General features: G+C 70.7%; 55 protein-coding genes and 1 tRNA gene (2 of these 56 only partly in view). 32 read left to right on the forward strand and 24 right to left on the reverse strand.

The features are described 5' to 3' along the window. Positions 1-713, reverse strand: the 5' end (the start) of a protein-coding gene (tkt, locus tag P5G59_RS02870; RefSeq protein WP_301215757.1) for a transketolase. It extends 1,378 nt beyond the left edge of the window; only the first 713 of its 2,091 coding nucleotides appear in the window; its start codon is at positions 711-713; the stop codon falls past the left edge of the window. A gap of 307 nt (positions 714-1,020) precedes the next feature. Between tkt and P5G59_RS02875 the strand changes: the two genes are divergently transcribed. Next, positions 1,021-1,953 carry a heme o synthase gene (locus P5G59_RS02875; RefSeq protein ID WP_175336196.1) on the forward strand — a complete coding sequence of 311 codons (933 nt, stop codon included), beginning with the start codon at positions 1,021-1,023 and terminating at the stop codon, positions 1,951-1,953. A gap of 178 nt (positions 1,954-2,131) precedes the next feature. Next, entirely contained in the window at positions 2,132-2,692 is a 561-nt protein-coding gene (locus P5G59_RS02880; protein ID WP_301215763.1) for a GNAT family N-acetyltransferase, read from the forward strand. Here P5G59_RS02880 and P5G59_RS02885 read toward each other — a convergent pair. Next, on the reverse strand, positions 2,666-3,607 hold the full coding sequence (locus tag P5G59_RS02885; RefSeq protein WP_301215766.1) for a COX15/CtaA family protein: 942 nt from the start codon (positions 3,605-3,607) through the stop codon (positions 2,666-2,668). The genes P5G59_RS02880 and P5G59_RS02885 overlap by 27 nt on opposite strands. Positions 3,608-3,919: 312 nt before the next feature. Here P5G59_RS02885 and sufB point away from each other — a divergent pair, with 312 nt between their 5' ends. The 6 genes from sufB (at position 3,920) to abc-f (ending at position 9,731) form a co-directional block, all read left to right on the forward strand. Next, positions 3,920-5,338 (forward strand): Fe-S cluster assembly protein SufB, encoded by a 1,419-nt coding sequence (sufB, locus tag P5G59_RS02890; protein ID WP_301215769.1) that lies wholly within the window; start codon positions 3,920-3,922, stop codon positions 5,336-5,338. After that, positions 5,335-6,552, forward strand: coding sequence for a Fe-S cluster assembly protein SufD (gene sufD, locus P5G59_RS02895; RefSeq protein ID WP_301215772.1), 1,218 nt, complete (start codon positions 5,335-5,337; stop codon positions 6,550-6,552). Before sufB ends, sufD begins: the two co-directional genes overlap by 4 nt. Further along, the gene (locus tag P5G59_RS02900) at positions 6,552-6,881 is read left to right on the forward strand and encodes a non-heme iron oxygenase ferredoxin subunit (RefSeq protein ID WP_301215775.1); all 330 of its coding nucleotides are present in this window, start codon (positions 6,552-6,554) and stop codon (positions 6,879-6,881) included. Before sufD ends, P5G59_RS02900 begins: the two co-directional genes overlap by 1 nt. A 2-nt stretch (positions 6,882-6,883) precedes the next feature. Then, positions 6,884-7,678 carry a Fe-S cluster assembly ATPase SufC gene (gene sufC, locus P5G59_RS02905; RefSeq protein ID WP_301215778.1) on the forward strand — a complete coding sequence of 265 codons (795 nt, stop codon included), beginning with the start codon at positions 6,884-6,886 and terminating at the stop codon, positions 7,676-7,678. A gap of 23 nt (positions 7,679-7,701) precedes the next feature. Then, on the forward strand, positions 7,702-8,031 hold the full coding sequence (locus P5G59_RS02910) for a metal-sulfur cluster assembly factor (protein ID WP_301208424.1): 330 nt from the start codon (positions 7,702-7,704) through the stop codon (positions 8,029-8,031). Between the two features lie 101 nt (positions 8,032-8,132). Further along, a complete protein-coding gene (gene abc-f / locus P5G59_RS02915) occupies positions 8,133-9,731 on the forward strand; it encodes a ribosomal protection-like ABC-F family protein (RefSeq protein ID WP_301215780.1) in 1,599 nt (532 codons plus the stop codon). A gap of 78 nt (positions 9,732-9,809) precedes the next feature. On the opposite strand, the gene P5G59_RS02920 is transcribed toward abc-f, so the two are convergent. The 4 genes from P5G59_RS02920 to P5G59_RS02935 all read right to left on the reverse strand — a co-directional run bounded on the left by P5G59_RS02920 (position 9,810) and on the right by P5G59_RS02935 (position 12,263). After that, the gene (locus P5G59_RS02920) at positions 9,810-10,685 is read right to left on the reverse strand and encodes a patatin-like phospholipase family protein (RefSeq protein ID WP_301215783.1); all 876 of its coding nucleotides are present in this window, start codon (positions 10,683-10,685) and stop codon (positions 9,810-9,812) included. A gap of 152 nt (positions 10,686-10,837) precedes the next feature. Further along, entirely contained in the window at positions 10,838-11,701 is an 864-nt protein-coding gene (locus P5G59_RS02925; protein WP_301215785.1) for an SURF1 family cytochrome oxidase biogenesis protein, read from the reverse strand. Continuing rightward, the gene (locus P5G59_RS02930; RefSeq protein ID WP_301216986.1) at positions 11,698-11,946 is read right to left on the reverse strand and encodes a hypothetical protein; all 249 of its coding nucleotides are present in this window, start codon (positions 11,944-11,946) and stop codon (positions 11,698-11,700) included. The genes P5G59_RS02925 and P5G59_RS02930 overlap by 4 nt, the downstream gene beginning before the upstream one ends. A gap of 5 nt (positions 11,947-11,951) precedes the next feature. Further along, entirely contained in the window at positions 11,952-12,263 is a 312-nt protein-coding gene (locus P5G59_RS02935) for a DUF3099 domain-containing protein (RefSeq protein ID WP_301215788.1), read from the reverse strand. 86 nt (positions 12,264-12,349) lie between these two features. Between P5G59_RS02935 and fabG the strand changes: the two genes are divergently transcribed. Further along, positions 12,350-13,060: a 3-oxoacyl-ACP reductase FabG gene (fabG, locus tag P5G59_RS02940; protein WP_301215791.1), complete on the forward strand. Its 711-nt coding sequence runs from the start codon at positions 12,350-12,352 to the stop codon at positions 13,058-13,060. 30 nt (positions 13,061-13,090) lie between these two features. Here the strand turns inward: fabG and serB are convergent, their stop codons facing one another. Together serB and P5G59_RS02950 are read right to left on the reverse strand one after the other, a co-directional pair. After that, positions 13,091-13,753: a phosphoserine phosphatase SerB gene (serB, locus tag P5G59_RS02945; protein ID WP_301215794.1), complete on the reverse strand. Its 663-nt coding sequence runs from the start codon at positions 13,751-13,753 to the stop codon at positions 13,091-13,093. Then, a complete protein-coding gene (locus P5G59_RS02950) occupies positions 13,750-14,994 on the reverse strand; it encodes a glucose-1-phosphate adenylyltransferase (protein WP_175336184.1) in 1,245 nt (414 codons plus the stop codon). The genes serB and P5G59_RS02950 overlap by 4 nt, the downstream gene beginning before the upstream one ends. A gap of 47 nt (positions 14,995-15,041) precedes the next feature. Between P5G59_RS02950 and glgA the strand changes: the two genes are divergently transcribed. From glgA to P5G59_RS02965, 3 genes are all read left to right on the forward strand, one after another. Further along, positions 15,042-16,232, forward strand: coding sequence for a glycogen synthase (glgA, locus tag P5G59_RS02955; protein ID WP_301215797.1), 1,191 nt, complete (start codon positions 15,042-15,044; stop codon positions 16,230-16,232). A 30-nt stretch (positions 16,233-16,262) separates the two neighbouring features. Then, positions 16,263-17,063 carry an ABC transporter ATP-binding protein gene (locus P5G59_RS02960; protein WP_301215800.1) on the forward strand — a complete coding sequence of 267 codons (801 nt, stop codon included), beginning with the start codon at positions 16,263-16,265 and terminating at the stop codon, positions 17,061-17,063. A 155-nt stretch (positions 17,064-17,218) separates the two neighbouring features. Further along, complete coding sequence (locus P5G59_RS02965; RefSeq protein ID WP_115696813.1) at positions 17,219-17,470, forward strand: type B 50S ribosomal protein L31; 252 nt, start codon at positions 17,219-17,221, stop codon at positions 17,468-17,470. A gap of 76 nt (positions 17,471-17,546) precedes the next feature. On the opposite strand, the gene P5G59_RS02970 is transcribed toward P5G59_RS02965, so the two are convergent. The 3 genes from P5G59_RS02970 to treS all read right to left on the reverse strand — a co-directional run bounded on the left by P5G59_RS02970 (position 17,547) and on the right by treS (position 20,440). Further along, positions 17,547-17,864: a DUF4190 domain-containing protein gene (locus P5G59_RS02970; RefSeq protein ID WP_301215807.1), complete on the reverse strand. Its 318-nt coding sequence runs from the start codon at positions 17,862-17,864 to the stop codon at positions 17,547-17,549. 64 nt (positions 17,865-17,928) lie between these two features. Continuing rightward, positions 17,929-18,615, reverse strand: a complete 687-nt coding sequence (locus P5G59_RS02975) for a 3'-5' exonuclease (protein ID WP_301215809.1) — start codon at positions 18,613-18,615, stop codon at positions 17,929-17,931. Positions 18,616-18,730: 115 nt separating this feature from the next. Continuing rightward, on the reverse strand, positions 18,731-20,440 hold the full coding sequence (gene treS / locus P5G59_RS02980) for a maltose alpha-D-glucosyltransferase (RefSeq protein WP_301215811.1): 1,710 nt from the start codon (positions 20,438-20,440) through the stop codon (positions 18,731-18,733). Positions 20,441-20,540: 100 nt separating this feature from the next. On the opposite strand from treS, the gene P5G59_RS02985 reads away from it, so the two are divergent. Beyond that, positions 20,541-21,446, forward strand: a complete 906-nt coding sequence (locus P5G59_RS02985; protein WP_301215813.1) for an alpha/beta fold hydrolase — start codon at positions 20,541-20,543, stop codon at positions 21,444-21,446. Next, positions 21,443-22,522, forward strand: coding sequence for a glycosyltransferase family 4 protein (locus P5G59_RS02990; protein WP_301215815.1), 1,080 nt, complete (start codon positions 21,443-21,445; stop codon positions 22,520-22,522). Before P5G59_RS02985 ends, P5G59_RS02990 begins: the two co-directional genes overlap by 4 nt. 88 nt (positions 22,523-22,610) lie before the next feature. Here the strand turns inward: P5G59_RS02990 and P5G59_RS02995 are convergent, their stop codons facing one another. Together P5G59_RS02995 and P5G59_RS03000 are read right to left on the reverse strand one after the other, a co-directional pair. Beyond that, positions 22,611-23,867, reverse strand: coding sequence for a D-alanyl-D-alanine carboxypeptidase family protein (locus tag P5G59_RS02995; RefSeq protein WP_301215818.1), 1,257 nt, complete (start codon positions 23,865-23,867; stop codon positions 22,611-22,613). Positions 23,868-23,886: 19 nt separating this feature from the next. Next, positions 23,887-24,711: a TrmH family RNA methyltransferase gene (locus P5G59_RS03000; RefSeq protein ID WP_301215821.1), complete on the reverse strand. Its 825-nt coding sequence runs from the start codon at positions 24,709-24,711 to the stop codon at positions 23,887-23,889. A gap of 76 nt (positions 24,712-24,787) precedes the next feature. Here P5G59_RS03000 and P5G59_RS03005 point away from each other — a divergent pair, with 76 nt between their 5' ends. Further along, entirely contained in the window at positions 24,788-25,633 is an 846-nt protein-coding gene (locus tag P5G59_RS03005; protein WP_301216987.1) for a Sir2 family NAD-dependent protein deacetylase, read from the forward strand. Positions 25,634-25,673: 40 nt separating this feature from the next. Further along, positions 25,674-26,273 carry a histidine phosphatase family protein gene (locus tag P5G59_RS03010; protein WP_301215824.1) on the forward strand — a complete coding sequence of 200 codons (600 nt, stop codon included), beginning with the start codon at positions 25,674-25,676 and terminating at the stop codon, positions 26,271-26,273. A 31-nt stretch (positions 26,274-26,304) separates the two neighbouring features. Here P5G59_RS03010 and P5G59_RS03015 read toward each other — a convergent pair whose 3' ends face one another. Continuing rightward, positions 26,305-27,093, reverse strand: a complete 789-nt coding sequence (locus tag P5G59_RS03015; RefSeq protein ID WP_301215827.1) for an SGNH/GDSL hydrolase family protein — start codon at positions 27,091-27,093, stop codon at positions 26,305-26,307. A 127-nt stretch (positions 27,094-27,220) separates the two neighbouring features. Here P5G59_RS03015 and P5G59_RS03020 point away from each other — a divergent pair, with 127 nt between their 5' ends. The 3 genes from P5G59_RS03020 to P5G59_RS03030 all read left to right on the forward strand — a co-directional run bounded on the left by P5G59_RS03020 (position 27,221) and on the right by P5G59_RS03030 (position 30,712). Next, positions 27,221-28,996: a DEAD/DEAH box helicase gene (locus P5G59_RS03020; protein WP_301216989.1), complete on the forward strand. Its 1,776-nt coding sequence runs from the start codon at positions 27,221-27,223 to the stop codon at positions 28,994-28,996. Positions 28,997-29,068: 72 nt separating this feature from the next. Continuing rightward, positions 29,069-29,815, forward strand: a complete 747-nt coding sequence (locus tag P5G59_RS03025; RefSeq protein WP_301215830.1) for a VIT1/CCC1 transporter family protein — start codon at positions 29,069-29,071, stop codon at positions 29,813-29,815. An 18-nt stretch (positions 29,816-29,833) separates the two neighbouring features. Next, entirely contained in the window at positions 29,834-30,712 is an 879-nt protein-coding gene (locus P5G59_RS03030; protein WP_301215833.1) for an AMP nucleosidase, read from the forward strand. 14 nt (positions 30,713-30,726) lie between these two features. On the opposite strand, the gene P5G59_RS03035 is transcribed toward P5G59_RS03030, so the two are convergent. The 5 genes from P5G59_RS03035 to P5G59_RS03055 all read right to left on the reverse strand — a co-directional run bounded on the left by P5G59_RS03035 (position 30,727) and on the right by P5G59_RS03055 (position 37,824). After that, positions 30,727-34,131, reverse strand: a complete 3,405-nt coding sequence (locus P5G59_RS03035) for an error-prone DNA polymerase (protein WP_301215836.1) — start codon at positions 34,129-34,131, stop codon at positions 30,727-30,729. Then, positions 34,131-35,696 (reverse strand): DNA polymerase Y family protein, encoded by a 1,566-nt coding sequence (locus P5G59_RS03040; protein WP_301215839.1) that lies wholly within the window; start codon positions 35,694-35,696, stop codon positions 34,131-34,133. The genes P5G59_RS03035 and P5G59_RS03040 overlap by 1 nt, the downstream gene beginning before the upstream one ends. Further along, a complete protein-coding gene (locus P5G59_RS03045; protein ID WP_301215841.1) occupies positions 35,697-36,404 on the reverse strand; it encodes a hypothetical protein in 708 nt (235 codons plus the stop codon). A gap of 232 nt (positions 36,405-36,636) precedes the next feature. Further along, positions 36,637-37,479, reverse strand: coding sequence for a DUF3097 domain-containing protein (locus P5G59_RS03050; RefSeq protein WP_301216991.1), 843 nt, complete (start codon positions 37,477-37,479; stop codon positions 36,637-36,639). 54 nt (positions 37,480-37,533) lie between these two features. Continuing rightward, positions 37,534-37,824: a DUF6504 family protein gene (locus tag P5G59_RS03055; RefSeq protein WP_301215844.1), complete on the reverse strand. Its 291-nt coding sequence runs from the start codon at positions 37,822-37,824 to the stop codon at positions 37,534-37,536. 103 nt (positions 37,825-37,927) lie between these two features. Between P5G59_RS03055 and P5G59_RS03060 the strand changes: the two genes are divergently transcribed. After that, a complete protein-coding gene (locus tag P5G59_RS03060) occupies positions 37,928-38,455 on the forward strand; it encodes a DUF1707 SHOCT-like domain-containing protein (protein ID WP_301215846.1) in 528 nt (175 codons plus the stop codon). Here P5G59_RS03060 and P5G59_RS03065 read toward each other — a convergent pair. The 4 genes from P5G59_RS03065 to P5G59_RS03080 form a co-directional block, all read right to left on the reverse strand. Further along, on the reverse strand, positions 38,452-39,546 hold the full coding sequence (locus tag P5G59_RS03065; RefSeq protein ID WP_301215847.1) for a VIT1/CCC1 transporter family protein: 1,095 nt from the start codon (positions 39,544-39,546) through the stop codon (positions 38,452-38,454). The genes P5G59_RS03060 and P5G59_RS03065 overlap by 4 nt on opposite strands. Beyond that, entirely contained in the window at positions 39,543-40,556 is a 1,014-nt protein-coding gene (locus P5G59_RS03070; protein WP_301215850.1) for a helix-turn-helix transcriptional regulator, read from the reverse strand. The genes P5G59_RS03065 and P5G59_RS03070 overlap by 4 nt, the downstream gene beginning before the upstream one ends. Positions 40,557-40,594: 38 nt before the next feature. Continuing rightward, a complete protein-coding gene (locus P5G59_RS03075) occupies positions 40,595-41,581 on the reverse strand; it encodes a cation diffusion facilitator family transporter (protein WP_301215853.1) in 987 nt (328 codons plus the stop codon). Between the two features lie 67 nt (positions 41,582-41,648). Beyond that, positions 41,649-41,733, reverse strand: a tRNA-Leu gene (locus tag P5G59_RS03080). 132 nt (positions 41,734-41,865) lie between these two features. On the opposite strand from P5G59_RS03080, the gene P5G59_RS03085 reads away from it, so the two are divergent. Both P5G59_RS03085 and P5G59_RS03090 read left to right on the forward strand, forming a co-directional pair. After that, positions 41,866-43,185, forward strand: a complete 1,320-nt coding sequence (locus tag P5G59_RS03085) for a M20/M25/M40 family metallo-hydrolase (RefSeq protein ID WP_301215855.1) — start codon at positions 41,866-41,868, stop codon at positions 43,183-43,185. A gap of 43 nt (positions 43,186-43,228) precedes the next feature. Further along, the gene (locus tag P5G59_RS03090; protein ID WP_301215861.1) at positions 43,229-44,092 is read left to right on the forward strand and encodes an undecaprenyl-diphosphate phosphatase; all 864 of its coding nucleotides are present in this window, start codon (positions 43,229-43,231) and stop codon (positions 44,090-44,092) included. A 7-nt stretch (positions 44,093-44,099) separates the two neighbouring features. Here the strand turns inward: P5G59_RS03090 and P5G59_RS03095 are convergent, their stop codons facing one another. After that, positions 44,100-45,035 carry a proteasome assembly chaperone family protein gene (locus P5G59_RS03095; protein WP_301215863.1) on the reverse strand — a complete coding sequence of 312 codons (936 nt, stop codon included), beginning with the start codon at positions 45,033-45,035 and terminating at the stop codon, positions 44,100-44,102. 88 nt (positions 45,036-45,123) lie between these two features. Between P5G59_RS03095 and P5G59_RS03100 the strand changes: the two genes are divergently transcribed. The 10 genes from P5G59_RS03100 to lnt all read left to right on the forward strand — a co-directional run. Beyond that, on the forward strand, positions 45,124-45,837 hold the full coding sequence (locus P5G59_RS03100; RefSeq protein WP_301215865.1) for an HAD family hydrolase: 714 nt from the start codon (positions 45,124-45,126) through the stop codon (positions 45,835-45,837). Next, complete coding sequence (locus tag P5G59_RS03105; RefSeq protein WP_301215868.1) at positions 45,834-46,844, forward strand: tRNA (adenine-N1)-methyltransferase; 1,011 nt, start codon at positions 45,834-45,836, stop codon at positions 46,842-46,844. Before P5G59_RS03100 ends, P5G59_RS03105 begins: the two co-directional genes overlap by 4 nt. A 73-nt stretch (positions 46,845-46,917) precedes the next feature. Continuing rightward, entirely contained in the window at positions 46,918-47,853 is a 936-nt protein-coding gene (locus tag P5G59_RS03110; RefSeq protein ID WP_301215871.1) for an FKBP-type peptidyl-prolyl cis-trans isomerase, read from the forward strand. Between the two features lie 19 nt (positions 47,854-47,872). Beyond that, entirely contained in the window at positions 47,873-48,943 is a 1,071-nt protein-coding gene (locus P5G59_RS03115) for a helix-turn-helix transcriptional regulator (RefSeq protein ID WP_301215874.1), read from the forward strand. Then, positions 48,936-49,910, forward strand: coding sequence for a helix-turn-helix transcriptional regulator (locus tag P5G59_RS03120; protein ID WP_301215877.1), 975 nt, complete (start codon positions 48,936-48,938; stop codon positions 49,908-49,910). The genes P5G59_RS03115 and P5G59_RS03120 overlap by 8 nt, the downstream gene beginning before the upstream one ends. A 54-nt stretch (positions 49,911-49,964) precedes the next feature. Then, a complete protein-coding gene (locus P5G59_RS03125; RefSeq protein ID WP_301215880.1) occupies positions 49,965-50,324 on the forward strand; it encodes a hypothetical protein in 360 nt (119 codons plus the stop codon). A gap of 4 nt (positions 50,325-50,328) precedes the next feature. Continuing rightward, entirely contained in the window at positions 50,329-50,598 is a 270-nt protein-coding gene (tatA, locus tag P5G59_RS03130; RefSeq protein ID WP_301215883.1) for a Sec-independent protein translocase subunit TatA, read from the forward strand. A 43-nt stretch (positions 50,599-50,641) separates the two neighbouring features. Then, entirely contained in the window at positions 50,642-51,394 is a 753-nt protein-coding gene (tatC, locus tag P5G59_RS03135) for a twin-arginine translocase subunit TatC (protein ID WP_301216993.1), read from the forward strand. Between the two features lie 38 nt (positions 51,395-51,432). Next, positions 51,433-53,865, forward strand: a complete 2,433-nt coding sequence (locus tag P5G59_RS03140; RefSeq protein WP_301215886.1) for a DEAD/DEAH box helicase — start codon at positions 51,433-51,435, stop codon at positions 53,863-53,865. 133 nt (positions 53,866-53,998) lie between these two features. Further along, positions 53,999-55,169, forward strand: partial view of an apolipoprotein N-acyltransferase gene (lnt, locus tag P5G59_RS03145; protein WP_301215889.1) — the 5' portion only. The gene runs 398 nt beyond the window's last position; 1,171 of the gene's 1,569 nt are visible here — the first part of the coding sequence; the start codon lies at positions 53,999-54,001; its stop codon lies beyond the right edge, outside the window.

Below are 55,169 nucleotides of genomic sequence, written 5' to 3' on the forward strand. Positions count from 1 at the left end.
TCCTCGACGTCCTCCTTGTAGACGCCGGTCTTCTTCCAGTCGACGACCTGGACGTCCCAGTGGTAAGCCTCGTAGCGCTTCTGCACGTCCTCCGTGAAGGCGATGTCGGTGTCGTCCTCGATCGAGATCTGGTTGCTGTCGTAGATCGCGATCAGGTTGCCGAGCTCCTGGTGGCCGGCGAGCGACGACGCCTCGGAGCTGACGCCCTCCTCCAGGTCGCCGTCGGAGGCGATCACGTAGACGTGGTGGTCGAACGGGCTGGTGCCGGGGGTGGCGTCGGGGTCGAACAGGCCCCGCTCGAACCGCTGGGCATAAGCGAAACCGACGGCGGAGGAGATGCCCTGGCCCAGGGGGCCGGTGGTGATCTCCACGCCGTCGGTGTGTCCGTACTCGGGGTGGCCGGGGGTGAGGGAGCCCCAGGTGCGGAGCGCCTTGAGGTCGTCGAGCTCGAGACCGTAGCCGCCGAGGTAGAGCTGGATGTACTGGGTCAGCGACGAGTGGCCGGCCGACAGGATGAAGCGGTCGCGGCCCAGCCAGTGCTGGTCGTGCGGATCGCGGCGCATCACCTTCTGGAAGAGCAGGTAGGCGGCGGGGGCGAGGCTCATGGCGGTGCCGGGATGCCCGTTGCCCACCTTCTCCACCGCATCGGCCGCGAGGACGCGGGCCGTGTCTACTGCCTTGTTGTCAATGGGATCCCACTGCAGTGCTGCCACGTTGAAAACTGACCCTTCGTAGATATGGTGAGGGTCGTCGTGGTACCCGCACCGGTTGAGGTAGTGCGCGCCGTGGACGTCATCGGCGCCGGAGTCTCATCCGTCACGGTCCTACAAAAGAGGCGGGCGGTACAGGGGTTCCGGCTGGCGAGCATCTCCAAGTATAGGTAACACGCACGAAACGTGGGGTGTTCCCCCAGCCGGTTATGCCTCAGGCGGACACGCAGCGTCCGCCCGGCTCCGCCTCTACGTGACGTAGACTTTCCGCGGGCCCTTCCGCCCAGCCGCCGACACCACACGAGGAGCAATGGACGTCGCTGTAGAGAGCCGTGTCGAATCCGACCGCATCGGCGTTGCCCGCAAGGTGAAGGCGTATTTCGCCCTCACCAAGCCCCGGGTCGTCGAACTGCTGCTGGTGACGACGGTTCCGACGATGATCCTGGCGGCGGGCGGCATCCCGAATCTCTGGCTGGTGGTCGCCACCGTGATCGGCGGCTACATGAGCGCGGGGTCGGCCGGCGCGTTCAACTGCTACATCGACCGCGACATCGACCGCGTGATGCGGCGCACGAAGAACCGCCCGCTGGTGACGGGGGAGCTCTCCGACCGCGAGGCGCTCGTGTTCGCCTGGGCGCTCGGCATCGCGTCGGTGCTCGTGCTCGGCTTCTTCACCAACTGGCTGGCGGCGGGTCTCTCGGTCGCGGCCATCCTGCTCTACGTCGTCTTCTACACGCTCATCCTCAAGCGCCGCACCCCGCAGAACATCGTCTGGGGCGGCGTCGCGGGCTGTATGCCGGTGCTGATCGGCTGGGCGGCCGTGACCGGCTCGCTCGACTGGGCGCCGTTCATCCTGTTCGGGATCATCTTCCTCTGGACGCCGCCGCACTACTGGCCGCTTTCGATGAAGTACCGCGCCGACTACCAGGAGGCGGGTGTCCCGATGCTCGCGGTCGTCCGAGGCCGCGCGGTGGTCGGCCTGCAGGTCATCCTCTACGCCTGGGCGATGGTGGCGTGCTCCCTGCTGCTCATCCCGGTCGCGCACATGGGGCTGCTGTACACGGCGGTGTCGCTGGTGGCGGGCGGCTGGTTCATCTACGAGTCGCACCGGCTCTACAACCTCGCGATCCGGCACGAGACGGTGTCGCCGATGCGCGTGTTCCACGGCTCGATCGCCTACCTGACGCTCATCTTCCTGGCCGTCGCGATCGACCCGCTGCTCCCGTTCCTGCACTTCGCCTAACCGCCCGGAGCTCGCGCGCTTGCGTCGGCGATTCGGGCGCGTTCCGTTCGAATCTCCGACGGGAGGCGGCCCAGCAGGAGATTCGAACGCATTCGATCCGACGGAAGCTGGAGAAGCCGACGTGAGGGTCGCTCGGTTTTTTCTGCCGCGGGGTGCGTCCGGCGTCTAGCATGTGCGCATGACGGCACAGTTGCTGACGGCGCACCTGGTGACCGAGCGCCTCGTGCTCGACGCTCCAGGGGAGTCCGACATCCCGGACGTGCTGGAGGCCTGCCTCGACGCCGAGACGCAGGCGTGGGTGCCGCTGCCGCAGCCGTACACCCGCGCGAGCGCGGAGTTCTTCGTCCGTTCGTACTGCCCGCACGGGCTTGCCAGCCACCGGTACAGGGTGTGGGCGATCCACCCGCGGGAGGGCGGCCGCCTGATCGGCGCGCTGGAGGTGCGCAGCGACGACCGGCCGGGGAGCGCATCCCTCGGCTGCTGGTCCGCGCCCTGGGCCCGAGGGCAGGGCTACCTGAGCGAGGCGCTGCGGGCGGTCGCGGCCTTCGCGCTCGACCCGGCGCGCGGCGGCTTCGACCAGCTCAACTGGGAGTACGTGCCCGAGAACGCGGCGAGCAGGCGGCTGGCCGAGGCGGCCGGCTTCGACTTCAGCGCGCGCACCAGGACGCTCGTCGAGCTGCACGGCCGGATGCGCGAGGCGCGCGTCGGGACGCTACGCCGCGACGACGTCCTGCGCTGAGTCCTCGCGTGCCCCGAGCGTCTCCGCCGGCGCCTTCAGCGCCAGGACGACCGCGGTCATGGCGGCCGCGAGCAGCGCCGCGAGCATCATGTGGATGCCGACGAGGATGCCGGGGAGCCCGGTGTTCGCCTGGATGAGGCCCACCGCGATCTGCAGCACCTCGACCGCCAGCAGGTACTGCGCGAACCGGTGCACGGGCGTGAGCCGGTAACGGAACGACCCGACCACGAGCACGAGCGTCAGCGTGAAGGTGACGTACGCCGGGATCGCGTGCACGTGCTGCAGGATCTCGGGGTTCAGCCCGTTGCGAGGGGCGTTGGCGTCGCCGGCGTGCGGACCGCTGCCGGTGGTCAGGATGCCGACCAGGATCGTGACGGCGACCACCGCGCTGGTGAGGTGGGCGACCCCGGCGAACCAGCCGGGGACCGCGCGCACACGCGGACCGGGCACGGCGTAGACGCGCACGACGAACGCCGTGCACAGCGCGACGAGCGCGATCGAGACCACGAAGTGCAGTCCGACGACGTACGGGTTGAGGTGGCTCAGCACGCTCAGGCCCCCCACGACGGCCTGCGCGGGGATGCCGAGGCCGGCGATCAGGGTGAGCCAGAACAGGTCAGGGCGCTGCTTGCGCAGCCTCAGGATCATGAGGAAGGCGAGGATCGCGACGATGCCGAGCAGAACGCTCAGCACGCGGTTGCCGAACTCGATGAAGCCGTGGACGCCCATCTCCGGCGTGTTCACGATGGAGTCGGCCGTGCACTTCGGCCAGGTGGGACAGCCCAGCCCGCTCGCCGTCAGCCGGACGAGACCGCCGGTGCCGACCAGGACGATCTGGCCGACGAGGTAGACCCAGGCGATCACCTTCAGCCGTGCGTCCACACGGTCGGGCAGCCAGGCGATGAGGCGCTTCATGGGAATGTCGGACTCCTGGATCGGATGCGGATACTCGGGCAATGCGCAGGCGCGCCTCTACTAATACCGCGCCGCACCTGTAGAATTGGTGGGTTCGAGGAACGCGCCTCGGTGCGCGTGCGCGCAAACGGTTTCCTCCGTCCGCGCCGGGGCATCGAGGCCTGCCTCCACGGACAGTTTAGGTACGCGAAGTACTGATCGCACACAACCACCCGCGCAATCAGGACGCTCGCACGACCGGCGTGAGCCGCGCGTCGCGAGGGGAATGAGCCGGACTGATATCCGGTTACGAGTGGAGGAAACGAGGTAGATATGTCAGACATCCTGATCGATCGGCCTGAGCTCGCCTCTCTGGGGCAGTACGAGTTCGGCTGGGCGGATTCCGACGCAGCGGGTGCCTCCGCACGTCGCGGGCTCTCACCCGAGGTGGTGAAGGACATCTCCGGACTCAAGAACGAGCCCGAGTGGATGCTGCAGCGCCGTCTGAAAGCCCTCCAGCTGTTCGAGCGCAAGCCGATGCCGACCTGGGGTGCCGACCTGTCGGAGATCGACTTCGACAACATCAAGTACTTCGTCCGCTCCACCGAGAAGCAGGCGCAGAGCTGGGAGGACCTGCCGGAGGACATCCGGAACACGTACGAGAAGCTGGGCATCCCGGAGGCGGAGCGTCAGCGCCTCGTCGCCGGCGTCGCCGCGCAGTACGAGTCCGAGGTCGTGTACCACCAGATCCGCGAAGACCTGGAGGAGCAGGGCGTCATCTTCCTCGACACCGACACGGCGCTGCGCGAGCACCCCGAGATCTTCGAGGAGTACTTCGGCACCGTGATCCCGGCCGGCGACAACAAGTTCGCGGCGCTCAACACCGCCGTCTGGTCGGGCGGCTCGTTCGTGTACGTCCCGAAGGGCGTGCACGTCGAGATCCCGCTGCAGGCCTACTTCCGCATCAATACCGAGAACATGGGCCAGTTCGAGCGGACGCTGATCATCGCCGACGAGGGCTCCTACGTGCACTACATCGAGGGCTGCACGGCGCCGATCTACAAGTCCGACTCGCTGCACTCCGCGGTCGTCGAGATCATCGTCAAGAAGAACGCCCGCGTGCGCTACACGACCATCCAGAACTGGTCGAACAACGTCTACAACCTGGTCACCAAGCGGGCCACCGCGGCCGAGGGCGCGACCATGGAGTGGATCGACGGCAACATCGGCTCCAAGGTCACGATGAAGTACCCGTCGATCTACCTGATGGGGGAGCACGCCAAGGGCGAGACCCTGTCCGTCGCCTTCGCCGGCCCGGGCCAGCACCAGGACGCCGGCGCCAAGATGATCCACATGGCGCCGTACACGCAGTCGTCGATCGTCTCCAAGTCGATCGCCCGCGGCGGCGGCCGTGCCGGTTACCGCGGCGAGGTGCGGGTGGACGCGAGCGCGCACCACTCCGCCAACACCGTGCGCTGCGACGCGCTGCTGGTCGACACGATCTCCCGGTCGGACACCTACCCGGCCATCGACATCCGGGTCGACGACGTGCAGCTCGGCCACGAGGCGACGGTGTCGCGCGTGAGCGAGGAGCAGCTCTTCTACCTGATGTCGCGCGGGCTCCCGGAGGACGAGGCCATGGCCATGATCGTCCGCGGCTTCATCGAGCCGATCGCCCGCGAGCTCCCCATGGAGTACGCCCTGGAACTCAACAAGCTCATCGAGATGGGCATGGAAGGCTCTGTCGGATGACGCAGATCGAGACGACGACGACCCCGCAGGCCGCGCCGGCCCCGACGCACATGCGCGCTCCCGTCCCCGTGCAGACCCGCTCCGAGCGGTTCACCTCGACCGAGGTCTCCGACTTCCCGGCGGTCACCGGGCGCGAGCCGATGTGGAAGTACACGCCGGTCGCGCGCATCCAGGAGCTGACCACCGGAGAGCTCGACGGCTCGCCCTACGTCTACGACGTGACGGCCGCGAAGGGCGTCTCGACGCTGTGGGTGGGCCGCGAGGACTCCCGCATCGGCCGCGCCGGGCAGCCGGAGGACCGCGCGTCCGCCAACGCCTGGACGGCGTTCGAGCAGGCGCTGCTGGTGAGCATCTCCGCAGACCTCAGCGGTGACCGCCGCGAGGTGACGCTGACCCGTTCTACACTCGGCGGAGCACCGCGCGCCGCGCACACGGTCGTCGAGGTGGCCGAGGGCGCGACCGCGACCCTCATCCTTCAGAACACCGGCGCCGCGCACCTGACCGAGAACGTCGAGTTCCTGCTCGGGAAGGACGCAGACCTCACCGTCGTCTCCCTCCAGGAGTGGGACGACGACGCGCTGCACGTGGCCGCCCACTTCGCCGAGCTGGCGGAGGGCGCCCGGATCAAGCACGTCGCCATCACGCTCGGCGGCGGCGTCGTGCGGCTGAACCCCTCCGCGCACCTGGCGGGCGCCCGGTCGGACGCCGAGCTGCTCGGCGCCTACTTCGCCGACGCGACCCAGCATCTCGAGCAGCAGGTGTACGTCTACCACGACGGTCCGGAGACCCGCAGCCGCGTCACCTACAAGGGTGCGCTGCAGGGCGAGGGCGCGCGCACGGTGTGGATCGGCGACGTGCTGATCGGGCCGAAGGCCGTCGGCACCGACACCTACGAGCAGAACCGCAACCTCGTGCTCACCGACGGCGCGCGCGCCGACTCGGTGCCGAACCTCGAGATCGAGACCGGCGACATCGTCGGCGCCGGGCACGCCAGCGCCACCGGTCGCTTCGACGACGAGCAGCTGTTCTACCTGCAGTCCCGCGGCATCCCGGAGGAGGAGGCGCGCCGCCTCGTCGTCCGCGGCTTCCTCGCCGAGATCGTGCAGCAGATCGGTTCGCCCGCGCTGCAGGAGCGCCTGCAGGCCAAGATCGAGGCGGAGCTCGAAGCGACGTCGGTCACCGCGTCCGCCCCCTCCGCCGGGGCGGAGCACTGATGGCGGCCGAGCGCGTCGCCGCGGTCGCGGAGCTGGTCGAGAACCAGGCCACCCGCGTCGTGGTGAACGGCGTGCCGATCGCTCTCGTGAAAGACTCCGCCGGCGACATCCACGCCATCGGCGACACCTGCACGCACGGCGAGATCTCGCTGTCCGAGGGCTTCGTCGAGGACGAGACCCTGGAGTGCTGGGCGCACGGCTCGCAGTTCTCGCTCGTCACCGGCAAGCCCCTCAACCTCCCGGCCTATGAGCCGGTCCCCGTCTTCGCCGTCGAGATCATCGACGGAGACGTCTTCATCGACTCAAGCGTCACGAAAGAGATCAACTGACCATGTCCACGCTGGAAATCCGCGACCTGCACGTCACCGTCGAGACGGACCAGGGCACCAAGCCCATCCTGAACGGCGTCGACCTGACCATCAACGAGGGCGAGATCCACGCGATCATGGGCCCGAACGGCTCCGGCAAGTCGACCCTCGCGTACACGATCGCCGGTCACCCGAAGTACACCGTCACCTCCGGCACGATCACGCTCGACGGCGAGGACGTCCTTGCGATGACCGTCGACGAGCGCGCCCGCGCCGGCCTGTTCCTCGCCATGCAGTACCCGGTCGAGATCCCCGGTGTCACCAACACCAACTTCCTGCGCACCGCCAAGACCGCGATCGACGGTCAGGCGCCGTCGATCCGCACCTGGGTGAAGGACGTGCGGGAGTCGATGAACGCGCTGCGCATGGACTCGTCCTTCGCCGAGCGCAACGTCAACGAGGGCTTCTCGGGCGGCGAGAAGAAGCGCAACGAGATCCTTCAGCTGGAGCTGCTCAAGCCGAAGTTCGCGGTGCTCGACGAGACCGACTCCGGCCTCGACGTCGACGCGCTGAAGATCGTGTCGGAGGGCGTCAACCGCGCCAAGGCCAACACCGGGCTCGGCATCCTGCTGATCACCCACTACACGCGCATCCTGCGCTACATCAAGCCCGACTTCGTGCACGTGTTCGTCGCGGGCAAGGTGGCGGAGCAGGGCGGCCCGGAGCTCGCCGAGCGGCTGGAGGAGGAGGGCTACGACCGCTACGTCGACGCCCCCGAGTCCGCGTCCGCGGCGGCTGCCGAGCTGGCCGAGGCATAAGGCGCCGGAGGTAGAATCCGCTTATGCCCGCCACTCTGAGCCCCGCGCTCTTCGACCAGGTCGAGGAGGCGCTGAAGAACGTCATGGATCCCGAGCTCGGGATCAACGTCGTCGACCTCGGGCTGATCTACGACCTGGCCTGGGACGACGAGAACAACGCGCTCATCATCTCGATGACGCTCACGAGCGCCGGCTGCCCGCTGACCGACGTGCTGGAGGAGCAGACCGCCGAGGCGCTCGACGGCATCGTCGAGGCGTTCCGCATCAACTGGGTGTGGATGCCGCCGTGGGGCCCGGAGCGGATCACCGACGACGGTCGCGACATGATGCGCGCCCTCGGCTTCGCCATCTAGCTGTACCCATCCATCAGTTCCGGACTTCTTCGACCGCGCCGCGGCGTGTCGGGTCGAAGAAGTCCGGAACTGTTTGCTGAGAACCGAAAGTAGGAACGACTGTGCTTGCCGTGCAGGGGCTTGAACTGCGCGTGGGTGCGCGCCTCCTGATGGAGGACGTGAGCTTCCGTGTCGCCGACGGCGACAAGATCGGACTCGTCGGGCGCAACGGCGCCGGGAAGACGACTCTCACGAAGGTGCTCGCGGGCGACCTCCTGCCGACGGCGGGCAAGGTCGACCGGTCCGGCGACCTCGGCTACCTGCCGCAGGACCCGCGGTCGGGCAACCTCGACGACCTGGCGCGCACGCGCATCCTGGACGCCCGCGGTCTCGGCTCCATCGTGCTCGGGATGCAGAAGGCGACGGTCGACATGGCGAGCTCCGACACCGCGGTGTCGGAGGCGGCGATGAAGACGTACGGGCGGCTGGAGGAGCGCTTCCACCTGCTCGGCGGGTACGCGGCGGAGGCGGAGGCGGCGTCCATCGCGTCGAACCTGAACCTGCCCGACCGCATCCTGGAGCAGCCGCTCAAGACCCTCTCGGGCGGTCAGCGCCGCCGCATCGAGCTGGCGCGCATCCTCTTCTCGGACGCGCGCACGATGATCCTCGACGAGCCGACCAACCACCTGGATGCCGACTCGATCCTGTGGCTGCGCGAGTTCCTGAAGAACTACACCGGCGGCTTCATCGTGATCTCGCACGACGTCGACCTCGTCGGCGAGACGGTCAACCGCGTCTTCTACCTGGATGCGAACCGCCAGGTGATCGACATCTACAACATGGGTTGGAAGAACTACCAGCGCCAGCGCGCCGCCGACGAGGAGCGCCGCAAGAAGGAGCGCGCGAACGCCGAGAAGAAGGCCGGCGCGCTGCAGCTGCAGGCGGCGAAGTTCGGGGCGAAGGCGACGAAGGCGGCGGCCGCGCACCAGATGGTGGCGCGCGCCGAGAAGCTGCTCGCCGGTCTCGAGGACGTGCGCCAGGTCGACCGGGTGGCGAAGCTGCGCTTCCCGACCCCGGCGCCGTGCGGCCGGACGCCGCTGCAGGCGAGCGACCTGTCCAAGAGCTACGGGTCGCTGGAGATCTTCACCGCAGTCGACCTCGCGATCGACCGCGGTTCGAAGGTCGTGGTGCTCGGACTCAACGGTGCGGGCAAGACGACCCTGCTCCGGATGCTGGCCGGCGTCGACACACCCGACACCGGGCAGGTCGAGCCGGGACACGGCCTCCGCATCGGCTACTACGCCCAGGAGCACGAGACGATCGACGTCGACCGCACCGTGCTGCAGAACATGGTCTCGTCGTCGCCGAACCTCACCGAGACCGAGGCGCGCAAGGTGCTGGGCTCGTTCCTGTTCACCGGAGACGACGCCCACAAGCCGGCCGGGGTGCTGTCGGGCGGCGAGAAGACGCGCCTGGCGCTGGCGATGATCGTCGTCTCGGGAGCGAACGTGCTGTTGCTCGACGAGCCGACGAACAACCTCGACCCGGCGAGCCGCGAGGAGATCCTGGATGCCCTGGCTCACTACGAGGGCGCCGTCGTGCTGGTGAGCCACGACGAGGGCGCCGTCGAGGCGCTGAACCCCGAGCGGGTCCTCATCATGCCCGACGGCACCGAGGACCACTGGAACCGCGACTACCTCGACCTCATCTCCCTCGCCTGACCCCCGCCATCGAGTCCGCACAGACTGCACGCTTTCGGCTCGAAAGCGTCGATTCTTTGCGGACTCGATGGGGGTGAGTCAGCTCCAGCGAGCGGCGACGGAGGGGGCGACGGCGATGCCACGGGCGTGGCCGGCGCGCGCAGCGGCCGGGCGCAGGGACGCATCCATCGCGTTCTCGCCGTGCAGCTCCTCCGACTCGGGACCGACCACCTCGACGCGACTGCCGGAGGCGCGCAGCGCCTCGACCTGCGCCGCCAGGTGCGTGCCCCACGAGGCAGGCGCGAGCGACCGGCCGTTGAACGGCGACAGCACCAGCACGCGCTCGTAGCCGGCTGCGAGGTCGGCGTTCTCCGCGTTCACGCGGTAGCCGCCGTCGATGTAGCGTTCGTCGCCGATGCGGAACGGCCGGCCGCTCGACGTGCTGGCGGCCACCGCCTCGGCGATCGCGACCCCGCTGTCCCGGTCGAACACGACCGGTTCGGCGGTGCGGGCGTCCACGGCGGTGATCAGGATGCGGCGCTGCGGCCACTCCTGCACGGGCAGCCGGGCGGCGACGACCGACCGCCAGCGGTCCGACCAGGCGCCGTCGGAGGCGGCGTCGAGTTCGAGGGCCGAGGCGCTCATCCGTCGCCGCATGTCGTCCATGTCGGTGGAGGCGTCGATCACCGCCTGCACGCGCTGAACGCCGGTCGGGCGGCCGTCGGGCGCGGGAGGCGCGGGCGGACGCGCCGGGACAGAGGTGAGCGCCTGCGCGTACAGGTCGGCCGGTGCCGCGCCGGCCACCTGCGCCGCCGCGGTCGCGCCGGCGGACGTGCCGACGAGGAGGTCGGCGCCGGTGACGTCGACACCGGCCTCGAACAGTCCGGCGATCACGCCGATCAGCCAGGCGTTGCCGGTGGAACCGCCGCCGCCGAGGACGAGCGCGCGGTCGTGGGAAGAAGAGGAAGTGTTCATGGGAGTCGCCTTTCGCGAAATGCTGGGCGGCGCTCCCGGCGGCGGCTACCTCAGCCGCGCGATCGTGGACTGCAGGAGCGCCCACTGGATGCTGCGTACATGGGTCTCACCTCCTGCCGTCGGAACACGATCGCCTCGACGATAGCAGAGACTCAGCGCGCGGCGTCCAGCAGTTCGTCCTCGACGTCCGCGTCCGACCGCTTCGCGCGGCGGCGGCGCTCCCGCTCGGCCGCGCGCGCCTTCTCGGCCGGGTCCTCGGAGTTGCGCTTGCGGTACTCGGTGATCAGCGCGTAGCCGAGACCGAAGAAGCCGATCAGCGCGAAGATGATCCACTGGATCATGTACGACCAGTGGAGTCCCTCGTCCTGCGTCGGGGGAGAGGTCACGGTCGGGGTGGGCGCGGTCGCGGGCGCCGGGTCCTCGCTGTCGAGCAGGCCGTACGCGCCGGTGTAGACGTCGGCGCCGCCGAGCTTCTGCTTGACGACGGACAGCTGGATGGTGCCCACCTGGTCGCCCGCCGCCGTGCGTCCGGCGATGGCCGGCTCGCTCGCCTTCAGCCGCGCCACCACCGTGACGGTACCGGCGGGCGCGGCGGGCACGTGATCGGGGGAGTCCGTGTGGTTGCCGGTCGGCACCCAGCCGCGGTCGACGATGAACAGGGAGCCGTCGGGCGTGCGCAACGGGGTCAGCACCTCGAAGCCGGGACTGCCGTTGAAGGGCCGGTTGCGCACCAGGAGCTGCTTGTCCCGCTCGTACGTGCCGGTGACGGTGACCCGCGTCCACTCCTGCTTCGCGGAGTAGGAGCCGAGCGAGGGCAGCTCCTGCGTCAGCGGCCGCGGTGCCGAGTCGTAGTTGGCCGTGACCAGCGCGTTCGCGGCGGCGGCCTCCTTGCTGCGGGCGAGCTGCCAGTTGGAGAGGAAGCCGCAGGCGATGGCGAACGCGATCGCGAACGCGAGGTAGCCGAACCAGCGGCGCGAGAAGGCGAACCGCCAGCCGCCGCCCGAGGAGCCGCTCACGCCGTCGACCTCTCGGCGTCCGAGCCGGTGTCGGCGTCGGCCTCGGCGTCGGCGGCCGGGACGACCCGCAGCGGGAACTCGCGGGCCGCCAGGAACTCGCGGAGGAAGTCGACGTGCTCCGCGCACGCCAGCCAGACCTTGACCCGGTCCTCGGTGTGGATGCGCGGGTTGCGCCACTCGATGCGCCACGACGCGGTCACCTGGCAGCCGGCGCGCGAGCACGTCAGCGGCTCAGGCGCGTCCATCCCGATCACTGCGCGTCCTCCCGGCCGTCCTCGCGCCTCCTCTGCTGCGGAGGCGTCACTGGAACGATAGCGCCCGGACGCTGAACATCCACTCGACCCTGCTCCACCGAGACGTTCGCGATGACGACGGCGATGTACGGCAGGAAGATCGCGCCGACCAGCGGGACGGCGGCCCACCAGCCGGGGACGATGACGGCGACGATCAGGCAGACCACGCGGATGCTCATGGCGACCGAATACTTGATCATCCGGTGCCGTCGCTCCTCATCGGGAGAGAGGGGGAGAGTCGTGATCGACGGAGCTGAGGGCTTCTTCATGTGCGTTGCCTCCAGCGTACGTCCATAAACTTGTCTTCGGCCCTTCCGGGGCCGAATCCGCAGCAAGCAGTCCTGAAGGGAAGCGCATGACCACGCCACGTACCGTCCTCGTCACCGGGGGCAACCGGGGGATCGGCTACGCCATCGCCGAGGAGTTCATCGCGCAGGGACACCGCGTCGCCGTCACCGCGCGGTCCGGCGAGGGTCCGGAAGGCGCGCTGACCGTGCGGGCGGACGTGACCGACAGCGCCTCCGTCGACGCCGCGTTCGGCGAGGTGGAGGAGAAGCTCGGCCCGGTGGAGGTCGTGGTCGCGAACGCGGGCATCACCAAGGACACGCTGCTCATGCGCATGACCGACGAGGCGTTCGACTCCGTCGTCGAGACGAACCTCGGCGGCGCGTTCCGGGTCGTGAAGCGGGCGAACAAGGGCATGCTGAAGGCGCGTTTCGGCCGCATCGTGCTCATCTCCAGTGTTGTCGGGCTGTTCGGCGGCGCCGGGCAGGTCAACTACGCGTCGTCGAAGGCGGCGCTGGTGGGCATGGCGCGGTCGATCACGCGCGAGCTCGGAGCGCGCGGCATCACCGCGAACGTCGTCGCTCCCGGCTTCATCGAGACCGACATGACGGCCGAGCTGCCCGAGGCGCAGCAGGCCGAGTACAAGAAGAGCATCCCGGCGGGCCGGTTCGCGGCTCCGTCCGAGGTCGCGAAGGCGGTGGCGTGGCTCGCCTCCGACGACGCCGGCTACATCTCCGGCGCCGTCATCCCCGTCGACGGCGGCCTCGGCATGGGCCACTGACGCCCCCGCTCCCTCCCAAGCCAGGAGGGGTCAGGCCCGGAGGCCAAGGAGGGGGAGGACCTGGGAGAGGTCGGGGCGGTCGATGACGACATCGGCCTCGGCGCGCACGCGCGGTTTGGCGTTGAAGGCGACGGCGAGGCCGGCCTCGGCCATCATCCGCAGGTCGTTCGCGCCGTCGCCGATCGAGACGGTCTGCCGCAGGTGCACGCCGGCGTCCGCGGCCCAGAACAGCAGCGCCTGGGCCTTGGCGGCCGCATCCACCACCGGGCCGTCGACCTCGCCGGTCAGCACGCCGTCCCGCACCACGAGCCGGTTGGCGCGCCAGTGATCGAGCCCCAGCCGCTCGCCGATCGGGTCGAGGAGCTCGTGGAAACCGCCGGACACGACGCCGACGACCCCGCCGGCCGCGTGCACACCCGCGATCAGCTCCGGCACGCCCTCGGTCACGCGGATGCGCTCACCGACGTGCTGGAACACCTCCGCCGGCAGCCCGGCGAGGGTGCGCACACGCTCCCGTAGGCTCGCCTCGAAGTCGAGCTCGCCGCGCATCGCCCGCTCGGTGATGTCGGCGACCTCGGTGCGTGAGCCCGCCTCCTCGGCGAGCAGCTCGATCACCTCGTCCTGGAGCAGCGTGGAGTCCGCGTCGAGGACGACGAGCACGGATGCGCCTCTCTGGTGTTCCCCGCCGGTCATGGAACGACGTGCACGCCCTTGCCGACCACGGTGATCCCGGAGTCGGTCACGGTGAAGCCGCGCGCCTTGTCCCGCGCCGGGTCGACGCCGATCTGGGCGCCCTCGGCGACCACCACGTCCTTGTCGAGGATGGCGCGACCGACGAACGCGTTCGGCTCGATCACCGCACGCTCGAACACCACCGAGTCGACGACCTTCGCCCCGGAGTCCACCTTCGCCCACGGCCCGAGCACGCTGCGCTCCAGGTGCGCGCCCGAGATGACCGAGCCGAGCGACACGATGGAGTCGATGGTCGTGCCGAGCGCGCCGCGCCCGTCGCGCACGATCTTCGCGGGAGGGGAGTTCAGGACCTGGCTGAAGATCGGCCAGCTGTTGTTGTACAGGTTGAAGATCGGCAGCGCCGAGATGAGGTCCTGGTGGGCCTCGAAGAACGAGTCGATCGTTCCCACGTCGCGCCAGTAGTAGCGGTCGCGGTCGGTCGAACCCGGAACGTCGTTGTTGTTGAAGTCGTACACCGCCGCCTCGCCGCGAGCGACGAAGTCGGGGATGATGTCGCCACCCATGTCGTGGTTGGAGTCGGGACGGTCGCCGTCGCGCACCACGGCGTCGATGAGGGCGTCGGCGTCGAAGACGTAGTTGCCCATCGACGCGAGCACCTCCTCCGGCGAGTCGGGGAGTCCGATCGGGTCGCGCGGCTTCTCGCGGAACGCGCCGATGCGGTCGGGGCGCTCCGGCTCCACCTCGATCACACCGAACTGGTCGGCGAGCGCGATGGGCTGGCGGATGGCGGCCACGGTCGCGGGGGCGCCGGAGGCGATGTGCGCCTCGATCATCTGGCCGAAGTCCATCCGGTAGACGTGGTCCGCACCCACCACGACGACGATGTCGGGCTTCTCGTCGCGGAGCAGGTTGAGGCTCTGCAGGATGGCGTCCGCCGACCCGCTGAACCAGCGCTTGCCGAGCCGCTGCTGGGCCGGGACGGACGCGATGTAGGAGTTGGTGATGCCGTCGAGCCGCCAGGTCTGCGACACGTGGCGGTCGAGGCTGTGCGACTTGTACTGGGTCAGCACGACGATCTGGCGCAGCTGCGAGTTGATCAGGTTCGACAGGGCGAAGTCGATGAGGCGGTACTGCCCGCCGAACGGGACGGCGGGCTTCGCCCGGTCCGCCGTCAACGGCATCAGCCGCTTTCCCTCTCCGCCCGCGAGGACGATGCCGAAGATCTTCTTGCCTGGTGCCATGTCCACAACAGTAGAGGCGAAGTGTTCGCTGTACTAGCGTTTTGGTCATGCGCGTCGATCTTCTGACCCGGGAGTACCCGCCGGACATCTACGGCGGGGCCGGAGTCCACGTGACCGAGCTGGTCAGGGCCCTCCGGGCGGACACCGAGGTTGTCGTGCGCGCCTTCGGCGAGCCGCGGGACGAGCCGGACACCGCGTCGTACCGCGTGCCCGCCGAGCTTCGGGAGGCCAACGGAGCGATCGCCACGCTCGGCGTGGACCTGCAGATGGCGCAGGACTGCGGGGGAGCCGACATCGTCCACTCGCACACCTGGTATGCGAACGGCGCCGGACACCTGGCGAAGCTGCTGCACGGCGTTCCGCACGTGGTCACGGCGCACAGCCTGGAGCCGCTGCGGCCCTGGAAGGCCGAGCAGCTGGGCGGCGGCTACCGCGTCTCCAGCTGGATCGAGAAGACCGCGTTCGAGGCCGCGGACACCGTCATCGCCGTGAGCGACGGCATGCGGCGAGACATCCTCGCGTCCTACCCGGCACTCGACCCGACCAAGGTCGTGACGATCTACAACGGCATCGACCTGGAGCGCTGGCAGCCGCTGCGCGACGACGACCGGGCGCGTGCGCTCGGCATCGACCCGGAGCGACCCGCCGTCATCTTCGTCGGACGCATCACCCGGCAGAAGGGCCTGCCGTACCTGCTGCGCGCCGCGCGCATGCTCCCGCCGGAGGTGCAGGTCATCCTGTGCGCCGGCGCCCCCGACACGCCGGAGATCCTCGCCGAGGTGACCGGCCTGGTGGAGCAGCTGCAGTCCGAGCGCGACGGAGTCGTCTGGATCGACCGGTTGCTGCCGAACGACGAGCTGCGGATCGCGCTCACCGCGTCCACCGTCTTCGTCTGCCCGTCGATCTACGAGCCGCTCGGGATCGTCAACCTGGAGGCCATGGCCTGCGGGCTGCCCGTGGTCGGCACCGCGACCGGCGGTATCCCCGAGGTGATCGTGGACGGCGTCACGGGCCGGCTGGTCCCCATCCAGCAGCTGCAGGACGGGACGGGCACGCCCACAGACCCGGACGCCTTCGTGGCCGACCTGGCCGCGGCGCTCACCGAGGTCGTCTCGGACCCGGCGCGCGCCGCCGAGATGGGCCGCGCGGGCCGCGAGCGGGCGGAGACGTCGTTCAGCTGGGCGGCCATCGCCGAGCAGACGCTCGACGTGTACCGGTCGCTCGTGAGCCGTCACTGATCGACGCCGCGCTTGGGTAGGCTGGAAGACATGGCCGACAGCGTTCTCCGACTTTCCGACGTGTCCGTTGTTCGGGACGGCAACCCCGTCCTGAAGGGAATCGACTGGGCGGTCGAGCCGGACGAGCGCTGGGTCATCCTGGGCCGCAACGGCGCGGGGAAGACCACGATGCTGCAGATCGCCGCGGCGGCGCTGCACCCCAGCTCCGGCGAGGCCGTGGTGCTCGGCGAGTCGGTCGGCCACACGGACCTGGCCGAGCTGCGCCCCCTGCTCGGCTTCGCCTCCAGCGCGCTCGCCCGGCGCATCCCGCGCAACGAGCGTGTGCTCGACGTGGTGATGACCGCCGCCTATGCGGTCACCGGACGCTGGAACGAGCTGTACGAGGAGATCGACGAGCGGCGTGCCCACCGCGTCCTCTCCGAGTGGCACCTCGACCACCTGGCCGAGCGCACCTTCGGCAGCCTCTCCGACGGCGAGCAGAAGCGCGTCCAGATCGCGCGCTCGGTGATGACCGACCCGGAGATCCTGCTGCTCGACGAGCCCGCCGCGAGCCTCGACCTCGGCGGCCGCGAGGAGCTGCTGCAGCTGCTCGGCGGCTACGCCAGTGACCCGAAGTCGCCCGCCATCGTCATGGTGACCCATCACGTCGAGGAGATCCCGCAGGCCTTCAACCGCGCGCTGCTGCTCAAGGACGGCGAGATCATCGCGAAGGGCCCCATCGGCGAGGTGCTGACGAGCGAGAACCTCAGCCGCACCTTCGACATCGAGGTGGAGATCGCCGAGGCCGACGGCCGCTACACCGCCCGCGCGCGCCAGGCCGTCGCCGACTGAGTTCTCGCGACCGATCTGCTAGACTCGATAGCTGGCCCCCGGAGTCTGGCGCGTCATCCCGACGCCGATCGCCTCCGCGGGTGCACAAGCTTCCCGTCCACGCGGTCTGCGCGGACACGACCGAACCGACTACTAGCTGCAACAAGGAAGTCCTGATGAAGACTGGCATCCACCCCGACTACGCCCCCGTGGTTTTCCGCGACCTGGCCTCGGGTGCGACGTTCCTCACCCGTTCCACCGTCTCGAGCGACAAGACGATCGAGTGGGAGGACGGCAACACCTACCCGGTGATCGACGTCGAGATCTCGTCCGAGTCGCACCCGTTCTACACGGGCAAGCAGCGCATCCTCGACTCGGCCGGCCGCGTCGAGAAGTTCAACTCGCGCTACAAGAACTTCGGCAAGTAAGCCGCACCGCGAAGGCCCTCGTCCGCCGGACGGGGGCCTTCGTCGTGTCCGGCGCGTTCGAGCGCCCGGCGTCCGGTCAGGAGGTCTGGTACTGGATGCCGGAGCTTGCGATGGCGGCGAAGATGATGATCGAGAAGATGATCCCCAGGGCCAGCGCGATGAAGCCGATGATCACCGCCGCCAGCGCAAGGCCGCGGCCCTGCTCGCCGGTGCGCTTGATCTGCGACAGCGCGACGAAGCCGAGGATGATTCCGAGGATGCTGATGAAGAACGTGGCGATGAACGCCACGATCGCCAACACGTTCCACCCCGGCTGCGCGGGAGCGCCGGGCTGGGAGTACTGCGGCTGCTGCTGCGGCGGCAGGGGCTGCGGGTTCAGGTTCGAGTCGCTCATGCGGCAGACACTAGCGGCTGAGCAGACCCTCAGGTAGCCCCCAGCGGAGGGGTGAGCGCCGGCGTCAGCGGATCGGCCAGTCTCCGGAGGTCGTGAACTCCGGATCGCGTTCGCGCCGCATGTACTCCTGGAAGTCGGCGGCCTGCTCCCGGCACCAGTCGACCTGGCGGCGGTGCAGCTCTGCCGCCTCGAAGGCGAGGGCGTCCGCGTGGATGCGCGCGAGCGCTTGCGCGACACGGCCCGCGGCGATCGCGTCGGCGCCGGCGTCGTGCGCGGCGATGAGGTCGACGCCGTAGTGGGTCGCCGTCATCGTGAGCGTCCGCTTGCCGCGACGGTACTTGTCCACCGCCTTGTCGATCACCAGGGGGTCGACGATCGGGCCCGGGGAGACCAGCGGCGCGACGCCGTGGCGGCGGGCCTCCCGGTCGAGGAGCGTGAAGTCGTAGGGCGCGTTATAGGCGACCACCGGGATGCCGCGGTCGAACAGGCTGCGCAGCTGCGCCACGATCGCTGCGACCGCGCGGGCCGGATCCATCCCGAGCTCGCGTGCACGCTCGGTCGTGATGCCGTGCACGGCCGTGGCCTCCGCCGGGATCTCGACGCCGGGGTCGACGATCCAGTCGCGGCGGTGCAGCACGGTGCCCTCTTCGTCGAGCAGCCCGACGTGGGCGGTCACGATGCGGGCGGACTCCACGTCGATGCCCGTCGTCTCAAGATCGAACACCCCGAGTCGCTGATGCCACCTACCCATGCCGACAACGCTAACCACGACCCCCGTCACGCGCCGCGCAGCCACGCCGAGTTGCACGTTGTGGTGGCTATCCGCCCCGAATAGCCACCACAACGTGCAGCTCGGCGGGGGAGGGTCAGTCGCGGCGCGGCTCGATGTGCAGCCAGTAGAAGTTCTGGGTGCCGAGGGTGAGGGTGAAGCGGCCGTCTTCGGCCACGGTCGGGAACTCGGCGCCGCCGAAGAGGTCGTACAGCGCGCGTCCGGCGAACTCGGGGGCCTCCAGCGTGACCGACACCGGATTGTGCGCGAACGAGAACACGCACAGCACGTCCTCCGGCTGGTCGCCGAAGTGCGTGCCGCTGCCCTCGTAGGACCGAACGAACGCCAGCACCGACTCGTGGTCCGTCGGCAGCACGCGGATGTCGCCGAGCCCGAACACGGGGTGCGCCTTCCGCACGTGGATGACGTTGCGGATCCAGTGCAGCAGCGACCGGGACTGCGCGAGCTGCGCCTCCACGTTCACCTGGTTGTAGTGGAAGACCAGCGACTGCACGACCGGCAGGAACAGCTTGCCGGGGTCGGCGCTGGAGAAGCCCGCGTTGCGGTCGGGCGTCCACTGCATCGGCGTGCGCGAGCTGTCGCGGTCGGGCAGCCAGATGTTGTCGCCCATCCCGATCTCGTCGCCGTAGTAGAGGAACGGGCTGCCCGGCAGCGAGAAGAGCAGCGCGTGCGCCAGCTCTAGCTCGGCCCGGGAGTTGTCGAGCAGCGGCGCGAGCCGGCGGCGGATGCCGATGTTGGCGCGCATGCGCGGGTCGTAGGCGTACCAGCCGTACATCGCCTGCCGGTACTCCTCGCTCACCATCTCGAGCGTCAGCTCGTCGTGGTTGCGCAGGAACACGCCCCAGGCCGCGCCGTCGGGCACGTCGGTGGTCTCGGACAGCACCCGCACCAGCTCGCCGGCCTGCTGCGAGCGCAGCGCGTAGAAGATGCGCGGCATGACCGGGAAGTCGAAGGCCATGTGGCACTCCGGCTCCTCCTCGCTGCCGAAGAATGCCGCGACCTCGCGGGGCCACTGGTTGGCCTCGGCGATCATGATGCGGCCGGGGTACTCGCGGTCGACCCACTCCCGCAGCTTGATGATGAACTCGTGGGTCTTCGGCTCGCCCTCCCCGTTGCCCTCGTCGGACTCGTAGAGGTACGGGATGGCGTCGAGCCGGAAGCCGTCGACGCCCAGGTCGAGCCAGAACCGGATCATGTCGTACATCGCCTCGTGCACGGCAGGGTTCTCGAAGTTGAGGTCGGGCTGGTGCGAGAAGAAGCGGTGGAAGTAGAACTGCCGGCGCGCCTCGTCGAAGGCCCAGTTGGAGTCCTCGGTGTCGACGAAGATGATGCGGATGTCCGGCCACTTGTCGTCGGTGTCGCTCCAGACGTAGAAGTCGCCGTACGGCCCGTCGGGATCGGAGCGCGACTGCTGGAACCACTCGTGCTGGTCGGAGGTGTGGTTGATCGGCAGGTCGATGATGATGCGCATGTTGCGCTCGTGCGCCTTGGTGACGAGCTCGCGGAACTCGTCGATCGTCCCGAACTCGGGGAGGATCGCCTTGAAGTCGGCGACGTCGTAGCCGCCGTCGCGCAGCGGGGACTGGAAGAACGGGGGCAGCCAGAGCGCGTCGATGCCGAGCCACTGCAGGTAGTCCAGCTTGGACGTGAGCCCGGCGATGTCACCGGAGCCGTCGCCGTTGCTGTCGACGAACGACCGGACCATGACCTCGTAGAAGACCGACCGGCGGTACCACTGGGGGTCGAGGGCGAGCCCGGGCAGCGTGATGGGCGCGGTGAAACTCACGGCTCTCCTTGAGCGTCGGGGGGACTGCAAGCGATTGCAACCAGAGAAGTCTATGGCGTGCGCACCGTGCGCTGTCCAGTCCCTGCCTAGACTGGTCAGGATGACTGTCACCTCACCCTACGCAGCCGCTCTGGAGCGCGTGCCCGTACGCGAGGGGACGGTCGCGATCCTCGGTTCCTCCACCCGCTTCTGGGACTACGGAGACCGGGATGCGGACACCACCCTGGTGCTGGTGCACGGCTTCCGCGGCGACCACCACGGGCTCGAGCCGGTGGTCGCCCAGCTCGACGGCGTGCGCATGGTCTCGCCCGACCTGCCGGGCTTCGGCGAGTCCACGCCGATGACGGAGGCGCACCACGACATCGACGGCTACGGGCGCTGGCTCGGCGCCTTCGTCGAGAGCCTCGGGCTGACCGGGCGCGTCGTGCTGCTCGGCCACTCGTTCGGCTCGATCGTGGTCGCCGGCGCGCTGGCCGGTCCGCACGGCACCGTGCCGCGCCCGGACGCGGTGGTGCTGGTGAACCCGATCGGTCAGCCCGCGCTGGAGGGCCCGCGCGGCATCCTGACCCGGCTCGCGATCTTCTACTACTGGCTGGCGGCCGTACTGCCCGAGCGGCTCGGCTTCGGGCTGCTGCGCAACGCCCTGATCGTGCGCGTGATGAGCGTCGCCATGGCGAAAACGCGCGAGCCGGCGCTGCGGCGCTGGATCCACGACCAGCACGACCGCTACTTCTCGGCGTTCAGCGACCGCCGGGTGGTGCTCGAGGCCTTCCGCGCCTCGGTGTCGCACGACGTCAGCGAGTACGCGTCCCGCATCTCGGAGCGCACCCTGCTCGTCGCCGCCGAGAAGGACGACATCACGCCGATCGCGGCCGAGTACCGGCTGCAGACGCTCTTCCCCGACGCCCGGATCGTGGCGATCCCGGAGGTCGGGCACCTCATCCACTACGAGACTCCGGAGACGGCCGCCTGCGCTGTCCGCGACTTCCTGGCGGAGCTGTCGTGAGGGTCCTGTTCGACTGCCGGTACACCCGGATCGGCCGCCACGACGGCATCAGCCGCTACACCGCGGGCGTCGTCACGGAGCTGGCGAAGCTTCATCCCGTGACGATGCTCATCAGCGACCACCGGCAGCTGGAGCTGCTGCCCGACCTGCCGTGGGAGCTCATCCCGTCGCCGACAGCGGTGGGGGAGCCGTGGGTCGCGCGCACGGTGAACCGGCTGAACCCGGACGTGGTGTTCACCCCGATGCAGACCATGGGCGGATTCGGGCGCAAGTACCGGCTGGTGCTGACGGTCCACGACCTCATCTACTACCGGCACCCCACGCCGCCCCGCGATCTTCCCGCGTTCGTGCGCGGCCTCTGGCGGCTGTACCACCTCTCCTGGTGGCCGCAGCGGATGCTGCTGAACCGGTCGGACGCCGTGGTGACCGTGTCGGAGACGACGAAGGGCCTCATCGCGGAGCACCGCCTCACCAAGCGGCCGGTCTACGTCGTGCCGAACGCGGCCGACATGCCGGCGCTCGCCCCCGGCCGCGTCGAACGCACCGCGCCGGAGAGCAAGAGCCTGGTGTACATGGGCTCGTTCATGCCGTACAAGAACGTGGACACGCTGGTGCGCGCGGTGGCGCTCCTGCCGGAGTACACCCTCCACCTGATGAGCCGTGTCTCCGACGCCGAGCGCCGGCGGCTGAGCGAGCTGGCGCCCGGCGCCCGGCTGGTGTTCCACGACGGAGCGAGCGACGAGGAGTACGCCGAGACGCTCGCGGCGGCGACGGCGCTCGTGACGGCGTCGCACGACGAGGGGTTCGGCATCCCGCTGGTGGAGGCCATGACGCTCGGGACGCCGGTGGTCGTGAGCGACATCCCGATCTTCCGCGAGATCGGCGGCCGCGCCGCGCTGTTCTTCGACGCGGACGACCCCGAGCAGGTCGCCGCGCGCGTGCGCCACCTCGAGGAGGAGGGTGTCTGGGCCGCCCGCTCGGCCGCCTCGCGCGAGCAGGCGGAGCGCTACACCTGGGAGGGCTCGGCGCGGCACCTGCTCACCGTGCTGGAGGCGACGGCGCTGCGTTCGCGCTGAGCGCGCCGGCGCCATCCATGGGTCGCAACACGCCGTTTCGGCGCGACCTGAGCGGCGTGTTGCGCCCCATAGATGCGAGGGCCGCGGGTCAGGCGCCGAAGCCGCCGGGATGCGCGAGACGCCAGCCGAAGCCGGGGTCGGGCACATCGGTCGCGAGCGCGAGCGGGACGGTCTCGGTCTTCCCGTTCAGGGTGAAGGTTCCCTGGCCGAGGATGTCGCCCTTGAAGCCGGAGGAGAGCGGCCGGGTCTGCAGGTCGACGGCGATGGGCGTGTCCGACCACACCAGGAACGTCTTGGTCTCGGTCGCGATCAGCTTCGACGAGGCGCCCCAGGCGGTCTTGTAGGTGCCGAAGGTCTGGCCCTTCTCGACCGCGGTGACCTGGTGGAAGCCCGCCTTCACGCTGGTCAGCAGGCCCTTCACGCCGGCCCAGAGGTCGTCGTGGGTCGGCGCTCCGAGCACCACCCCGATCACGCGGACCTTCGTGTCGCCGACCGGGACCTGTGCCGAGAAGAGCAGGCAGTTGCCCGCCTCGTCGGTGTTGCCGGTCTTGATCCCGTCCATCCCCTCGAAGCCCAGCAGGGTGTTCGTGTTGTCCTGCGAACCGGCGCCCGGGAGCGTCACGTTCTTCTGCGACACGATCGCGGAGAGGGCGGGGGAGGCGAGCACGAGCTTGCCGAGGCCGATGAGGTCCTTCGTCGTGCTGACGTTGCGGGGGTCGAGGCCGTCCGGCGTGACGATCTTGGTGCCGGTGAAGCCGTGCTGCGAGAGCCAGCCGTTGGCCGCATCCACGTAGGCGTCGGTCGAGCCGAAGGCCCAGTTGGCGAGCGAGATGGCGTAGTTGTTCGCCGAGGGGAGGAGCATCGCCTCCAGCGCCTGCTTCTCCGTCAGTGAGGTGCCCGCGACGACGGGGGCCCAGGAGCCGCCCTCGGCGACCACCTGGTTCCAGATGTCGACGTCGCGCTGGGTGAAGGCGATGTCGGGGCCGTCCTCTGTGCCGTTCAACGGCTTCTTGTCGAGGATGACGAGCGCCGTGATGGTCTTCGTGACGCTGGCGATCGGGACACTGGCATCGGTGCCGGTGGACGCCGACGCGCCCGGGTAGTCTGGCGCGACGAAGGCGGACGCGCCGTAGCCGGGCCACGCGAGTTGCACGGCGGGCTGCACGATCGTCTTGTCGTGCGCGGTGACGGCGGCGGTCGCCGGCACGGGGGCGACGAGGGAGGCCACGACGTAGGCGAACGCCGCGAGCACGGCGATCAGGGTGCCGAAGACGACGACGCGGCGGCGACGGTAGACGGTGCGGGAGACACGGCGCGGCGGATCGACGACAACTTGCTGGGGCACGGTCGGATTTTAGCGGGGCCTACCGATGCGAGGGCTGAGAACGCGCGCGGAGCGCCCAGAGTGCCACGGCCGAGGCCGACGCGACGTTGAGCGAGTCGACGCCGTGCAGCATCGGGATGGTGACCACGGTGTCCGCCGCCGACAGCGCCCGCCGGCTGAGACCGTCACCCTCCGCGCCGAAGACCATCGCGACGCGCTCCGGAGGGTCGGCGGCGTAGTCGTCGAGGGTGACCGCGTCGTCCGCCAGCGCCAGTGCGGCGATGTCGAAGCCGGCGCCGTGCAGCAGTGGTGCGGCCGCATCCCAATCGGGGAGACGCGTCCACGGCACCTGCAGGACCGTTCCCATGCTCACCCGGACACTGCGGCGGTACAGCGGGTCGGCGCAGCGCGGCGTCACGAGCACGGCATCCGCGCCGAGGCCCGCGACCGCGCGGAAGATCGCCCCGACGTTGGTGTGGTCGACGATGTCCTCGAGCACGACGACGCGGCGGGCGTCGCGGAGAAGGTCGGCGGGGTCGGGGAGCACGGGACGGTGCATCGCCGCGAGCGCTCCGCGGTGCAGGTGGTAGCCGGTCAGCTGCTCCAGCACGGCGGGCTCGCCGACGAAGACCGGGACGTCGGGGTAGGGCGCGAGGAGCGGTTCCACATCCGGCAGCCATTGCTCCTGGAGCAGCACCGATCGCGGGCGGTGCCCGGCGGCCAGGGCTCGCGTGATCACCTTGGTCGACTCGGCGATGTAGAGGCCGCCCGCGGGCTCGGCGACGCGCCGGAGCGCGACGTCGGTGAGCCGGGAGTAGTCGGCGAGGCCGTCGGCCTCCAGGTCGTCGATGCGGTGCACGAGCATGGGTCCACATTGCCAGGCCGACGAAACAAATCGGAAAACTGGGGTGTTTAGACTCGAAGAGGATCTGGAGGTGCCTGTGACCACGCTGACGACCGAGCTCCCGCCGGAGCTGGCCCGCGGCATCGACCAGACCGTCGAGCTGCTGACCGGTCGCCGCTTCGCCGTGCTGACCGGCGCCGGCGTGTCGACCGACTCCGGGATCCCGGACTACCGCGGCGAGGGCGCCCCGAAGCGCACCCCGATGACCTTCCAGCAGTTCCTCGCCGACGACACCTTCCGCAAGCGGTACTGGGCGGGAAGCCACCTCGGCTACCGTCGCTTCGCCGCTGCGCGCCCGAACGACGGCCACCGCGCTCTCGCCCGGCTGGAGCTGGCGGGCGCGGCCAACGGTGTCATCACCCAGAACGTGGACGGGCTGCACAAGCAGGCCGGGTCGCGTCGGGTCGTCGACCTGCACGGCGCGATGGATCGTGTGCTCTGCCTGGTCTGCGGCCAGATCTTCGCGCGTGAGGCCATCACCGCGCGCATCGACGAGGCCAACCCGTGGCTCGACACCGACGGAGCGGTCGAGATCGCCCCGGACGGCGACGCCATCGTGACCGACGTCGACTCCTTCGTCGTCCCGGACTGCACGGTGTGCGGCGGGCGGCTGAAGCCCGACGTGGTGTTCTTCGGCGAGTTCGTGCCGGCGGAGAAGTACCGTGAGGCGAGCGCGTTGGTCCGTTCGGCGGACGCTCTCGTCATCGCCGGGTCGTCTCTCGTCGTGAACTCGGGCATCCGTCTGCTGGAGGAGGCGCGGCGTCGCCGGCTCCCCATCGTCATCGTCAACCGCGGGCAGACGAAGGGCGACGGCCGGGCGACCGTTAAGCTGGACGGCGGGACGACGGAGACGCTCGTCGAGCTCGCCAAGCGCCTGGCCTGACCGGCCGACCCGCGCGCGTCCCGGCGACGAAAGGACGCGTGTGACCTTCATCTCGCTCGTGCGGCACGGCCAGACCGACTGGAACCTCGCCAAGCGCATCCAGGGGTCGAGCGACATCCCGCTCAACGAGACCGGACGCGCACAGGCGGAGGCGACGGGTCGCGCGCTGGCGGCCGGCCGGTTCGACGCGATCTACGCAAGCCCGCTCTCCCGTGCCCTCGACACCGCGCGCATCATCGCCGAGCACGTCGGCCTGGGCGAGCCCGACACGATCCCCGCGGTCGCCGAGCGGCACTACGGCGAGGCCGAGGGCCTCACCGGGGAGCAGATCCTCGCCCGCTGGCCCGAGGGCGCTCCCGTCCCCGGCCGTGAGTCGCGGGAGCAGGTCGTCGCGCGCGCCCTGCCCGCCCTGCGCGAGCTGGGGGAGCAGCACCCCGGCGAGAACGTCATCGTGGTGAGCCACGGCGGCGTCATCTCGTCGCTGGTGCGTCACGTCACCGACCACGCCCTGCCCGGACCGGGGGAGCTCATCCCGAACGGGTCCGTGCACCGCTTCCGCTACCTCGACGGCGAACTCACCCTCGACCGCTTCAACCTGGGCCCGGAGGACCGCGACCTGTTCACCGCCTCGGTGATGTGACCGAGCTCGGCTCGCGCGGAGCGGGTCGCGCTCAGTCCCTGCGGAGCAGGAACGGTCCCGCGTCCGGGCGCTTCGCCGTCACGTGGTCGCCGGACGACTGGTGCCGGATGCGGCGGATCACCCACGGCACCAGGTACTCGCGCGCCCAGGAGAGGTCCTCCGACCGCGCCTGCCGCCAGGTGCGCGCCGGCAGCGGCTCCGGCTGGAGCGGCTGCAGCTCGTTCTCGACGTTCAGCGCGGCCAGCACCATCCGCGCCACCGTGTGGTGACCCAGAGGGGCCAGGTGCAGGCGGTCGGGCGCCCACATCCGCTGGTCCTGGATCTCGGTGAGCGCCCACTGGTCGGCCACGATGCAGTCGTAGCGGGCGGCGATCGCCCGGACGTTCTCGTTGTAGATCGCGACCTTGCCGCGGATGCCGCGGAACACCGGGGAGAACCCAACATCGACGCCGGTGAACACGACGACCGTCGCGCCGTCGGCGCTCAGCCGCGAGACGGCCTCGTCGAACAGCAGGGCGATCTGGTCCGGGTCGGTGCCCGGGCGGATCACGTCGTTGCCGCCGGCCGAGATCGTGATGAGGTCGGGGCGGAGCGCGACCGCCGCATCCACCTGTTCGTCGAGGATCTGCTTGATGAGCTTTCCGCGCACCGCGAGGTTGGCGTAGGCGAAGTCGTCGGTCTGGCTGCTCAGCACTTCCGCCACCCGGTCGGCCCAGCCGCGGTGCCCGCCCGGGCTGCCCGGCTCCGGATCGCCGATGCCCTCGGTGAACGAATCTCCGAGTGCGACGTAGCGGGACCAGGGATGCCGTGCTTCTGCCATTGCTCCATTCTGCATCGGACGGCGCAGCGGACGGGACTGTCAGCCGCCTCGGGTAGATTTGATCCAAGTGGAGACAGCAGCAGCATCCGTCCCGGACGACCCCGCAGAGGAGTCCGAGCGGCCCGGCGTGCACGCGGGAAGTTTCGCCGCGGAGCACCTGTCGCCCTCCTTCCCGGAGCGTGCGGCGTGGGGCACGGCGGGCAAACTCCGGGCGTGGCAGGCAGAGGCGCTCGACGTCTACTTCGAGCACGAGCCGCGCGACTTCCTCGCCGCCGCGACGCCCGGCGCCGGCAAGACGACCTTCGCGCTCCGGCTCGCGACCGAGCTCCTCTCTCGGCGCGTCATCGAGCGCGTGACCGTGGTCGCGCCGACCGAGCACCTCAAGCGGCAGTGGGCGGAGGCAGCCTCGCGCGTCGGTCTGCACCTCGACCCCGACTTCAAGAACTCGGACGGCCGGTACGCCCGGCATTACCGCGGTGTCGCGGTGACCTATGCCCAGGTGGCCATGCGCCCCAGCCTTCACAAGGACATCACCGAAGCCCACAAGACGCTCGTCATCCTCGACGAGGTGCACCATGGCGGCGACGCGCTCAGCTGGGGCGACGGCATCCGGGACGCGTTCGAGCGTGCGACGCGGCGGCTCTCCCTGACCGGAACTCCTTTCCGCTCGGACACCGCGCCCATCCCGTTCGTGACCTACCTTCCCGATCGTCAGGGCATCCGCACCTCCGTCACCGACTACAACTACGGCTACGGGCGCGCGCTCGAGGACGGCGTGGTCCGTCCGGTCATCTTCATGGTCTACGCCGGGCACATGCGCTGGCGGACCAAGACCGGCGACGAAATGGAGGCCCGGCTCGGCGAGGGCAACACGAAGGACATCACCTCCCAGGCGTGGCGCACCGCCCTCGACCCACGCGGAGAGTGGATCCCCGCGGTGCTGTCGGCGGCCGACCGGCGGCTGACCGAGGTGCGCAACGCCATCCCGGACGCAGGCGGCCTTGTCATCGCCACCGACCACTACGCCGCGCGCGCCTACGCCGACATCCTGCAGCAGCTCTCCGGTGAGCCTGTGACCGTCGTGCTGTCGGACGAGAAGGAGGCGAGCGACAGGATCGAGGCGTTCTCGAAGGGCGACTCGCGCTGGATGGTCGCGGTGCGGATGGTCTCGGAGGGCGTGGACGTGCCGCGGCTCGCGGTCGGCGTGTACGCGACGAGCGCCTCCACCCCGCTGTTCTTCGCGCAGGCGATCGGCCGCTTCGTGCGCGCCCGCCGCCGGGGCGAGACCGCGTCGGTGTTCCTGCCGAACGTGCCCGCGCTGATGGCGCTCGCGAACGCGCTCGAGCTGGAGCGCGACCACGCGCTTGACCGCGTCGCGGACCCGAATGCCGAGGGCGACCTCTGGAACCCCGAGGACGCGATGGTGGCGGAGGCGAACCGCGAGGAGCGCGCGTCGGAGGCGCTGACCGAGCAGTTCGCGTTCGAGGCCCTGGGGTCGGAGGCCAACTTCGACCGCGTCCTGTACGACGGGAAGGAGTTCGGCAGCTTCGCCGTGCCCGGCACGGACGAGGAGCTCGACTTCATCGGTCTCCCCGGCATTCTGGAGCCGGAGCAGGTGCACGAGCTGTTGCTTCAGCGCCAGCAGCGGCAGGCCCGGCGGCACTCGTCGCGCCCGGCTGCGGCGGAAGGTCATCCTCCTGCGCCGCTGCACCGCACGCTCAAGGAGCAGCGTCAGCTGCTGAACAGCCTGGTGGGCCTTTACTCGAAGAACTCGGGTGAGCCGCACGGTCTGATCCACGCCGAGCTGCGGCGGGTCTGCGGCGGCCCGGCGGTCGCGCAGGCGAGCGTCACCCAGTTGCAGGCGCGGATCGATTTCCTGCGGAAGCGGCTGGGCTCGCACTAGGCGCGAGAGCAGCGATCTTAGGCTCGCCGTACCTTCGTGGCGCTCACGCCTCGCACTTCCTAGGCTGAGCGCATGAGTGAGACGAGTGGAGAGCCCGGGCGCGATCCCGGCGCCGCGCAGCATCCGGACGAACCGCACCGCGGCGGTCTGGCGCAGCGGCTGAACTGGCTTCGCGCCGGCGTGCTCGGCGCCAACGACGGCATCGTCTCGGTGGCTGCGGTCGTCGTCGGTGTCGCGGGGGCCACGCAGTCGATTCCGGCCATCGTCACGGCCGGTCTCGCCGCGCTGGTCGGTGGTGCGATCTCGATGGCGCTCGGCGAGTACGTCTCCGTCAGCAGTCAGCGGGACAGCGAGCGCGCGCTCATCGCGAAGGAGCGCCGGGAGCTGGCGGAGATGCCGGAGGAGGAGCTGGACGAGCTGACCGGCCTCTACCAGCAGCGCGGGCTGTCGCCGGCGACGGCGCGCCAGGTCGCGATCGAGCTGACCGAGCACGACGCCCTTGCGGCGCACCTGTCGGCCGAGCTCGGCATCGACCAGGACGACGTGGTGAGCCCGTGGCACGCCGCGCTGGCGTCGGCGGTCGCCTTCACCTGCGGCGCCGTGCTGCCGATGCTCACCATTCTGCTCCCGCCCGAGATCCGCATCCCGGTGACGTTCGTCGCCGTGCTGATCGCGCTCGCGATCACGGGCTATGTGGCCTCATGGATCGGCGGCAGCCCGCGCGGACGTGCGATGATCCGAGTGGTGATCGGCGGCGCCCTGGCGCTGGCGGCCACGTTCATCGTCGGTTCGCTGCTCGGGACGACGGTCGCCGGCTAGCGAGAGGGAGGCCGCCGGATGGTGGATGCGCAGAACACGGACGAGACGGCCGGTACGGTGACCCCGGGGGCGGCTTCTCCGACCGGCGGGGGTGCCGAGACCGTCGTCACCAAGGCGGGGCTGAAGGACAAGGCCGAGATCGTCCGCGACTGGCTGCCGCGGTACACCGGCACGCCGGTGGAGGAGTTCGGCGAGTACGTCCTGCTGACCAACTTCGGCGACTACGTGGAGCGGTTCGCCGAATGGTACGGCGCCGAGGTGCGGGGACTCGACCGGTCGATGCCGAATGCGACCGCGGACGGCATCACGATGGTGGACTTCGGGATGGGAAGCCCGAACGCGGCGACGGTCATGGACCTGCTCAGCGCCGTCTGCCCGAAAGCGGCGCTGTTCCTCGGCAAGTGCGGCGGGGTGAAGCAGAAGAGCCGGGTCGGCGATCTCGTGCTGCCCATCGCGGCCATCCGGGGTGAGGGCACCTCGAACGACTACCTTCCCCCGGAGGTTCCTGCGCTGCCCGCGTTCCAGCTGCAGCGGGCCGTGTCGTCGACGATCCGGGACTTCCAGCAGGACTACTGGACGGGCACGGTCTACACGACGAACCGCCGGGTATGGGAGCACGACGACACCTTCAAGCAGTATTTGAAGCGGACGCGGTGCATGGCGGTCGACATGGAGACGGCGACGGTGTTCGCGGCCGGGTTCGCGAACCGCATCCCGAGCGGTGCCCTGCTGCTGGTGTCGGACCAGCCGATGACGCCGGAGGGCGTGAAGACGGCGGAGAGCGACCGCGGTGTCACGCGCGACTTCGTCGAGCGGCACATCCGGATCGGGGTGGAGGCGCTGCGCCTGGTGCGCCGCAACGGTCGCAGCGTGCGCCACCTGCGCTTCGAGGAATAGCCAGGCGAGCGACGTCATCGGAAGTCCCGGGAGACGGTGCGGATGCCGGTGTCGAGCGCCTCGAGCTTGTCGGCGACGATGTTGACGACGCCCTCCTCGCTGCGTTCGAGGATGCCGCGCACGATCATCGCCGGCGCCTGCCGGGCCACCCGGCGGTAGCGGTTCCAGACGCCGACCGGGCACACGACGTTGACCATGCCGGTCTCGTCCTCGATGTTGAGGAACGTCACGCCCGCGGCGGTGGCGGGCCGCTGCCGGTGGGTCACGACGCCGCCCACCTCGATGCGGCGGCCCGACTCTCCTCCGGCGAGCCGGTCGGCCGGGTAGACGCCGCGCGCGGCGAGGGCCGGGCGCAGGAAGCGGATCGGATGGTCGTCGGTCGAGATGCCCGTCGACCAGAGGTCGCTGGCGAGCTGCTCGGCGGGGGAGAGCATCGGCAGGAGGGGCGGCTGGACCGTGATCGCGGTGCCCGCGAGGTACTCCGGGCGCTCCTGCGCGGCGTTGCCGGCCTCCCAGATCGCCTGCCGCCTGCTCAGGTCGAAGCCCTCGAACGCCCCCGCCGCGGCGAGCGCCTCCAGCTGGGCGGTGTTGAGGCCGGTCCGGCGTGCGAGGTCGCCGAGGTCGCGGTAGGGCCCGGACGCCTCACGCTCGGCGACGATGCGCTCCGCCAGCTTCTCGCCGATGGAGGTGACGCCGGCGAGCCCCAGCCGGACGGCGTGGCCGGCGTCGCGGCGGTGCGCGGCGAAGTCGAGGCCGACCGCCGGGTCGAACGGGTCGATCGGGGGCTGGTCGGTCTCGAGGCACGGGTCGGTGCCTGTGGGGCCCGGCCGGCGGTCGTCGAGCGGTTCGAGCAGCGGGAAGACGCCGGACCGCCGGATGTCGGGCCGGTGGACCACGACGCCGTGCCGGCGGGCGTCGGCGGTGAGCGTGCGGGGCGAGTAGAACCCCATCGGCTGGGCCCGCAGCAGCGCGGCGAGGAACGCGCCGGGGTAGTGCAGCTTCATCCAGGAGCTGACGTAGACCAGCAGGGCGAAGCTGATGGCGTGGCTCTCGGCGAACCCGAAGTTCGCGAACGCCTCGATCTTCTCGTAGATGGCGTCGGCGTCGTCCCCGGTGATGCCGTTGTGCGCCATCCCGTCGTACAGCTTGGCCTTGAGCGCCCCGATCTTCTCGACGCCGCGTTTTGAGCCCATGGCGCGGCGGAGGAGGTCGGCGTCCTCCGCCGTGCAGTCGCCGACCGCGACCGCCATCTGCATCAGCTGCTCCTGGAACAGCGGGACGCCCATCGTGCGCTCGAGCACGGGCACGAGCGACGGGTGCAGGTAGGTGACCGGCTCCTTGCCGAGCTTGCGGCGGATGTACGGGTGCACCGCGCCGCCCTGGATGGGGCCGGGCCGGATGAGCGCGATCTCGATCACGAGGTCGTAGAAGCTGCGCGGCTGCAGCCGGGGGAGCGTGCCGATCTGGGCGCGGCTCTCCACCTGGAACACGCCGATGGAGTCGGCACGGCAGAGCATGTCGTACACGCCCTGCTCTTCTTTCGGGATGCTGTCGAGCGTCCACCGCTCGCCGAGCGACGCCTCGATGGCGCGCATGGCGTAGTCGAGGGCGGACAGCATCCCGAGGCCCAGCAGGTCGAACTTCACGAGGCCCATCCAGGCGCAGTCGTCCTTGTCCCACTGGAGCACCGTGCGGCCCTCCATGCGGGCGTGCTCGATCGGGCAGACCTCGCCGACGGGCCGGTCGGTGAGCACCATGCCGCCCGAGTGGATGCCGAGGTGGCGGGGGAACTTCAGCACCTGCTGGGCGAGCCCGACCACGTCGCTCGGGATGTCGTGGTCGTCGCTGGTCTGGACGGCGCCCCACGAGTCGATCTGCTTGCTCCAGGCGTCCTGCTGCCCGGTGGAGTAGCCGAGCGCCTTGGCCATGTCGCGCACCGCGTTCTTCGGCCGGTAGGTGATGACGTTGGCGACCTGGGCCGCGTTGTGCCGGCCGTAGGTGCGGTAGACGTACTGGATGACCTCCTCGCGGCGGTCGGAGTCGAAGTCGACGTCGATGTCGGGCTCCTCTTCTCGCATGCTGGAGAGGAAGCGCTCGAACGGCAGGTCGTACTTGATGGAGTCGACCGCGGTGATGCCGAGCAGGTAGCAGACCGCCGAGTTGGCGGCCGAGCCCCGGCCCTGGCAGAGGATGCCCTGCCCGCGGGCGTACCGGACGATGTCATAGACGATGAGGAAGTAGCCAGGGAAGTCCTTCGCCTCGATCACGTCGAGCTCGCGTTCGATGCGCTCCCGCTTGTGCGGCGTGCGGTCGAGGTCGGGGTAGCGCTCGGCGGCGCCGCGCCAGGTGAGCTCGCGGAGCCAGCTCATCGGTGTCTGCCCTTCCGGCACCGGGAGCTTCGGGAGTCTCGGGCGCGCGCTGCGGAGACGGAAGGAGAGGTCGTCCGCCACCTCGACCGTGCGTTCGACCGCGCCGGGGTAGCGGGCGAACCGCCGTGCCATCTCGGCTCCGCTGCGCAGGTGGGCGGCGCCGGAGGCGGGCAGCCAGCCGTCGAGCTCGTCGAGGCTGCGTCGCGCACGCACCGCGGCGACCGCCGTGGCGAGCGGGTACTGGGCCGGGCTCGCGTAGTGGACGTTGTTGGTGGCGACCGTGGGCAGCCCCAGGCGGCCGGCGATGCGCGCGAGGATGTCGTTGTCGGTGGAGTCGCGCGGGCCGCCCTGGTCGATCAGCTCGACGAGGACGTTGTCGGCCCCGAACAGGTCGACCAGCCTGGCGACCTCGCGTTCCGCGGCGCGCTCTCCCCGCTCCGCGCCCTCTGCGCTGCGGGAGAGGGCGCGGCGGACCTCTCCCTTGCGGCAGCCGGTCAGCACCATCCACTGGCCGCCGGACTGCTCGGCGAGCTCGTCGAGCCGGTAGACCGGGCGCCCCTTCTCTTCCCCGGCGAGCTGGCCGGCCGTGATCGCCGACGCGAGCCGGTGGTAGCCCTCCTGGCGGCGGGCGAGCACCACGAGGTGGCTGCCCTCGGGGTCGGGCTCTCCGTTCTGCGGCTTGCTGAGCGACAGCGACAGCTCGGCGCCGAACACCGTCTCGACTCTGTCGTAGGCCTCCGCCGCCTCGGCAAGGTGGACGGCGCCGTAGAGGCCGTCGTGGTCGGTGAGCGCCAGAGCATGCAGACTGAGCCGGGTGGCCTCCTCCAGCAGCTCCTCCGGCGAGGAGGCGCCGTCGAGGAAGCTGAAGTTGCTGTGCGCGTGCAGCTCGGCGTACGGGACCACGCCCTCTGTGCTCTCGGGGATGGCCTGCGGAACGTACTTCTGCCGTTTGCGCGACGACGGCCGCTCGTCGGGCTGCTGCCCGGTGCGGCGGCCGGAGAGTCGCCGCTCGAACTCGGCCCACGGGATGGGCGGGTTGTTCCAGCCCATCAGTCGTACCGTGCTTCCGCGAACCAGCCGGAGCCGGCCAGGGCGAGCAGCCATGCCGTGCCGTCGGCGTCGACCAGCTGGAAGCGGTGCATCGCGCGGGACAGCGTGGCGTCCCACCACCGCTCGCGCACCGGCCACGGCCCCGCCCACGAGTCGACCGGCCGGGCGTCGGCCGCCACGCCCGTGGGGGAGAAGCGGGCGATCGGCGCGGTCACATCGCCCCGGTCGGTGACCTCGACCGTGGTGCCCTCCTCGGTGAGCACCGCGACGGGACGCGGCACCTCGAACACCGTCGACGGCGCGGGGGCGGGCAGCGAGCCGGGCCACGGCCGGTCGGCGCGCGCGACCCCCACCGGCCGGTCGCCCCACGGCACGAGCACCTGCCGTTCGGCGGGAGCCCGGCCTCCGCCGATCGTGGCCGTGACCACGGCCTCGTGCCCGAGCATGCTCTGCACGCGCGTGAGCCCGTGGTGGATGCGCTCGTCGGCCCCGCCGCCCCAGAGGCCGTCTTCGTGGTGGCCGATGTCGTCGACTGCCGCGGGCTCAAGCATCACCCGGGCGATCGGCGACGCCAGCCCGCTGTCGATGGACCCCGCGCCCTGCAACTGCCAGCGCACCCGGTCGACCACGTCGGGTGCGGAGAACAGCCGGGGGTGGAGCCAGGTGCGCTCGCTGACCCGGCCGGACTCGTCGGTCACCTCCACCCGCAGCGAGGTGCACACGAGGCCGGCCTTGGTGAGGCCGGCGACGAACTGCTCCGCGGTGCCTCGGACGGCGAAGGTCACCTGGTCGACGCGGTCGAGCGGCGGCTCGAACTCGATGGCGCGGTCGAGCTGCTTCGGCGGCGTGCGGGGGACGACCGCCGTGGCGTCGAGTCCGCTGGCGAGGGTGTACGCCAGCTCGCCCCGCTCGCCGAACCGCTCCCGCAGGTCGACGCGGGGGAGGGCGGCGAGGTCTCCGAGGGTGTGCAGCCCCAGCCGCCGGAGGAGCGGCGTCAACTCGGTGAGGCCGAGCTGGGAGACCGGCAGCGGAGCGAGGAAGGCGGGGGAGCCGCCCGAGGGGATGACCCGCACGCGGGCGGATCCGGTGGAGCGTGCCGCCTGCTCCGCGGCGAACGGGCCGTCGGCGACGCCCACCCGCGCCGCCGGCAGCTCCAGCCCCTCCAGGCAGCGCAGCAGCTCGGCCGCCGCCTCCTCTTCTCCGCCGTAGTACCGCGCCGGACCGCGCGCCCGCAGCACGCAGGTGCCCGGCCGCACCGGCTGGACCCCCGGCGTGATCTCCTCGATCGCGGCGAGCACGGGCTCGAACGCGCGTGCGTCGAGCACCGGGTCGTACGGCACCACCTCGAGCTGCGGGCAGCGCGACTGCGCCTCGCGCATCCGCAGCCCGCGCTTCACCCCGTCGGCCCTGGCCGCCGCGGAGCAGGCGAAGACGACCCCCTTCTCGACCAGCGCCACCGGCAGATCGTCCGACAGCTCGAGAGCCTGCCTGGCGGCCACGATCGGCCAGTCCGGGTACCACAGCACGATCGCGCGAGTGACGGCCTGCTGCACACTGCCCGCCATCTACACCACCGCCTCGAGCAGTGTCGGGCCGGAGGCGACGGAGCGCTCGGCGAGGAACCGCTCGTCTGGTGCGGGCAGCCACAGCTCGGCGGTGCGCCGGGGGCCGGAGCCGCCGCGCGGCACGGACTCCACGGTCACCCGGCGCGACGACAGGTAGCCGTTGCCCGTGCCCAGGCCGTCCCACCCGCTGCGGGCGACCGTGAGCGTCGCTTCGACCTGCGGCCAGTCGCCCGCGACGATCAGGGTCGTCTCGCGCTGCCGCAGGCGGGCGCTCAGCCGAGCGATGTCGCCGTCTCTGGCGCGGGAGGGCGGCGCCACCACGACCACGCTGAGCACGTCGACGACCGCCGCCGTCACCGTCAGCCAGTCGTCGCCGGGATGCGGCACCAGCACCAGCCGCTCCAGGTCGATGCCGAACCGCCCTGCGGCCTCCGCCCCGAAGTCGGGCATGCCGATCACGCCGCACCACGCCCCGGCGGCGCTCGGCCCGGCCAGCATGGCCATCAGCAGGGTCGTCGACCCCCGCACCGAATAGGCGCCCCCGGCCTTGAGCGCGCCGCCCGGCAGCAGCGGGGAGAGCGCGGGATGCGTCTGCAGTGTGCGGCTCTCGAGCTTGGTGGCCTGCATCTGCCGGATGCGGGTCTGCAGCTCATGCACCTGCGCCCGGTCGGCGACCGGTTCGCGGAGGTGGGGAGCTGCCGATGTCATGCTCCCATTTTCGAACATATGTTCGAACCGCGCAAATAGAAATCTGCGGGTTGTGGAGAACTCCCGGTCGTGCCACGACAGCGTACGCCGGGCCGCCGACACGGGCGACTGCGAGCCTCCCCGCCACACCAGCGCTCGAACGTTCGAATCTCCGTCTGGGCTGCCTAATGTCGGACATTCGAACGAGCCGCGACCGAAGCCCCGACCGAACGCGCCCCGGCAGGCGCCCCGGCTAGCGCCCCTGCGGCTCCGTGACGAAGTCGATCAGCTGCTCCACGCGGCCGAGCAGCTCGGGCTCCAGGTCGGAGTACGACCGCACCTGGCCGAGAATGCGCTTCCAGGCGCGCGCGATGTCGGCCTGCGTCTCGTGCGGGAGGCCGAGGGCGGCGCAGATGCCGTGCTTCCACGGGACCGATCGCGGGATGCGCGGCCACTCCGCGAGCCCGACCCGCGCCGGCTTCACCGCCTGCCAGATGTCGACGAACGGATGGCCGACCACGAGCACGTGCTCGCCGTACGGCCCGCGCGCGACCTGCTCCGCGATCCTGCTCTCCTTGGAGCCGGCGACCAGATGGTCGACGAGCACGCCGATGCGCCGGCCGCGGTCAGGCCGGAACTCCTTCACGATCGCGTCCAGGTCGTCGACGCCCTCCAGGTACTCCACGACGACGCCCTCGACGCGCAGGTCGTCGCCCCAGACCCGCTCGACCAACTCGGCGTCGTGGCGGCCCTCGACGAAGATGCGGCTCGCGCGGGCGACGCGCGCCTTCTGGTCGCCGACCGCGAACGAGCCGGAGGCGGTGCGGGTGCGGCCGTCCTGCGTGCGCCGCGGGACGACGAGCCGGACGGGCGACCCGTCGATGAGGAACGAGCCGGTCAGCGGGAAGACGCGCTTCTTGCCGAAGTAGTCCTCCAGCTCGACGGTCTGCGCCTCGAGCCGCGTGACCGCCCCGCAGAACCCGCTCGAGGCCTCCTCGACCACCAGGTCGCACACGGCCTCCACCTCGGGCACGGGCGTGCGGCCGGCGCTCCGCCAGTCGCCTGCGAGCACATCGGTTCCGTAGCGGTCGTCCATCACCCGATGGAGGCTATGCGACCGGACCGGGCCCCGCGCGGTGCCACGCTGGGTTCAGTCGAAGACGCGCACCAGCCGCCAGGTGCGGTCGAACGCGTCGTGGCGGACGTCGAACACGTGCGCGTCGCCGTCCTCGCTCGTGCCCTGGAACCGCCAGCCGCCGATCTCCCGCGGAAGACTGCCGACCGTGTAGCGATGCTCGCCGAACGGGCGCCACCACGCGCACACCTCCGCCCAGACCGTCGGGGTGTCCGACACGCGGTAGCGGGTGGATCGCCACACCAGCCGCGTAGGGACGCCGTCGTCGGTCGTCCACACGGCGACCGCCTCGTCGATCTCGGTCATGCTGCTCACCTCGCCTATCGAACATACGTTCGAACAGGAGTGTAACCCCCGGGCGCCGACATCGCACCCCCGGATGACGCCCGTCGCTGCCATACTGGCGTCTATGGCCGACACCACCGATCCGTCCGGCGCCTCGCTGCGCCTGAGCAACGACGAGAGGGAGCGCGCTGTGGCGGCGCTCCAGTCCCACGCCGCGCAGGGGCGGCTCACCGACGAGGAGCTGCAGGCGCGGTCCGCCGCCGCCCGGTCCGCGGTGACGCGCGGCGATCTGGCGCCGCTGTTCGCCGACCTGCCGGGCGGTCCGCAGCTCGATCCGCATCCCGGGGCCGCAGCCGGAGCCGGAGCCGGGCACCCCGGTCCGGCGGCCGCACCCGCGCCGGGCTACCCCGGCCCGCAGTACGCGCAGCCGGGCTACCCGCAGCAGCCGTACGACGGCCGTTCGGGATGGGGCGGCCGGGAGCCGTCGAGCCGGTGGGGCCTGCTCGCGGTGTCGATCATCCCGTTCGTTTCGCTCATCCTGTTCTTCATCACCGGGTACGCCTGGGGCTACCAGTACTCGTGGCTGTGGTTCCTGCTCATCCCGCTGGTCGGCGCGATCGCGTACGGCACCGACGGCGGCAGGAGGCGCTAGCCGACGGTCGCGCCGAAGAGCAGGCCGAGCACGTAGGTCGCCGCGGCGGCACCGTAGCCGATCAGCAGCTGCCGCACGGCGCGCTTGAGCGGCGACGCGCCCGAGAGCAGCCCGACGACGGCTCCGGTGCCGAGCAGCACGATCCCGACGAGCACGGCCGAGACGATGATCGCAGCCGTGCCGGTCATCCCGAACAGGAACGGGATGATCGGGATGAGCGCACCCGACGCGAAGAAGCAGAAGCTCGACAGCGCGGCGCTCCAGCCGGTGCCGATCGCCTCGTGCTCGTCCGCGGCCTCCGAAGGCGCGGCCGCGAGGGGGACGGGGGAGGTGACCGGCTGCAGGCTCGACAGCACCTCTCTGGCGTGCTCGGCGGCCTCCTCCGGCGCCATGCCGCGGGCGCGGTAGACGAGGGTGAGCTCGTTCGCGTCCACGTCGAGGTGGGGGAGGGCCGACCCGGTCGCCGGATTGGGTGTGGACGCCTCGAGCAGCTCGCGCTGCGACCGCACCGAGACGTACTCGCCCGCACCCATCGAGAGCGCGCCGGCGAGGAGGCCGGAGATGCCGGTCAGCAGCACGACATGGGTGGGGACACCGCTGGCGCTCACGCCGAGCACCAGCGCCAGGTTGCTGACGAGGCCGTCGTTCGCGCCGAAGACGGCGGCGCGGAAGGTGCCGGAGAGCCGCTGCCTGCCGCGGGCGGCGAGCGCGCGCACCACCTCCTCGTGCACCTGCTCGTCGGCCGCCATCTGCGGCGTCGCGTCCACATCGTCCGCATACGGGGAGCGCGCCTCGGCCCGCTGCGCGAGCGCGAGCACGAAGACGGAGCCGAAGCGCCGGGCGAGCCAGCCGAGCATCCGCGTGCGGAGGTCGCCGCGAAGCGGCTTTCCGGCCCGCTCGCCCAGAAGGGTGACCCAGTGCTGCTCGTGCCGGCGCTCGGCCTCGGCCAGTGCGAGGAGGATCTCGCGTTCCTCGCCCTGCCTCCGGCTGGCGAGGTCGCGGTAGACCGCGGCCTCGGCGCGTTCATCGGCGAGGTAGCGGCGCCACCGCCGGATGTCGGCGGGGCTCGGGGTGCGGGCGGCGGTCGTCATCCCTTCGATCCTAGGGCGTGGTCGTCGGGGCCGGCCGTGGCGGCCTCGATGCCCAGCGCGGCGGCGGAGCGGGTGAAGCGCTCGCCCCAGTCGGCCGCGGCGACGACGGCCTCCTCCGGCCCGACGATGCGGAACGGCCCGTCGACGGCCGCCAGCCCGAACAGCGCCCACTCCGCGCTGTCCGCGGTGATGCGCACGAAGCAGGTGCCGTCGCCCCGCTCCTCGACCGTGGCCCAGCGGCCCAGCACATCCAGGACGCGGTCGTGCGGCGCCTCGACGATCGCCTCGACGACCATCGGCTCCACCGCGGAGTGCAGCGACTCGCGGACGTACTCGGCGGCGTCCTCCGCCGGAAGGGTGCGCGGCCGGAAGCGCGTGCCGGTGGGACGCGGCTCGGCGATGCGGTCGAGGCGGAAGCTGCGCCAGTCGAACCGCGTCAGATCGTAGGCGACGAGGTACCAGCGGCGTTCGATCGAGACCAGGCGGTGGGGTTCGACCGTGCGCGTGGAGGCCTGGCCGTCGCGGGCGACGTAGGCGAAGTCGAGCCGCTCCTCGTCGCGGCAGGCCTGGGCCAGCACGGTCAGCACGCCCGCGTCGGCGGTCGGGCCCGGCCCGAAGGTCGTGGAGAGTGTCGTTGTGCGCAGCGCATCCACCCGTCGCCGGAGCTGCGGCGGCATCACCTGCACCACCTTGGCCAGCGCGCGGACGGAGGCCTCGTCGACCCCGGCGATGCCGCTCTGGGCCGCGGTGCGCAGCCCGACGGCGAGCGCCACCGCCTCGTCGTCGTCCACGACGAGGGGCGGGAGGGAGGCGCCGGCGGCCAGCTGGTACCCGCCTGCCACGCCCCGGGTGGCGTCGACCGGATAGCCCAGGTCGCGCAACCGCTCGACGTCGCGCCGGAGGGTACGCGGCGATACGCCGAGCCGCTCGGCGAGCTCCTGGCCCGGCCAGTAGCGGTGGGTCTGGAGGAGGGAGAGGAGCTGGAGCGCTCGGGAGCCGGTACTTGCCATGCATCCATTGTGCACAGCATGCGGTCGGAATCTGACCGCTATGGCCGCAATGCCTGTGCGGCCGACTCGGAGTCCTCGTCCGGCCGGGGCACGAGGGCTTCGGCGCCCGGACGGGAGAGGGTGAGGACGGCCTCCGTCACCCACTCCGAGCGCTCGAGTTCCGCCTCGACCGCCTGGAGGTCGGCGGCGACATCCGACTCCCGGTCGTCGCCGACCAAATCAACCGCGGCCACCAGGTAGAACCGTTCGGGGCCGACGTACTCGAGGTGCAGGTAGGTCACCTTCTCGACCTCGGGGTGCTGCAGCAGCGCGGTGAGCGCCGCCTGCCAGGCGCGGTCGGAGCCCTGCTTCCCGACCAGGAAGCTCCTGTTGCGCTCGATCAGGACGACCGCGACGATCGCCAGCAGCACGCCGACGAGGATGGAGCCGAGCGCGTCCCAGAACGGGTTGCCGGTCAGCTCGTGCAGCAGGAGGCCCAGGAAGGCGATGACGAGGCCGACGAGCGCGGCGGAGTCCTCGGCGAACACGGCCCGCAACGTCGGATTGGAGGTGCGCAGGACGTGCTCGAACGTGCCGGTGCCGGAGGTCGCGGCCTTGGCGTGCGCCTGCCGGTACGACTGGATGAACGAGATGCCCTCGAAGACGAAGGCGGCGGCGAGCACGAGGTAGCCGATCAGGTAGTCGGTGTCCTGCTCGTCCGAGCCGAGGGCCGAGACGCCGTGCATGATCGACACGACCGCGCCGGCCGTGAAGAGTCCGACCGCCGCGAACAGGCTCCACACGTAGGCGTCGCGGCCGTAGCCGCCGGGATGCGCGTCGTCGCGGGGGCGCGCGGCGGACCGCTCCGCTTGGAGGAGGAACACCTCGTTGCCGGCGTCGGCCCAGGAGTGCGCCGCCTCCGCCACGAGCGAGGCGGACCCGGTGATCGCGGCCGCGACGGTCTTCGCGATCGCCACCAGGATGTTGGCGCCGAAGGCGAGCAGCACGGTGAACAGGCTGGAGGAGGACCGCTTCTTGCCGGGCACAGCGACACCATAGTCCCGCAGAGGAACGGCGAAGGCCCCGGTCGATACGACCGGGGCCTTCGTGTTGTGTCCGAGGGGGGACTTGAACCCCCACGCCCTATACGGGCACTAGCACCTCAAGCTAGCGCGTCTGCCATTTCCGCCACCCGGACTCAGGTGTCGGCCGCCGAACCTCTCCGGCTGCCGAAGAAAGACATTAGCACGGTTTCCCACAGTGGGATGACTTGTCCACACACCCCGGGCGTGGCGGGACGACGGCCGGTCGCGGCAGGTAGCGTTGGGGGATGACCGACGAACGCCGCCCGCCCGAGCCCGCCCTCGACGAGACCGCCGTCATCGCCCGCGACCTGATCCGGTTCGACACCACGAACTACGGCAAGGGCCGGTCGAACGGCGAGGCGGAGGCCGCCGCGTATGTCGAGGCGAAGCTCGCCGAGCTCGGGCTGAAGCCGCAGGTGTTCGAGTCCGATCCCGGTCGCGCGAGCGTCGTGGCACGCGTCGAAGGCAGCGACCCGGACAAGCCCGCCCTCGTCGTCCACGGCCACCTCGACGTCGTGCCGGCCGACCCCCGCAACTGGACGGTCGATCCGTTCGGCGGCGAGATCAAAGACGGCCTGCTCTGGGGCCGTGGCGCCGTCGACATGAAGAACATGGATGCGATGATCCTGACCGCGGTCGGCGACATCCTCCGGGCGGGGGAGCGGCCGGCGAGAGACCTCGTCGTCGCGTTCTTCGCCGACGAGGAGGACGGCGGGCGGCGCGGGTCGCACTTCCTGGTCGACACGCAGCCGAAGCTCTTCGCAGGCGCCACCGAGGCGATCAGCGAGGTCGGCGGCTACTCCATCGATCTGGCCGGCCGCCGTGCGTACCTGCTGCAGACGGGGGAGAAGTCCCTGGTCTGGATCAAGCTCATCGCCCGAGGCCGCGCGGCCCACGGCTCCCGCCTGATCCGTGAGAACGCGATCACCCGCCTCGCCGAGGCCGTTGTCGCGCTCGGGCGTGAGGAGTGGCCCGTCCAGCTCACCGCGACGACCGAGCGCCTGATCGCCGAGCTCGGCCGCCTGCTCGACGTCGACCCGGAGCGCGTCGGGCCGGACGAGGTGGTCCTCCGCACGGGCACCGCCGCCGGCTTCATCCTGGCGACACTGCGCGCGACCACCAACCCGACGCTGCTCGAGGCCGGGTACAAGCACAACGTCATCCCCGACACGGCCGAGGCGCTCATCGACATCCGTACCCTGCCGGGCGAGGAGGACGCCGTGCTCGCCCGCGTGCGGGAGCTCATCGGCGACGACGTCGAGATCCAGGTGATGCACCGCGACATCGGGCTCGAGGCGGAGTTCGGCGGCGGCCTGGTGGAGGCGATCACCGGCACCCTCGAGCGTCACGACCCCGGCGCGCCCGTGCTGCCGTACCTCCTCTCGGGCGGCACCGACAACAAGGCGCTGAGCCGGCTCGGCATCACGGGCTACGGGTTCGCGCCGCTGCGGCTGCCTGCCGAGCTCGACTTCCCCGGCATGTTCCACGGGGTGGACGAGCGGGTTCCGCTCGACGCGCTAGTGTTCGGGAGGACCGTGCTCCGCGACCTGCTGCGCGTGTACTGAGCGCGCGCCCTGCCCACCTCACCACCGGGATCACACGTCACGCATGAACTTCCTCAACGCCATCATCCTCGGCCTCGTCCAGGGGCTCACCGAGTTCCTCCCGATCTCGTCGTCGGCGCACATCCGCATCGTCGGTGAGCTGCTCGGCACGGGAGCAGACCCGGGTGCGCGGTTCACCGCGATCATCCAGCTCGGCACCGAGGCCGCCGTCCTGCTGTACTTCTGGCGCGACATCACGCGCATCGTCGCACAGTGGTTCCGGGCCCTGTTCGGGCGCATCCCGCGCAACGACCCGGACGCCAGGATGGGCTGGCTGGTGATCCTCGGCAGCATCCCGATCGTGGTGCTCGGGCTTCTGTTCCAGAACCAGATCGAGACCGTCTTCCGGTCGCTGTGGATCGTCGCGACGACGCTGATCGTCTTCGGCATCCTGCTCGGGATCGCGGACTGGGTGGGCGCCAAGACCAAGCGGCTGCGAGAGCTGACCTGGGTCGACGGGATCATCTTCGGCCTGGCCCAGGCTCTCGCGCTCATCCCGGGCGTCTCGCGCTCGGGCGGCACGATCACCGCCGGGCTGTTCATGGGCTACCAGCGCAGGGCGGCCGCTCGGTACTCGTTCCTGCTGGCGCTGCCGGCGGTCTTCGGCAGCGGCTTCTACCAGCTCTACAAGGCGGTGAAGGAGCCGTGCACGGAGGCGCTGGCGAAGGCCGGCACGTGCACGGTGGAGGTGTTCGGCCCGGTCGAGACGGCCGCGGCCACGATCGTCGCGTTCGTCGTCGGCCTGCTCGTGATCGCGTTCTTCATGGGGTACATCTCGCGCCGCAGCTTCCTGCCGTTCGTGATCTACCGCATCGCGCTCGGCGTGCTGCTGATGATCCTGCTCGGCACGGGCGTGCTCGCCGCCTGACCCGCGGTCAGCCGCGGCGCGGGTCGTCGGGCGCGCGCCCGGCGGTGCCGCCGTCGCGGCCGTCGCCGCGGCGGCGCAGGTAGCGCTCGAACTCCTGCGCGATCGCCTCGCCGCTGGCCTCCGGCGAGTCGACGGTGTCGCGCGCCTGCTCCAGCTGCTGGATGTACGTCGCCATCTCGTCGTCGTCCGCCGCGAGCGCGTCGATGCCCGCCTCCCACGCCGCGGCCTCGTCGACGAGGGTGCCACGTGGGATGGTGACGTCGACCAGCTCCTCGAGCTTGTCGATGAGCGCGAGTACGGCCTTCGGGCTCGGGGCATTGTGCACGTAATGCGGCACAGAGGCCCAGATCATGATGGTCGGGATGCCGACGTCCTCCGCGCCCTCGGCGAGAGCGCTCAGGATGCCGACCGGTCCTTCGTACGTCGACCGCTCGACCCCGAGCTCAGCACGCACCGCGGCGTTGTCGCTCGAGGCGAACACCGAGATCGGCCGCGTGTGCGGCACGTCGGCGAGCATGGCGCCGAGGAAGACGACCGCACCGATGTCGGCGGCGAGGGCGACATCCATGATCTCGGCCGTGAAGCTGCGCCAGCTGCGCGACGGCTCGGTGCCCAGCAGCAGGAAGATGTTGCCGGCGTTGTCTCCGGTGACCGTCAGCTCGGCGTCGCCGGCGAGGTCCTCGCCGATGCGGCCGGGAAGCGACGGACCGTAGACGACCGCGGACGGCCAGATCAGCCTGCGGCGGCCGTCGTCGTCCGTCACCACGGGCCGGTTGAACTGGAAGTCGAAGTAGAGCTCCGGGTCGACCTCGGCCACCGGCACGACGTCGAGCTGCTCCTTCAGCGTCTTCACCGCACCGCTCGCGGCCTCGCCGGCGTCGTTCCAGCCTTCGAAGGCCACCACGAGAATGCGGCCGCCGAGGATGTTCTGTCCGTCTGTCACGAAGCTGTCCCCGTCCCTTCCCGGCGCCTGAGTCGGGACGCCATCCCTCAAGGATAGGCCCGACCCCCTCCCGATAGACTTGCCCGTTGTGACCGCGTCTTCCCCTCGCAGCGAACAACCGCCCGCCTCCGACCTGCCCGCCGCCGTGCTGTGGGACATGGACGGCACCCTCGTCGACACCGAACCGTACTGGATGGCGTCCGAGCAGGAGCTCGTCGGGTCGTTCGGCGGTACCTGGACCCACGACGACGGTCTGCTGCTCGTCGGCCTCGGCCTGTGGAACTCCGCCGAGATCCTGCGCGCGCACGGCGTCGCGATGGAGGCGGACGAGATCGTGCAGTGGCTGACCGACCGGGTGCAGCGCAAGCTCGACGAGGAGGGCGTCCCCTGGCGTCCGGGCGCGCGCGAACTGCTGGAGGAGGTGCGCGGACGCGGCATCCCCACGGCGCTCGTCACGATGTCGGTGCGCCGGATGGCGGAGCAGATCGTCGCCCACATCCCGTTCCCCGCGTTCGACGTGATCGTCAGCGGCGACGAGGTGGACGCGCCGAAGCCCGCCCCGGAACCCTATCTGAAGGCCGCCGGGCTGCTCGGCGTCGACGTGCGCGACGCGGTCGCGATCGAGGACTCGCTCGTCGGTCTCGCCTCCGCCGTGGAAGCGGGAGCGACGGCGATCGGCGTTCCGCACATCGTGCCGCTTCCCGAGTCCGACGAGCACATCCTGTGGCCGACGCTGGAGGGCCGGAGCGCCGACGATGTGATCGCGGTGGCGCGAGCGCGCAAGGAGGCGACCGCCCGATGACCGAGACCCCACGCAGCTCCGGACCCTTCCGCGCGGGCGACCGCGTACAGCTCACCGGGCCGAAGGGCCGGATGAACACCATCACCCTGGAGCCCGGCAAGCTGTTCCACAGCCACCGCGGGGTGCTGGAGCACGACGCGATCATCGGCCTGCCCGACGGCTCGGTCGTCACCAACAACGCGGGCGTCGAGCACCTGGCTCTCCGGCCGCTGCTCACCGATTTCGTCATGTCGATGCCGCGCGGCGCCGCGATCGTCTATCCGAAGGACGCGGCCCAGATCCTCGCCCTGGCCGACGTCTTCCCCGGCGCGACCGTGGTGGAGGCCGGCGTCGGCTCCGGCGCGCTCTCGCTCTGGCTGCTGCGGGCGATCGGACCGGAGGGCCGGCTGCACTCCTTCGAACGCCGCGAGGAGTTCGCCGAGGTCGCCCGCGCCAACGCCGCCACCTTCCTCGGCGGCGACCCCGAGAACTGGACCGTGCGGGTCGGCGACCTGCAGGACACCCTGCCGGAGGCGGTCGAGCCGGGCAGCGTCGACCGGGTCGTGCTCGACATGCTCGCACCGTGGGAGACGCTCGACGCCGTGACCGCCGCGCTCAAGCCCGGCGGCGTGGTGCTCTGCTACGTCGCAACGGTGACCCAGCTGTCGCGGGTCGCGGAGGCCATCCGCGCCTCGGGCGACTACACGCACCCGCAGTCGAGCGAGACGATGGTCCGCGGCTGGCACGTCGAGGGCCTCGCCGTGCGTCCCGACCACCGCATGATCGCGCACACGGGCTTCCTCATCACCGCGCGCCGGCTGGCTCCGGGCACCGTGCTGCCCGAGCTCAAGCGCCGCCCGTCCAAGTCCGACTACTCGGCCGAGGACGTCGAGGCGTGGACACCCGGCGCGCTCGGGGAGCGGCAGTCGAGCCCGAAGAGCCTCCGCAAGCGCATGCGCGAGGCGACGGCCAGCGCGGAGCTGGCAAAGGGACGCGATGCGGACGAGGACGCACCGGGCGTCGGCTAGCATGAGAAGCCGGGCTAACGTGCCGCGACAGCGGACAGCCCGGACCCCCGCCGTTCGGATCGAAAGAGGACCCGTGCCCAACGCAACCGGTCGCCGCGCACCCGCGCTCGGCAGAATCGCCGCCGTCATCGGAGCCGCCGGGCTGGTGGCCGTCGCGCTGACCGCCTGCTCGACGGACCCCAACACCGACTGCGGCACGGCCCTGCCGTCGGGCAAGGCGTCCCAGCTGGTGGAGGCCACGGGCAAGATCGGCTCGAAGCCGAAGATCACGGTCCCGACCCCGCTCGACACCACGAAGTCGGAGCGCAGCATCATCACCGAGGGCACCGGCGAGCAGGTGCACAAGGGTCAGGTCGTCGAGATCCAGTACACGATCCTCGACGGCAAGACCGGCCAGGTGCAGCAGACCTCCTACGGCAGCGGAGACACCTACCCGCTCGCGCTCGGCTCGGGCAACGCCGCGCTCAGCAAGGGGCTGCAGTGCGCCCCGGTCGGGTCGCGCGTGGCCGTCGTCATCTCTCCGAAGGACGCGGGGGGCTCCGGCGCGACCAGCTCCGGTGTGCTCGTGGTCGACATCCTGAAGGCGTACCTCGCGAAGGCCGACGGCGCGGTCCGTCCGTCGGTGTCGGGCTTCCCGACGGTCGTGCTGGCGCCCACCGGGCAGCCGGGCATCACCATCCCGTCGTCCGGCGGGGCCCCGAAGAAGCTGCGCACCGAAGAGCTGAAGGCGGGCGACGGTGCGACGGTGAAGAAGGACTCGATCGCCGTCCTGCAGTACACGGCCGTCGGCTGGGAGAACAAGAACGTGGTGTTCTCCAGCTGGCAGTCCGGATCCCCGGACATCGTCTCGATCGGCACCGGCCAGAGCCAGCTGAACCAGGCGCTCCCGCAGAGCGTTCTCGGCCAGCTGGTCGGCAAGAAGGTCGGCTCGCAGGTGGTCGTCGAAGCGCCGGCGGAGGGCCAGGTTCCCGCTGCGGCGTGGGTTGTCGACATCCTCGGGGTGCGCTAGCGCGGACTAGGATGGACGGGTGTCCCGTTCTCCCGCCTCGCCCGCGCGCGTCCCGGTCGAGGAGCGCCTGTTCAGCCTCGTGCTGGCCTTGCTGGCGACCGAGAACGGCCTGACCAAGAGCGAGATCCTGTCGACGGTTCAGGGGTACCGGCAGCGGTACGAACCGCACGGCGACAACAGCAGCCTGGAGCGGCAGTTCGAGCGCGACAAGGACGACATCCGCGAGCTCGGCGTGCCGCTGGAGACGGTCGAGGCTCCTGAGGCGTCGGGCAACAACCAGCTGCTGCGGTATCGCATTCCCAAAGGGGCATACGACCTTCCATCCGATGTGAGCTTCTCGCCGGAGGAACTGACCCTGCTCGGGCTCGCCGCCGCCGTCTGGCGCGAAGGGTCGTTGTCGGGGGAGTCCCGCCGCGCCCTGATGAAGCTGCGCTCGCTCGGCGTGGAGGCCGACGACCCCGTGGTCGGGTACGCCCCGCGGCTGCGCGTGCGCGAGAGCGCGTTCGACCCGCTCAGCCAGGCACTCGAGCGGCGTGTCATGGTGCAGTTCCCGTACCTCAAGCCCGGCGAGAGCGCCTCACGGCAGCGGACCGTCGCGCCGCTGTCGCTCGTGCAGCACCAGGGCCGCTGGCACCTGCAAGGCATCGACCAGGAGGCGCACGGTTCGCGCACGTTCCTGCTCTCGCGGATCGTCGGGCCGGTCAAGCTGACCGCGCGCGTCTTCGACCCGGATCAGTACCGCGTCGACGGAGAGCCCTTCGCCGAGCGGGCGCTGCTGGAGCTGGAGCGCATCTGGGAGTCGAACCTCGCGGAGATCGAGGTCACCGCCGGCACCGACGCGGCGACGCGGCTGGGCAAACGCTACGGCGACGCCGTCCCGGTCGGGGCGGACGGACAGCCGGTGCGGCTGACCGTCAACTTCTCCGACATCAACATCCTGGCCGACCAGCTCGCGTCCTTCGGACCGGAGGTGCTGGTGCTGTCACCGCCCGAGCTGCGCGCCCACGTGCTGCGGCGGCTGGAGACGACTCTCGCCGCGCACGACGACTCCGTGTCCCCGACGGCAGCGGGGGAGACGCACCATGGCTGAGCGCAAGCGCCCGATGCAGGCGCAGGACAAGCTCGCCTTCCTGCTCGCCCTCGTCCCGTACCTGATGGACCGCGACCGGGTGAGCGTCGCCGAGGCCGCGGAGCACTTCGGCGTCGACCAGGAGCAGCTGCGCGACGCCGTGCGGCTGATCGCCGTGTCCGGCATCCCGGGGGAGACGAACGCGTACCAGCCGGGCGACCTGTTCGACATCGCCTGGGACGACTTCGAGGAGAACGACCAGATCGTCCTCACCCACCAGGTCGCGATCGACGACTCGCCGCGGTTCTCCGCCCGCGAGGCGGCCGCGCTGATCGCCGGGCTGCAGTACCTGACGGCTCTGCCGGAGAACGCGGACCGGGATGCGATCGGCTCGCTCATGGCGAAGCTCGCGCGCGGCGCGTCCGCCGCGCCGAGCGAGGTGGCCGTTGCGCGGTCGGAGACCGACGAGGCTCTGGCCACCATCCGCGACGCGGTCATCGCCGGGGTGCAGGTGGAGTTCGACTACCTCAGCTCGCGCGGGGAGCGGGAGCGGCGCCGCGTCGACCCGCTGCGGATCGAGTCCGTCGACCAGGACTGGTACCTGCGCGGCTGGGACCACCTGCGCACCGCCATCCGCACCTTCCGGCTTGACCGGATCGACGACCTGGTGGCGACGGAGGAGCCGATCACCTACCGCCCCGGCGACGTCAAGCTGCCCGAGACGCTGTTCACCGGCACGCCGGACGACCTGCTCGTAACGGTCGAGGTCTCGGCGTCGGCCATCCCGCTGATCGAGGACTACATCCCCGAGGGTGCAGAGCGGGAGCAGCGGGACGGCGTGGTGCGGACGCGGCTGCGCGTGGCGCACTTCCACGGGCTGAAGCGGCTCGTCGCAGGGCTGTCGGGCGTGCTCACCGTGCTCGACCCGCCCGAGGCGCGCAGGGTCGTCGCCGGCTGGGCGCGCGCGGGCGTCGAGCGGTACCGCTGACCCGGCCGGCCGGTCTGCAGGCAGCGCGACCGCGGCGGCGGGTAGGCTGAGCGCATGCCCTGGTGGTCGTGGCTGGTGATCTGGACCGTGCTCGTGCTCGGTCTGCTCGGCATGCTCGCCTTCTTCGCCTGGTGGCTGTTCCGCAAGGTGGTCGCCGCCGGGCGCGAGGCCGCCGAGCTGATGGAGAAGGCGGATGCCCTCTCGCGCCGTGCAGAAGACCTCCAGGACACGTTCGAGCCGGCCGTGCTGGCCGACGCCGCGGAGCTCTCCGCGCAGCGTCAGGAGCACCTGACCGAGCGCGCTTTCGCAAGGCAAGCTCGCAGGGACGCGCGGGTCAGGCGCGGTAGACTACTCGTCGATGTGGATCCGGCGACGGTTCCGGATCGCTTCGCCCACCTTTTGAGAAGGACCTGATCTCATGTTCGCAGGACTGACCGGATGGCACCTGCTCATCATCCTCGCCGTGATCCTGCTGCTCTTCGGTGCGCCGAAGCTGCCGGCCCTCGCCAAGAGCATCGGCCAGTCGATGCGGATCTTCAAGGGCGAGGTCGACGAGCTGAAGAAGGACGGCAAGGACGGCGCGGCCGACAAGCCGGCCGACGGCACCACCACCGGCACGACGCAGAACACCGTCGCCCCGGCGCCCGCTCCCGTCGACCCCTCGACCGAGTCGAACCCGAAGTCCTAGTCCGGTGGCCTCCACGAAGCGAGGCAAGAACCGCGAAGGACGGATGACGCTCGCCGAGCACTTCATCGAGCTTCGCAAACGCCTCTTCCGCTCCGCGCTCGCACTGCTGGTCGGCGCCGTCATCGGATGGTTCCTCAGCGACTACGTGATGAACGCGCTGCGCGGTCCGATCACCGACATCGCCAAGCAGCAGGGCCGCGAGGCCATGCTGAACTACGACAGCATCACGGGCGCGTTCGACCTGAAGATGCAGGTCGCGGTCACCATCGGCGCGATCATCTCCAGCCCGGTGTGGCTCTACCAGATCTGGGCCTTCTTCGTGCCGGCGATGACGCGCAAGGAGCTCAAGTACGGCTTCGGGTTCTTCTTCACCGCCGTGCCGTTGTTCATCGCGGGCGGGGTGACCGGCTGGCTGCTCGTGCCGCACATCGTGAGCCTGCTCGCCAGCTTCGCGCCGGAACCGGATTCCGCGATCATCCAGGCGAAGACCTACTTCGATTTCATCCTGAAGCTCGTGATCGCCGTCGGCATCGCATTCGTGCTGCCGGTCTTCCTCGTGCTGCTCAACTTCGTCGGCGTGGTCAGCGCGAAGTCGATCATCGCCTCGTGGCGCTGGGCGCTCATCCTGATCGCCCTCTTCACCGCGATCGCCACGCCCGCGGCCGACGTGCTGTCGATGTTCCTGCTGGCGATCCCGATGGTCGCGCTGTACTTCGCGGCCTACGGCGTCGCCTGGCTGCACGACCGGCGCGCGGCGAAGGCGGCCAGCCGCCTGGAGGCCGAGCTCGCCACCTGAGCGACCGGGCCCTGAGCGACCGGGCATAGGCTGGTGGCGTGACCGACCAGACGCTCTCGCCGGCGGAGCGGTACGCCGCCTCTCGCGACCGAGCCCGCCAGCCGCTGCTCGAGACCTTCCGGGAGGGGCTGCGGTTCGACCTCGACCCGTTCCAGCGGGAGGCGTGCGCGGCCCTCGAGCGCGGCCGCAGCGTGCTCGTCGCCGCGCCGACGGGCGCGGGCAAGACGATCGTCGCCGAGTTCGCGGTGTTCCTGGCGATGCGGGAGGCCAACGCCAAAGTCTTCTACACGACGCCGATGAAGGCGCTCAGCAACCAGAAGTTCCAGGAGTTCGTGGAGGCGTACGGGCCGGAGTCGGTGGGCCTCCTCACCGGCGACACCAACATCAACTCGCACGCGCGCATCGTCGTGATGACGACCGAGGTGCTGCGCAACATGCTCTACGCCGACTCCGACCTGCTCACCGACCTCGCGTATGTCGTGATGGACGAGGTGCACTACCTGGCCGACCGGTTCCGCGGCGCGGTGTGGGAGGAGGTCATCATCCACCTGCCGTCGGAGGTGCGGATGGTGTCGCTGAGTGCCACCGTGTCGAACGCGGAGGAGTTCGGCGACTGGCTGCAGGCGGTGCGCGGCGACACCGACGTCGTCGTGTCGGAGGAGCGTCCGGTGCCGCTGGAGCAGCACATCCTGATGCGCTCGAAGCTGATCGATCTGTTCGACTCGTCGGGGCTCGCGGCGACCAACCGGGTGAACCCGGAGCTCGTGCAGATGGCGCGCTACGGAGGCCGGGTGCTCAGCAGCCGGCAGATGCGCGATGTCGGGCGCTACCACTCGAAGGGCGGCCGGCCCGACGGGTTCCGGATGAACCGGGCCGACCTGGTCGCCCTGCTCGGCGACCGCAACCTGCTGCCGGCGATCTTCTTCATCTTCAGCCGCAACGGCTGCGACCAGGCGGTGCGGCAGGTGCTGCGCGCGGGCGTGCGGCTGACGGAGAAGCACGAGCGCGACGAGATCCGCGAGATCGTGGAGGACCGCTGCCGCACGCTGCTCGACGAAGACCTCGCCGTGCTCGGCTACTGGGAGTGGCTGGAGGGTCTGGAGCGCGGCGTCGCGGCCCACCACGCGGGTCTGCTCCCGGCGTTCAAGGAGGTCGTCGAGGAGCTGTTCCGGCGCAAGCTGGTGAAGGTCGTGTTCGCCACCGAGACGCTCGCGCTCGGCATCAACATGCCCGCCCGCACGGTGGTGCTGGAGAAGCTGGAGAAGTTCAACGGCGAGGCGCGCGTGCCGATCACGCCGGGCGAGTACACGCAGCTCACCGGCCGCGCGGGCCGGCGCGGCATCGACGTCGAGGGTCACTCGGTCATCCAGTGGGAGGACGGCCTCGACCCGCAGTCTGTCGCCTCGCTCGCCTCCCGCCGGAGCTACCCGCTCAACTCCAGCTTCCGGCCGACGTACAACATGGCCGTCAACCTGATCGACCAGTTCGGCAGGACGCGCACCCGGGAAATCCTGGAGTCGTCGTTCGCGCAGTTCCAGGCCGACCGCGCGGTGGTCGACCTCGCGCGCAAGGCGATGCAGCAGGAGCAGTCGCTCGCCGGGTACGAGGAGGCCATGACCTGCCACCTCGGCGACTTCAAAGAGTACTTCTCGATCCGCCGCGAGCTCACCGACCTCGAACGCAAGGGCTCCCGGATCGAGTCGGCCTCCAACGGCGAACGGGAGACGCGGCAGCGCCAGCTGGCCGCCCTCCGCAAGCGGATGAAGGATCACCCGTGCCACCGCTGCACCGAGCGCGAGCAGCACGCGCGCTGGGCGGAGCGCTGGTGGAAGCTCAAGCGCGACACCGACCGGCTACGGGCGCAGATCCAGTCCCGCACCGGCGCCGTCGCAAAGGTCTTCGACCGCGTGTCGGAGGTGCTGCTGGAGCTGGGCTATCTGGCGAAGGAGGACGGCGAGACCGCCCTCACGGTCCACGGCCGCACGCTCAAGCGCATCTACGGCGAGCGGGACCTGCTCGTGGCGGAGTGCCTGCGGCGCAACGTCTGGAAGGACCTGGACGCGCCCGGCCTCGCCGCCATGGCGTGCGCCCTGGTGTTCGAGCCGCGGCGCGACGAGGGTCTGGCGAATGAGCGCACGCTCCCGCGCGGCGCGTTCCGCCCGGCGCTGGAGCGCACGATCGAACTGTGGAGCCGGCTCGACGACCTGGAGCAGGACAACCGCCTCCCGGGCAGCGAGCCGCCGTCGACCGCGATCTCGCTCGCGATGTGGATGTGGTCCCGCGGCCAGGGACTCGACGCGGTGCTCAGCGAGGCCGACATGGCGGCGGGCGACTTCGTGCGCTGGACGAAGCAGACGATCGACCTGCTCGACCAGCTGTCGCTCGTCGCGCAGGGCAATGTCGGCCGGGTCGCCCGGCAGGCGCTGGAGTCCATCCGCCGCGGGATCGTCGCCTACTCGTCGGTCGCGTAGCGGCCGGCGCGAGCGGCTGCGGCCCAGCGGAACGTCCGCGGCTGCGCGCGCGCCCGCACACGTGACGAAGCAAAGCAGACGCGAGGGTGTTGCTGGGCGGCCGCCACAGCGGGATGGCTTAGGCTCTCCCTTCGTGCACACCGTTCCGCGAGCCCGCCTCCCGCTCTGGCTCGCGGTCCTCACCGCGATCGCGGCCGGCCCGGTGCTCGACGCCGGCTTCCCGGACAAGGACATCTGGCCGCTCACCTTCGTCGGCATCGCCATGGTGCTGCTGGCCCAGCACGGTCGCCGCGCCGGCTCCGCGTTCCTGGTCGGGTGGCTGGCGGGGGAGTCGTTCTACCTCGTCCACGTATCCTGGACGGCCCTCTATCTCGGCCCGGTGCCGTGGGTGGCCCTGTCGACGCTGGAGGCGCTGTTCTGGGGCGTCGGCGGCATCCTGATCACCTTGGCGTACCGGTGGGTGCCCCGGGCCTTCCCGACGCGGCTCGGGAGGCTGGGGCTGCTCCCGGTGATCGTGGCGGGGCTGTGGGTGCTGCGGGAGCTGGTGACGGGCACGTGGCCCTACGGCGGCTTCTCGTGGGGCCGGGTCGCCGAGTCGCAGTCCACCAGCCCGCTCGCGCCTCTCGTCGCGTGGCTCGGGATCTCCGGCGTCAGCTTCGTGATGGTGTGGCTCGTGGCGCTGCTCGTCGAGCTCCCGGCTGCGGTCGACGTCCGGACGGCGCAGCGCGCCCTGCTCGCCGGCACGGCGGCCGCGGTGGTGCTCGCTATCCCGGCGTGGCCCGCGACCACGCACGGCACCACGCGGATCGCCGCGGTGCAGGGCAACGGCCCGGCCGGCTACTTCGACGATGCGGCGCCCACCGCGGTGTTCGACACCCAGGTGGCGGAGACGCTGCGCATCCCCTCGTCGGAAGCGACGGGCACGAAGAAGGTCGACATGGTGGTCTGGCCGGAGGGCTCGGCGATGCCCGACCCGACCCGCGACCCGAGCAACGCGGCCATCCTGGACGCGCTCGGCCGCAAGTTCGGTGCTCCCTTCATCGTCGGCACCATCACGCAGCGCGACGCGCGCTTCTACAACACCTCGCTGCAGTGGGAGGCAGGCAAAGGCGCGGTCGACTACTACGACAAGAAGCACCCGGTGCCGTTCGGCGAGTACGTGCCCGACCGCGCGTTCTGGCGGCCGTTCGCGCCCTCCCTGATCGACCTGATCGGACGCGACTACACGCCGGGTACGCGCGACAACGTGTTCGACATCGGCGGCGTCCGCGCCGGGATCTCGATCTGCTTCGACATCGTCGACG

The sequence above is a fragment of the Leifsonia virtsii genome (assembly GCF_030433675.1).
GTDB lineage: Bacteria > Actinomycetota > Actinomycetes > Actinomycetales > Microbacteriaceae > Leifsonia > Leifsonia virtsii.

Excerpts from the sequence above, each read along its gene's own strand:
- glgA (WP_301215797.1), top strand. The coding sequence starts at position 15,042 with ATGCGCGTCGATCTTCTGACCCGGGAGTACCCGCCGGACATCTACGGC.
- P5G59_RS02900 (WP_301215775.1), top strand. The coding sequence starts at position 6,552 with ATGGCGGCCGAGCGCGTCGCCGCGGTCGCGGAGCTGGTCGAGAACCAG.
- P5G59_RS03055 (WP_301215844.1), bottom strand. The coding sequence starts at position 37,824 with ATGACCGAGATCGACGAGGCGGTCGCCGTGTGGACGACCGACGACGGC.
- P5G59_RS03085 (WP_301215855.1), top strand. The coding sequence starts at position 41,866 with ATGACCGACGAACGCCGCCCGCCCGAGCCCGCCCTCGACGAGACCGCC.
- P5G59_RS03125 (WP_301215880.1), top strand. The coding sequence starts at position 49,965 with ATGCCCTGGTGGTCGTGGCTGGTGATCTGGACCGTGCTCGTGCTCGGT.
- sufC (WP_301215778.1), top strand. The coding sequence starts at position 6,884 with ATGTCCACGCTGGAAATCCGCGACCTGCACGTCACCGTCGAGACGGAC.
- P5G59_RS02970 (WP_301215807.1), bottom strand. The coding sequence starts at position 17,864 with ATGAGCGACTCGAACCTGAACCCGCAGCCCCTGCCGCCGCAGCAGCAG.
- P5G59_RS02935 (WP_301215788.1), bottom strand. The coding sequence starts at position 12,263 with ATGAAGAAGCCCTCAGCTCCGTCGATCACGACTCTCCCCCTCTCTCCC.
- P5G59_RS03045 (WP_301215841.1), bottom strand. The coding sequence starts at position 36,404 with ATGACATCGGCAGCTCCCCACCTCCGCGAACCGGTCGCCGACCGGGCG.
- P5G59_RS03025 (WP_301215830.1), top strand. The coding sequence starts at position 29,069 with ATGAGTGAGACGAGTGGAGAGCCCGGGCGCGATCCCGGCGCCGCGCAG.
- P5G59_RS02965 (WP_115696813.1), top strand. The coding sequence starts at position 17,219 with ATGAAGACTGGCATCCACCCCGACTACGCCCCCGTGGTTTTCCGCGAC.
- P5G59_RS02950 (WP_175336184.1), bottom strand. The coding sequence starts at position 14,994 with ATGGCACCAGGCAAGAAGATCTTCGGCATCGTCCTCGCGGGCGGAGAG.
- P5G59_RS02960 (WP_301215800.1), top strand. The coding sequence starts at position 16,263 with ATGGCCGACAGCGTTCTCCGACTTTCCGACGTGTCCGTTGTTCGGGAC.
- sufB (WP_301215769.1), top strand. The coding sequence starts at position 3,920 with ATGTCAGACATCCTGATCGATCGGCCTGAGCTCGCCTCTCTGGGGCAG.
- P5G59_RS03120 (WP_301215877.1), top strand. The coding sequence starts at position 48,936 with ATGGCTGAGCGCAAGCGCCCGATGCAGGCGCAGGACAAGCTCGCCTTC.
- P5G59_RS03030 (WP_301215833.1), top strand. The coding sequence starts at position 29,834 with ATGGTGGATGCGCAGAACACGGACGAGACGGCCGGTACGGTGACCCCG.
- P5G59_RS02880 (WP_301215763.1), top strand. The coding sequence starts at position 2,132 with ATGACGGCACAGTTGCTGACGGCGCACCTGGTGACCGAGCGCCTCGTG.
- P5G59_RS02930 (WP_301216986.1), bottom strand. The coding sequence starts at position 11,946 with ATGGACGCGCCTGAGCCGCTGACGTGCTCGCGCGCCGGCTGCCAGGTG.
- tatA (WP_301215883.1), top strand. The coding sequence starts at position 50,329 with ATGTTCGCAGGACTGACCGGATGGCACCTGCTCATCATCCTCGCCGTG.
- P5G59_RS03035 (WP_301215836.1), bottom strand. The coding sequence starts at position 34,131 with ATGGGCTGGAACAACCCGCCCATCCCGTGGGCCGAGTTCGAGCGGCGA.
- fabG (WP_301215791.1), top strand. The coding sequence starts at position 12,350 with ATGACCACGCCACGTACCGTCCTCGTCACCGGGGGCAACCGGGGGATC.
- sufD (WP_301215772.1), top strand. The coding sequence starts at position 5,335 with ATGACGCAGATCGAGACGACGACGACCCCGCAGGCCGCGCCGGCCCCG.
- P5G59_RS03050 (WP_301216991.1), bottom strand. The coding sequence starts at position 37,479 with ATGGACGACCGCTACGGAACCGATGTGCTCGCAGGCGACTGGCGGAGC.
- P5G59_RS02885 (WP_301215766.1), bottom strand. The coding sequence starts at position 3,607 with ATGAAGCGCCTCATCGCCTGGCTGCCCGACCGTGTGGACGCACGGCTG.
- P5G59_RS03040 (WP_301215839.1), bottom strand. The coding sequence starts at position 35,696 with ATGGCGGGCAGTGTGCAGCAGGCCGTCACTCGCGCGATCGTGCTGTGG.
- P5G59_RS03105 (WP_301215868.1), top strand. The coding sequence starts at position 45,834 with ATGACCGAGACCCCACGCAGCTCCGGACCCTTCCGCGCGGGCGACCGC.
- P5G59_RS03065 (WP_301215847.1), bottom strand. The coding sequence starts at position 39,546 with ATGACGACCGCCGCCCGCACCCCGAGCCCCGCCGACATCCGGCGGTGG.
- P5G59_RS03070 (WP_301215850.1), bottom strand. The coding sequence starts at position 40,556 with ATGGCAAGTACCGGCTCCCGAGCGCTCCAGCTCCTCTCCCTCCTCCAG.
- P5G59_RS03060 (WP_301215846.1), top strand. The coding sequence starts at position 37,928 with ATGGCCGACACCACCGATCCGTCCGGCGCCTCGCTGCGCCTGAGCAAC.
- P5G59_RS03000 (WP_301215821.1), bottom strand. The coding sequence starts at position 24,711 with ATGCTCGTGCACCGCATCGACGACCTGGAGGCCGACGGCCTCGCCGAC.
- serB (WP_301215794.1), bottom strand. The coding sequence starts at position 13,753 with ATGACCGGCGGGGAACACCAGAGAGGCGCATCCGTGCTCGTCGTCCTC.
- P5G59_RS02920 (WP_301215783.1), bottom strand. The coding sequence starts at position 10,685 with ATGAACACTTCCTCTTCTTCCCACGACCGCGCGCTCGTCCTCGGCGGC.
- tatC (WP_301216993.1), top strand. The coding sequence starts at position 50,642 with ATGACGCTCGCCGAGCACTTCATCGAGCTTCGCAAACGCCTCTTCCGC.
- P5G59_RS03015 (WP_301215827.1), bottom strand. The coding sequence starts at position 27,093 with ATGGCAGAAGCACGGCATCCCTGGTCCCGCTACGTCGCACTCGGAGAT.
- P5G59_RS02985 (WP_301215813.1), top strand. The coding sequence starts at position 20,541 with ATGACTGTCACCTCACCCTACGCAGCCGCTCTGGAGCGCGTGCCCGTA.
- P5G59_RS02910 (WP_301208424.1), top strand. The coding sequence starts at position 7,702 with ATGCCCGCCACTCTGAGCCCCGCGCTCTTCGACCAGGTCGAGGAGGCG.
- P5G59_RS02875 (WP_175336196.1), top strand. The coding sequence starts at position 1,021 with ATGGACGTCGCTGTAGAGAGCCGTGTCGAATCCGACCGCATCGGCGTT.
- P5G59_RS03090 (WP_301215861.1), top strand. The coding sequence starts at position 43,229 with ATGAACTTCCTCAACGCCATCATCCTCGGCCTCGTCCAGGGGCTCACC.
- P5G59_RS02975 (WP_301215809.1), bottom strand. The coding sequence starts at position 18,615 with ATGGGTAGGTGGCATCAGCGACTCGGGGTGTTCGATCTTGAGACGACG.